At 64.8% G+C, this 57,671-nt stretch carries 34 protein-coding genes (1 of these 34 running past the window's edge); 21 read left to right on the plus strand and 13 right to left on the minus strand.

Annotated elements, in window-relative coordinates:
- Positions 1-247: 247 nt before the first annotated feature.
- The 4 genes from N7650_RS19890 to N7650_RS19905 all read left to right on the plus strand — a co-directional run bounded on the left by N7650_RS19890 (position 248) and on the right by N7650_RS19905 (position 5,282).
- Positions 248-2,665, plus strand: coding sequence for a glucose/quinate/shikimate family membrane-bound PQQ-dependent dehydrogenase (locus N7650_RS19890; RefSeq protein ID WP_009400319.1), 2,418 nt, complete (start codon positions 248-250; stop codon positions 2,663-2,665).
- A 56-nt stretch (positions 2,666-2,721) separates the two neighbouring features.
- Positions 2,722-3,978, plus strand: a complete 1,257-nt coding sequence (locus N7650_RS19895; protein ID WP_009400320.1) for a carbohydrate porin — start codon at positions 2,722-2,724, stop codon at positions 3,976-3,978.
- Between the two features lie 116 nt (positions 3,979-4,094).
- Entirely contained in the window at positions 4,095-4,742 is a 648-nt protein-coding gene (locus N7650_RS19900; protein WP_009400321.1) for a DUF1345 domain-containing protein, read from the plus strand.
- A 279-nt stretch (positions 4,743-5,021) separates the two neighbouring features.
- Positions 5,022-5,282, plus strand: a complete 261-nt coding sequence (locus tag N7650_RS19905) for a DUF1652 domain-containing protein (protein ID WP_009400322.1) — start codon at positions 5,022-5,024, stop codon at positions 5,280-5,282.
- Between the two features lie 16 nt (positions 5,283-5,298).
- On the opposite strand, the gene N7650_RS19910 is transcribed toward N7650_RS19905, so the two are convergent.
- The 9 genes from N7650_RS19910 to N7650_RS19950 form a co-directional block, all read right to left on the minus strand.
- A complete protein-coding gene (locus tag N7650_RS19910; protein ID WP_279899669.1) occupies positions 5,299-7,383 on the minus strand; it encodes an EAL domain-containing protein in 2,085 nt (694 codons plus the stop codon).
- Positions 7,384-7,598: 215 nt separating this feature from the next.
- Positions 7,599-9,083, minus strand: coding sequence for an efflux transporter outer membrane subunit (locus N7650_RS19915; RefSeq protein WP_009400324.1), 1,485 nt, complete (start codon positions 9,081-9,083; stop codon positions 7,599-7,601).
- Positions 9,080-12,193, minus strand: a complete 3,114-nt coding sequence (locus tag N7650_RS19920) for an efflux RND transporter permease subunit (protein ID WP_279899672.1) — start codon at positions 12,191-12,193, stop codon at positions 9,080-9,082. Before N7650_RS19920 ends, N7650_RS19915 begins: the two co-directional genes overlap by 4 nt.
- A gap of 31 nt (positions 12,194-12,224) precedes the next feature.
- The gene (locus N7650_RS19925; protein ID WP_279899674.1) at positions 12,225-15,323 is read right to left on the minus strand and encodes an MdtB/MuxB family multidrug efflux RND transporter permease subunit; all 3,099 of its coding nucleotides are present in this window, start codon (positions 15,321-15,323) and stop codon (positions 12,225-12,227) included.
- A complete protein-coding gene (locus N7650_RS19930; protein WP_279899676.1) occupies positions 15,320-16,648 on the minus strand; it encodes an MdtA/MuxA family multidrug efflux RND transporter periplasmic adaptor subunit in 1,329 nt (442 codons plus the stop codon). Before N7650_RS19930 ends, N7650_RS19925 begins: the two co-directional genes overlap by 4 nt.
- 178 nt (positions 16,649-16,826) lie before the next feature.
- The gene (gene tpx, locus N7650_RS19935; RefSeq protein WP_009400333.1) at positions 16,827-17,327 is read right to left on the minus strand and encodes a thiol peroxidase; all 501 of its coding nucleotides are present in this window, start codon (positions 17,325-17,327) and stop codon (positions 16,827-16,829) included.
- Between the two features lie 258 nt (positions 17,328-17,585).
- The gene (locus tag N7650_RS19940) at positions 17,586-18,866 is read right to left on the minus strand and encodes an HAAAP family serine/threonine permease (RefSeq protein WP_009400336.1); all 1,281 of its coding nucleotides are present in this window, start codon (positions 18,864-18,866) and stop codon (positions 17,586-17,588) included.
- A gap of 288 nt (positions 18,867-19,154) precedes the next feature.
- On the minus strand, positions 19,155-20,348 hold the full coding sequence (locus N7650_RS19945; protein ID WP_009400338.1) for an amino acid aminotransferase: 1,194 nt from the start codon (positions 20,346-20,348) through the stop codon (positions 19,155-19,157).
- 229 nt (positions 20,349-20,577) lie between these two features.
- Positions 20,578-21,588, minus strand: a complete 1,011-nt coding sequence (locus N7650_RS19950; protein WP_279899677.1) for an Ldh family oxidoreductase — start codon at positions 21,586-21,588, stop codon at positions 20,578-20,580.
- Between the two features lie 114 nt (positions 21,589-21,702).
- Between N7650_RS19950 and N7650_RS19955 the strand changes: the two genes are divergently transcribed.
- The gene (locus tag N7650_RS19955) at positions 21,703-22,944 is read left to right on the plus strand and encodes an FAD-dependent oxidoreductase (RefSeq protein WP_009400342.1); all 1,242 of its coding nucleotides are present in this window, start codon (positions 21,703-21,705) and stop codon (positions 22,942-22,944) included.
- 108 nt (positions 22,945-23,052) lie between these two features.
- Here the strand turns inward: N7650_RS19955 and N7650_RS19960 are convergent, their stop codons facing one another.
- Positions 23,053-23,610, minus strand: a complete 558-nt coding sequence (locus N7650_RS19960; RefSeq protein ID WP_279899678.1) for a DUF4174 domain-containing protein — start codon at positions 23,608-23,610, stop codon at positions 23,053-23,055.
- 228 nt (positions 23,611-23,838) lie between these two features.
- Entirely contained in the window at positions 23,839-26,199 is a 2,361-nt protein-coding gene (locus N7650_RS19965; protein WP_037060558.1) for a DNA polymerase II, read from the minus strand.
- A gap of 299 nt (positions 26,200-26,498) precedes the next feature.
- Between N7650_RS19965 and N7650_RS19970 the strand changes: the two genes are divergently transcribed.
- The 10 genes from N7650_RS19970 to N7650_RS20015 all read left to right on the plus strand — a co-directional run bounded on the left by N7650_RS19970 (position 26,499) and on the right by N7650_RS20015 (position 43,002).
- Complete coding sequence (locus N7650_RS19970) at positions 26,499-27,185, plus strand: hypothetical protein (protein WP_009400345.1); 687 nt, start codon at positions 26,499-26,501, stop codon at positions 27,183-27,185.
- Between the two features lie 77 nt (positions 27,186-27,262).
- Positions 27,263-27,955 carry an AzlC family ABC transporter permease gene (locus N7650_RS19975; protein ID WP_279899680.1) on the plus strand — a complete coding sequence of 231 codons (693 nt, stop codon included), beginning with the start codon at positions 27,263-27,265 and terminating at the stop codon, positions 27,953-27,955.
- Positions 27,952-28,278 (plus strand): AzlD domain-containing protein, encoded by a 327-nt coding sequence (locus tag N7650_RS19980; RefSeq protein WP_080604768.1) that lies wholly within the window; start codon positions 27,952-27,954, stop codon positions 28,276-28,278. The genes N7650_RS19975 and N7650_RS19980 overlap by 4 nt, the downstream gene beginning before the upstream one ends.
- Entirely contained in the window at positions 28,275-29,126 is an 852-nt protein-coding gene (locus N7650_RS19985; protein ID WP_279899681.1) for an AraC family transcriptional regulator, read from the plus strand. The genes N7650_RS19980 and N7650_RS19985 overlap by 4 nt, the downstream gene beginning before the upstream one ends.
- Positions 29,127-29,235: 109 nt before the next feature.
- On the plus strand, positions 29,236-30,861 hold the full coding sequence (locus N7650_RS19990; protein ID WP_279899682.1) for a methyl-accepting chemotaxis protein: 1,626 nt from the start codon (positions 29,236-29,238) through the stop codon (positions 30,859-30,861).
- 65 nt (positions 30,862-30,926) lie between these two features.
- The gene (locus N7650_RS19995) at positions 30,927-31,640 is read left to right on the plus strand and encodes a GNAT family N-acetyltransferase (protein WP_279899683.1); all 714 of its coding nucleotides are present in this window, start codon (positions 30,927-30,929) and stop codon (positions 31,638-31,640) included.
- 443 nt (positions 31,641-32,083) lie between these two features.
- Positions 32,084-32,935 (plus strand): CAP domain-containing protein, encoded by an 852-nt coding sequence (locus N7650_RS20000; protein WP_009400366.1) that lies wholly within the window; start codon positions 32,084-32,086, stop codon positions 32,933-32,935.
- A 97-nt stretch (positions 32,936-33,032) separates the two neighbouring features.
- Entirely contained in the window at positions 33,033-37,349 is a 4,317-nt protein-coding gene (locus tag N7650_RS20005; RefSeq protein WP_279899685.1) for a SpvB/TcaC N-terminal domain-containing protein, read from the plus strand.
- Positions 37,350-37,548: 199 nt separating this feature from the next.
- The gene (locus N7650_RS20010; RefSeq protein WP_279899687.1) at positions 37,549-40,338 is read left to right on the plus strand and encodes an RHS repeat-associated core domain-containing protein; all 2,790 of its coding nucleotides are present in this window, start codon (positions 37,549-37,551) and stop codon (positions 40,336-40,338) included.
- A gap of 3 nt (positions 40,339-40,341) precedes the next feature.
- Complete coding sequence (locus N7650_RS20015; RefSeq protein ID WP_279899689.1) at positions 40,342-43,002, plus strand: RHS repeat-associated core domain-containing protein; 2,661 nt, start codon at positions 40,342-40,344, stop codon at positions 43,000-43,002.
- A 123-nt stretch (positions 43,003-43,125) separates the two neighbouring features.
- Here N7650_RS20015 and N7650_RS20020 read toward each other — a convergent pair whose 3' ends face one another.
- Positions 43,126-47,202: a neuraminidase-like domain-containing protein gene (locus N7650_RS20020; RefSeq protein WP_279899691.1), complete on the minus strand. Its 4,077-nt coding sequence runs from the start codon at positions 47,200-47,202 to the stop codon at positions 43,126-43,128.
- The gene (locus N7650_RS20025; protein ID WP_279899693.1) at positions 47,199-52,778 is read right to left on the minus strand and encodes a Tc toxin subunit A; all 5,580 of its coding nucleotides are present in this window, start codon (positions 52,776-52,778) and stop codon (positions 47,199-47,201) included. Before N7650_RS20025 ends, N7650_RS20020 begins: the two co-directional genes overlap by 4 nt.
- A 482-nt stretch (positions 52,779-53,260) precedes the next feature.
- Here N7650_RS20025 and N7650_RS20030 point away from each other — a divergent pair, with 482 nt between their 5' ends.
- From N7650_RS20030 to N7650_RS20055, 6 genes are all read left to right on the plus strand, one after another.
- Positions 53,261-53,806 carry an AidA/PixA family protein gene (locus tag N7650_RS20030; protein WP_009401512.1) on the plus strand — a complete coding sequence of 182 codons (546 nt, stop codon included), beginning with the start codon at positions 53,261-53,263 and terminating at the stop codon, positions 53,804-53,806.
- A gap of 160 nt (positions 53,807-53,966) precedes the next feature.
- Complete coding sequence (gene lpxO / locus N7650_RS20035) at positions 53,967-54,866, plus strand: lipid A hydroxylase LpxO (RefSeq protein WP_009401510.1); 900 nt, start codon at positions 53,967-53,969, stop codon at positions 54,864-54,866.
- A gap of 118 nt (positions 54,867-54,984) precedes the next feature.
- Positions 54,985-55,329, plus strand: coding sequence for a carboxymuconolactone decarboxylase family protein (locus N7650_RS20040; protein ID WP_037060772.1), 345 nt, complete (start codon positions 54,985-54,987; stop codon positions 55,327-55,329).
- 293 nt (positions 55,330-55,622) lie between these two features.
- Positions 55,623-56,180 carry an N-acetyltransferase gene (locus tag N7650_RS20045; RefSeq protein WP_279899696.1) on the plus strand — a complete coding sequence of 186 codons (558 nt, stop codon included), beginning with the start codon at positions 55,623-55,625 and terminating at the stop codon, positions 56,178-56,180.
- 5 nt (positions 56,181-56,185) lie between these two features.
- A complete protein-coding gene (locus N7650_RS20050) occupies positions 56,186-57,094 on the plus strand; it encodes a LysR family transcriptional regulator (RefSeq protein WP_279899698.1) in 909 nt (302 codons plus the stop codon).
- Positions 57,094-57,671: the 5' portion of a LysR family transcriptional regulator gene (locus N7650_RS20055; protein ID WP_279899699.1), read on the plus strand. 313 nt of this gene lie beyond the right edge of the window; only the first 578 of its 891 coding nucleotides appear in the window; its start codon is at positions 57,094-57,096; the stop codon falls past the right edge of the window. Before N7650_RS20050 ends, N7650_RS20055 begins: the two co-directional genes overlap by 1 nt.

Below are 57,671 nucleotides of genomic sequence, written 5' to 3' on the forward strand. Positions count from 1 at the left end.
AGCCAGCTCCCACAGGGATCGCGTGCACCGCTGAACCTGTGGGAGCTGGCTTGCCAGCGATGATGCCCCCGCAAACAACAAAAATCCTTGCCTGACTACCCGATACACCTGCCCCACAAGGGCTACGCTCAACTCAGCCAATACCCGGCATTCAACCCGGTTTTTCACATTCGACCAATGAACTATCTGGTTAATTAGCTAGCTAAGCGTATAATCGCCACCGCATTCACACAGCGAGATACCCGGCATGACCCCTCAACCTCAGGCCTCCGGCCTAAGCAAATTCATCCTGATCGGGCTGGGCGTGATCATCGCCCTGCTCGGCCTGGCCCTGGCGGCGGGCGGTGTTCGCCTGACTACCCTGGGTGGCAGTTGGTACTTCCTGATCGGCGGTGCGGCCATGGCCGTGGCCGGCATCCTCATTGCCCTGCGCAAGCCGGCCGGTGCCTGGCTGTTCGGCGCGTTCCTGGTGGCCACGGCGATCTGGGCGCTGGTCGATACCGACCGCAGCTTCTGGCCGATGTTCTCCCGCCTGTTCATGTTCAGCGTCATCGGCCTGGTGGTCGCGCTGGTGTACCCGATGCTCAAGCGCGCCAGCGGTTCGAGCGGCGGTCGCGGTGCCTACGCTGTCGCCGGCGTACTGGCCATTGGCGTGGTATGGGCCGTGGCTAACATGTTCGTTGCCCACCCGACCGTAGCAGCCAAGGGCGATGGCCCGGCACTGACCCCGGTGGATCCGGCCAAGGCGCAGAAGGACTGGGCGCACTATGGCAACACCGAGGGTGGCAGCCGCTTCGCCGCGCTGGACCAGATCAACCGCGGCAACATTGACAAGCTCAAGGTGGCCTGGACCTACCGCACCGGCGATATCGCCATCAGCGACGGCAATGGTGCCGAGGACCAACTGACCCCGTTGCAGATCGGCAACAAGGTGTTCATCTGCACCCCGCACAACAACCTGATCGCTCTCGATGCCGATAGCGGCAAGGAGCTGTGGCGCAACGATATCAACGCCCAGTCCAAGGTCTGGCAGCGTTGCCGTGGCCTGGCCTACTTCGATGCAAGCCAGCCGATCGTGCAGCCGACCCAGCCGAACAGCATCCCGGTGATCGCGGCCAGCGTGCCGGCAGGTGCCGCCTGCGAACGTCGCCTGCTGACCAACACCATCGACGGCCGCCTGATCGCGGTGGACGCCGATACCGGCGCCTTCTGCGAAGGCTTCGGCAACAACGGCCAGGTCGATCTGAAGGCCGGCCTGGGCGATGTCCCGGACTCCTACTACCAGCTGTCCTCGGCACCGCTGATGGCCGGGACCACCGTGGTGGTCGGCGGACGTGTCGCGGATAACGTGCAGACCGACATGCCCGGCGGCGTGATCCGCGGCTTCGACGTGATCACCGGCGCCATGCGCTGGGCCTTCGACCCGGGCAACCCGGAGGACAAGCAGGCCCCGGCCGACGGCAAGACGTACGTGCGCAGCACGCCCAACAGCTGGGCACCGATGTCCTACGACGCGGCGATGAACACCGTGTTCCTGCCGATGGGCAGCTCGTCCACCGACCTCTATGGTGCCGAACGCACCCAGTTGAACCACAAGTACGGCGCCTCCGTGGTCGCCCTCGACGCCAGCACCGGTGCCGAGAAGTGGGTCTACCAGACCGTGCACAACGACCTCTGGGACTTCGACCTGCCGATGCAGCCGAGCCTGATCGACTTCACCAAGGACGACGGCAGCCAGGTTCCGGCCGTGGTCATCGGCACCAAGGCCGGGCAGATCTACGTGCTCGACCGCGCCACTGGCCAGCCGCTGACCAAGGTCGAGGAAGTCCCGGTGAAAACCGCCGACATTCCTGGCGAGCAGTACTCGAAAACCCAACCGCGCTCCGTGGGCATGCCGCAAATCGGCGCGCAGACCCTGACCGAGTCGGACATGTGGGGCGCCACCCCGTATGACCAACTGCTGTGCCGCATCGACTTCAAGAAGATGCGCTACGACGGCCTGTACACCGCGCCGGGTACCGACCTGTCGCTGAGCTTCCCGGGCTCGCTGGGCGGCATGAACTGGGGCAGCCTGTCGACCGACCCGGTCAATGGCTTGATCTTCGTCAACGACATGCGCCTGGGCCTGTGGATCCAGATGATCCCGTCGGCCAACAAGGGCCAGGCGGCGGGCGGCGGTGAAGCGTTGAACACCGGCATGGGCGCGGTACCGCTGAAAGGCACGCCCTATGCGGTGAACAAGAACCGCTTCCTGTCGGTTGCCGGCATTCCGTGCCAGGCCCCGCCCTACGGCACCCTGACCGCCATCGACATGAAGACTCGCCAGGTTGCCTGGCAAGTACCGGTCGGCACCGTCGAGGACACTGGCCCGCTGGGTATCCGCATGCACCTGCCACTGCCGATCGGCCTGCCGACCCTTGGCGGCACCCTGTCGACCCAGGGCGGCCTGGTGTTCATCGCCGGCACCCAGGACTTCTACCTGCGCGCCTTCGATAGCGGCAACGGCAAGGAAATCTGGAAAGCCCGCCTGCCCGTCGGCAGCCAGGGTGGCCCGATGACCTATGTGTCGCCGAAAACCGGCAAGCAGTACGTGGTCATCACCGCTGGCGGCGCACGCCAGTCCACCGACCGCGGCGACTACGTGATCGCCTACGCCCTGCCTTGACCCTCTCCAGCGCCCGCCCTCGCGGCGGGCGCTCGCGTTATCCCGGAACTACCGATATGTCTTCTTCCCCGCGTTACCTTCCCGTCGCTCTGCTGGGCGCTTGCCTGCTGCCCTCGTTCGCCTTCGCCGATTCGACCCTGACCGGCGACTGGGGCGGCCTGCGCAGCCAGATGGACGCCGACGGCATCCGCTTTACCGGCGACTACAGCGGCGAGAGCGTCTACAACACCCACGGCGGCCTCAAGCGTTCGGCGCGCTACTCGCAGAACCTCAAGCTCGGCGTGCGTTTCGACCTGGACAAGCTGCTCCAGGCCGACAATGCCGGCGTGGTGCAACTGACCATCAACGATCGCCGCGGCAACGACGGCTCCGGCGACCTGGTCGGCAACCGCCTGCCGCTGCAGGAAAACTACGGTGGCCTGTACACCCGCCTGACCGAACTGAGCTACGAACGCACCCTGTTCACCCCGGACCTGGACGTCAAGCTCGGCTACATGGCCATGGGCAATGACCTCGGCGGGCTCGACAGCGGCATCCTGTGCAACTTCATGAACGCCGGCTTCTGCGGGCATCCGCTTAACATGTCCGGCGGCAGCGGCTGGACCAACTACCCCAATGCGCGCCTTGGCGTGCGGGTGAAGTACAGCTTCGATCCGGCCTGGCAACTGCGCGTCGCGGCCTTTGCCGTAGACCCGGAAAGCAACGGCAACTCCAGCCGCGCCTGGAACATCACGCCCAAGCACAAGACCGGCACCGTGGTGCCGGTGGAGCTGGTGTACAAGAAGCTCGACGGCCTGCCGGGCGAGTACAAGGTCGGCTGGTACTACGACAGCTCCGATGCCAAGCGTATCGGCAGCAACGAGGAAGTCGCCGGGCGTGGCGGGCACTACGTGCTGCTGGACCAGGCGGTATGGCAGGCATCCGACCTCAAGGGCCAGACCCTGCATGTGTTCGGCCAGGCCGCCGCAGCCAGCTCGGCGGCGTCGCCGTTCAGCAAGTGGTACAGCACCGGCGTGGTGCTCAAGCAGCCGTTCGCCAGCCGGCCGAACGATACCCTGGCGCTTGGCTTCGGCCGGGCCGTGCCGAACCCGCGCAGCCGCGAGGTTCAGGAGCAGAATGCGCTGGCCAATGGTGAAGACTTCCCGAACCTGGGCAATGCCGAGCGCCTGATCGAGCTGAGCTATGGCTACCAGGCGACGCCCTGGCTGACCTTGCGCCCGGATGTGCAATACATCATGGAGCCGGGGGCGTTCTCCGGCGCTGATATCGATAACGCGCTGGTGGTGGGCTTGCAGGTGAAGGCAGCCCTATAACCCGTGATCTTGCCGATGGCCCGCGATGAGGCCATCGGCAGCATCCTCGCCGCACCGAGCCGCCTGCCCGGCCCGATCGTCTACAGTTGCCTGAAGCCCACGCCCCGCGAGCCCTCATGGCAATCCACAAACTGGCCCGAACCCATCCGCGCCTTTCCGCCGCTGCCGTCCTCGGTGTGCTCGGCGGCCTGCTCCTTCCTGCCGGCGACACGATCCAGCACATCCTCGCCGGATGGAACATCGCCGTATGGATCTACCTTGCCCTGATCCTGCAACTGACCTTCAAGGCCGGCGCCGACAAGGTCCGACGCATCGCCGAGGAAGAGGACGAGAACGCCGCGCTGGTGCTCTTCGTGGTCAGCATCGCCGCCGTTGCCAGCTTGGCCGCGGTAACCCTGCAACTGGCCGGCAGCAAGGACCTGCAAGGCCAGGCGCGGCTGCTGCACTACGCCTGGACCGGCTTGACCGTGGCCGGCTCCTGGCTGTTGATCGGTACAATCTTCAGCCTGCATTACGCGCGGCTGTTCTATACCGGCGCCGGCAAGGAGCCGCTGCTGCGCTTTCCCGACGGCGAGCTGCGGCCCGACTTCTGGGATTTCCACTACTTCTCGTTCACCATCAGCGTGGCCGTGCAGACCTCCGACGTGGGCATTGGCGGCAAGCGCATGCGCCGGGTGGTGCTCCTGCACTCGCTGATCGGCTTCCTGTTCAACACGGCGATCCTCGGTTTCACCGTGAACATCGCCGCCGGCCTGTTGAGCTGAAGCCCGGCGCTTGCCGCCGGTCGGAAAACATGGATCCACTGTGCGTCGACATTACGTCGCGCAACCCGGCAAACCGCGCCGCAAGCGGCGAAAAAAACGTTTGCGCAAATCCCCGGGCGTTCCGGGAATGTGACCACCGTCATGGAACGGTAAAAAGCATCGGGAATTATTGCTTTTCACCCAAAGCAATACTGCTATGGTTAGCCTCTGGCCGGAAAAGGCCTACAACTTTGGTCGAATTCATTCAGGGTTATCGTCGCGCGATACAAGGAGGCCTGCATGAACAAGTTAACCTTCCCCGGCGCGTGCCAGATGATGCGCTGGCATTTTCACCCGCTGGGCTTCGAAGCAAGCATGGACGCGCCGCGCAGCATGGTCGCGCGGTTGTTCGACCGGGCCACCGGTGAAACCCTGCTGGCCATCGCCGGCATCCCCTGCTCCACCGTCATGGCCGCTCACGATGTCGAGCGGATCATCGAAGCGGTGGAAGACGAACTGGAAGCCTTCCAGCCGTCCTGCGCCCTCAAGCGCTCGGCCTGATTCCCCGCATCAGGCCTCAGGCCCCTGCCCGGGCCACCCGCATCTTCTCTATGTTCTTGAGAAAAGCCTCGGCCGGCATCGGCTGGCCGAGCAGGTAACCCTGCAGCGAATCGCAGCCCAGGCGGGTGAGGAAATCCTGCTGGCGGTCGGTTTCCACCCCTTCGGCAACGATGCGCAGGCCCAGTGCCTGGCCCAGGGCGACGATCGCCGAAACGATCGCCGCGTCGTCGCTGTCCTGCTCCAGGTCGCGGACGAAGCCGCGGTCGATCTTCAGTTCGTTGGCCGGCAGGCGCTTGAGGTACATCAGGCTCGAATAGCCGGTGCCGAAGTCGTCGATGGACAGATCCACCCCCATGTCCGACAGGCGTTGCAGCACATGCAGGCTGGCATCGGCATCGTGCATGGCGGTGGTTTCGGTGATTTCCAGGGTCAGGCTGTTGGGCGCCAGTTCATTGCGCTGCAGCGCAGCGGCAACGCTGTCCACCAGCCCGGCGTGGCAGAACTGGATGGCCGACAGGTTGACCGCGATGCGCCAGTCGGTGAAGCCCTGGTCGATCCACTCGCGCATCTGCCGGCACGCTTCCTCCAGCACCCACTCGCCGATGGGAATGATCAGGCCGGTCTTTTCCGCCAGGGTGATGAAGCGGTCCGGCAACAGCAGGCCGTGCAGCGGATGCTCCCAGCGCACCAGGGCCTCGGCGCCGACCGGGTGGCGGCCGATGGCGTCGTACTTGGGCTGGTAGAACAGGCGGAACTGCTTTTCCTCCACCGCCGTGCGCAGGTCCTGAAGCAACTGCAGTTGCAGGCGCGCGTTGCTGTTCATCGACACGTCGAAGAAGCTGTAGCCATTCTTCCCGGCGCTCTTGGCGTGGTACATGGCCGCGTCGGCGTTGCGCAGCAATTCGTGCTGGTCGGCGCCGTTGCCGGGATACAGGACGATGCCGATGCTCGCCGAGATCTGCAGGTTCTGCTCGGCCACGCGGAACGCCCGGGACACCAGGTTGACCTGCTTGGCGGCCACGTTGACGGCGTCGTCCGGGTCGTCCAGTTCCACCAGCAGGACGAACTCGTCACCGCCGATCCGCGCCAGGGTGTCCTGGCTGTGCAGGTGGCCACGCAAGCGCACGGCCACTTCCTTGAGCAACTGGTCGCCGGTGTGATGGCCAAAGGCGTCGTTGACCGGCTTGAAGCCGTCCAGGTCGATGAACATCAGGGCGAACTGGCCCCCATGCTCGACGACCTTCTTCATGGCCTGGTCGATGCGGTCGGCCAGCAAGGTGCGGTTGGGCAATCCGGTGAGGGTATCGTGCAGGGCCAGTTGGGTCAGTTCCTGGTTGGCCAGGGTCAGGGAGCGCGCAAGCTCCGCGGTGCGGGCTTCCAGGCGCGCGTCGAGCACCGAGGTGAGCAGCGCCACCGACAGCACGGCAAGGGTGGTGATCAGCACCAGGTAGTCCAGCCCGTCGCCATTGAAGCCGGTTTCGAAGGCGCCGCAGAAACTGCCTTCGGGGAAATTGGCCGCGGCCATGCCGGTGTAGTGCATGCCGACGATGGCAATTCCCATCACTACCGCCGCGCCGCCACGTACCTGACGCACGTACGGGGTGTTGCGGCGCAGGCGGAAGGCGATCCACAGCGCCGCCATCGATGCGCCAACCGCAATCAGCAGGGACAGGCCGAACAGCAGCGGGTCGTACTGGATGCCCGGCTGCATGCGCATCGCCGCCATGCCGGTGTAGTGCATGCAGGCGATACCGGCGCCCATGATCAAGGCGCCCAGCAGAAGCATGTGCAGCGGCAGGCTGCGCTGGCTGACCAGCCACAGGGCGAAGCCCGAGGACAGGACGGCGATGACCAGCGACAGCAAGGTCAGGGTGACGTCGTAGCCCAGCTGGATCGGCAGGCTGAAGGCGAGCATGCCGATGAAGTGCATCGACCAGACGCCCATCCCCATGGCCATGGCACCACCAGCCATCCACAGGTACACCGCACGGCCCTTGGCGGTAGCCAGGCGCCCGGTCAGGTCCAGGGCGGTATAGGACGCCAGGATCGCCACGCACAGGGAAATGACAACCAGGGAGGGGGAATAACTGCCGTTCAGCATCGAGCAATCCAGGACGGAAAAAAAGCGCGGGCAATGTGCCAGCGCAAAAATCCGATGATTGTACTCAAGCTTTTGGGAAACGCACGGAGTTTTACCTGGCTACTGATGTATGGAGAGGCTGATGGCCTCATCGCTGGCAAGCCAGCTCCCACAGGGACCGCTGAACCTGTGGGAGCTGGCTTGCCAGCGATGAGGCCCAGAAGAACAACCGGGATTTATTCCTGCGCTGCGGTCATCTGCCCATCCCAACCCCCGCCCAGCGCTGCTATCAACTGGACACTGGCCACCAACCGGCCCTGCAACAGGTTGAGTACGCTGCGCTCGTTGCTCAGCGCTGTGGTCTGCACATTCACCACGTCCAGGTAACCGATCAGCCCGGCCTTGTACTGGTTCTCGGTCAACCGCAGGGATTCCCGCGCCGACTCCAGCGCTTCCTGGCGCACCACCGCCTCATCGCCATACACCTTGAGCTGCACCAGGTAGTTTTCCACCTCGCGGAAGCCATCCAGCACGGTCTGGCGATACTGCGCCACGGTCTGGTCGTACACCGCTTCGGTACGGTCTACCTCGGCCGAGCGCTTGCCCGCGTCGAACAGGGTCATGGCCAGGCTCGGCCCTACCGACCAGAAGCGGTTGGGCAGGCTGATCCAGTTGCTGAAAGTGCTACTGCTGTAGCCGCCGTTCATGCTCAGGCTCAAGTCCGGGAAATAAGCGGCCCGGGCCACGCCGATATTGGCGTTGGCGGCCATCACGTTGCGCTCGGCGGCGGCGATATCGGGACGGCGCTCCAGCAACTGCGACGGCAGCGACAGCGGAATCTGCGGCAGGGCCGGGATAGTATCGGTGGCGGCCAGGGAAAACTCCGCCGGCACCTTGCCCAGCAACACGGCGATGGCGTTCTCGTACTGCGCACGCTGCCAGACCAGATCCACCAGGTCCGCCTCGGTGGTCTTGAGCTGGGTTTGCGCCTGGGCGACCGCGTCCTTGCCGGACACCCCGGCCTGGTACTGGTTCTGGGTCATCTTCAGCGAACGCTGGTACGCCGCCAGGGTCGCTTCGAGCAGGCGCTTCTGCTGGTCGATCACCCGCAGTTGCAGGTAGTTCTGCACCAGTTCCGACTGCTGGCTCAGGCGGATCGAGGCCATCTCGGCAAAGCTTGCCTCCGCGCTGGCTTCGTTGGCGTTGAGCCCCTCGCGCAGCTTGCCCCACAGGTCGATTTCCCAGCTCACCCCCAGTTGCGCGCTGTAGGTGTCGCGGATCCCGCTGCTGTTGTTGCTCAGGCTGGAGCTCGAACTCCCGGTGCCCTGGCTGGAACGGGTCTTGCCGGCGCTGAGATCGAGGCTGGGGAACAGCGAGGCCCGCGAGCTGCGCACCAGGGCCTGGGCCTGGCGGTACTGGGCCTCGTACTGGCGCACGGTCTGGTTGTTGGCATTGAGTTCGGCGACCAGCGCGTTGAGTTGCGCATCGCCATACAGCTCCCACCAGGCTCCACGGGCCAGGGTGTCGGACGGCGTAGCCTGGGTCCAGCCCTCGGCATGCTTGAACGGCACGTCGGTGTGCATGGCCGGGCGATGGTAATCCGGGCTCAGGGTGCAGGCGCTGAGCATCGCCACGCACAGGCTGGCCGCCAGCAGGCGCGAGCCACGGGCCCCGAGCAGGCGCATCAGCGAAGAATCGGAAAGAAGCAGGCGTTGGCTCATAGCGGGGTTTCCAAAGCGGCATCGGTGCGCACGCCGCGCCAGCGGTTGAAGCGGTGGCGGGCGCGGTCCAGGTAGAGGTAGACCACCGGGGTGGTGTAGAGCGTGAGGACCTGGCTGAAAACCAGGCCGCCGATGATGGTCAAGCCCAATGGCTGGCGCATTTCCGAGCCCTCGGCATTGCCCAGCAACAACGGCAGGGCACCGAGGATCGCCGCCAGGGTGGTCATCAGGATCGGCCGCAGGCGCAGCAGGCAGGCGCGGCGAATCGATTGTTCGGGGTCCAGGCCCTCGTGGCGCTCGAGTTGCAAGGCCAGGTCGATCATCAGGATGGCGTTTTTCTTCACTACACCAATCAGCAGGAACAGCCCCAGCAACGAGATCAGGCTGAACTCGCCACCGGTGACGTACAGGGTCAGCAAGGCGCCGACGCCCGCCGACGGCAGGGTCGAGAGGATGGTCAACGGGTGAATGTAGCTTTCATAGAGAATGCCCAGCACCAGGTACACCAGCACCAGTGCGCCGAGGATCATCAGCGGCTGGCCCTGCTGGGTCTTGACGAAGGCGTTGGCATTGCCACCGAGCTTGGCGATGACGTCTTCGGGCAAACCGACCGCGGCCACCGCGCGCTCCACCGCCGCCAGGGCTACGTCCGGGGTGTAGCCCTCGGCGATATCGAAGGAGATGTCCTCTGCGGCGAACTGCCCTTCGTGGCTGACCCGGTCATCAGCCAGGGTGTTCTCGTAACGGGCGAAGGTGGACAAGGGCACCCGTGCGCCGTCGGCAGTGATCACCTGGACTTGCTCCAAGGTGCTCGGGTCCTGGGCGTACTTCGGATTGATCTCCATCACCACCTGGTACTGGTTCAGGCTGTCGTAGATGGTCGAGATCTGCCGCTGGCTGTAGGCGTTGTTGAGCACGGCGGTGACCATGTTCATATCGATGCCCAGGCGCTTGGCCTGGTCGCGGTCGACCACCAGGGTCACCTGCTGGGTGCCGCCGCCGTCGCGGGCGTCGATGGCGGTCAGTTCGGGCAGCGCACGCAGGGCCGCGACCACCTTCGGGTACCAGCTGCGCAATGCCCCCAGGTCACCACTTTGCAGGGTGTAGAGGTACTGCGAGGTGGTCTGGTCGCGACCGCCCCCGCCCAGTTGCAGGTCCTGGTCGGCCTGGAGGAACAGGCGTCCGCCGGGCACCAGGGGCATTTCCTTGCGCAGGCGCTCGATCACTTGCTGGGCCGACAGCTTGCGTTCCTTGATCGGCTTCAGGCGCACCAGGACCATGGCGTTGTTGGTGCCACTGTTGCCGCCAATGAAGCCGGCCACGCTCTGCACCGCCGGATCGGCGAGCAAGGCTCGCCGGTAGATATCCATCTTCGGCTGCATCACGCTGAACGACAGGCCGTCGTCACCGCGCACGAAGCCCATCAACTGGCCGGTGTCCTGCTGGGGCATCAAGGTCTTGGGCACCACCACGTACAGGGCGATATTCACCCCGATGGCGACGAACAGGCTGAGCAGGGTCAAGCGCCGATGACGCAGGGCCCAGCCGAGGCTGCGGTCGTAACCGGCGACCATGTGCTGGTTGACCCGCTCGCTCCAGCGTTGCAGGCGGGTCTGCCCCGCCGCCGGGTCATGAGGCTTGAGCCAGCGCGAGCAGAGCATCGGGGTCAGGGTCAGGGACACCACCAGGGAGACGATGATCGCCGCCGCCAGGGTGATGGAGAACTCGCGGAACAGGGCGTTGACGATGCCGCCCATGAACAGGATGGAGACGAACACCGCCACCAGCGAGACGTTCATCGACAGCAGGGTGAAGCCTACCTCGCTGGTTCCGAGATAGGCCGCGCGCAGGGGCGGCTGGCCGTCCTCGATATGCCGCGAAATGTTCTCCAGGACCACGATGGCATCGTCCACCACCAGGCCCGTGGCAAGGATCAGCGCCATCAGCGACAGGTTGTTCAAGGAAAAACCGCACAGGTACATGACCGCGAAGGTGCCCACCAGCGACACCGGCACCGCCAGGGTCGGGATCAGCGAGGCGCGGAAATTGCCGAGGAACAGGTACACCACCAGCACCACCAGGACCACGGCGATCAGCAGGGTGTGCTCGGCTTCCTTGAGGGTAGCCTTGATCACCGGCGAGCGGTCCATGGCGATGTTCAGGGTAACGCTGGACGGCAGCAGCGATTGCAGGGCCGGCAACTGCTCCTTGATCTGCGCCACGGTCTCGATGATGTTGGCATTGGTCTGCCGGTTGATCACCAGCAGCACCGCTTCCTGGTCGTTGAAGAAGCCGCTGTTGTAGCGGTTCTCCACGCCGTCGCTGACCTTGGCCACATCGCTCAGGCGCAGCACCGAGCCGTCCTGGTAACGGATCACCAGCGGTTCGTAGTCCTTGGCCTTTTCCAGCTGGTCGTTGGCCCGCACCTGCCAATTGCGCCCGGCGTCCTCGATAAAGCCCATGGGCCGGCGCTGGTTGGCCGCGGCCACGGTCTCGCGCACGTCTTCCAGGGCCAGGCCGTACTGGGCAAGCATCTTCGGCTGCAGCTCGATGCGCACTGCCGGCAGCGAGCTGCCGCCGATCTGCACCTCCCCTACCCCGGCCACCTGCGACAGGCTCTGCGACAGGATGGTGGACGCCAGGTCGTAGAGCTGGCCCTTCTGCAACACGTCGGACGTCAGCGACAGCACCATGATCGGTGCTTGCGACGGGTTGATCTTCTTGTAGGTGGGCATGCTTTTCATGCCGCTGGGCAGCAGGTTGCGCGCGGCATTGATGGCCGCCTGCACTTCCCGCGCGGCGCCGTCGATATCGCGGTCCAGGTCGAAGCCGAGGATGACCCGGGTCGCGCCCTGGCTGGAGCTGCTGGTCAGGGTGGTGACCCCGGCGATGGTGCCCAGCTTGCGCTCCAGCGGCGTGGCCACGGTCGCCGCCATCACCTCGGGGCTGGCTCCGGGCAGGCTGGCCGAGACCACGATCACCGGAAAGTCCATCTTCGGCAACGGCGCCACCGGCAGCAGGCCGAAGCTCACCGCACCGAGGAGCATGATCGCCAGGCTCAGGAGCATGGTCGCCACCGGGCGACGGATGAAAGGCGCGGAGAGGTTCACGACAGGCTCCCGCTCATCACGGCCATGGCGCTCATGCCTGCTCCCCGCTGGCCGCCGGCTGCGGCTTGAAGCGCCGCGACAGGCGATCGAAGTACAGGTAGATCACCGGCGTGGTGAACAGGGTCAGGACTTGGCTCAGGGCCAGGCCACCCACCATCACCAGGCCCAGCGGCTGGCGCAGCTCGGCACCGGAACCGCTGGCGAGCATCAATGGCACCGCACCGAACAGCGCCGCCAGGGTGGTCATCAGGATCGGCCGGAAGCGCAGCAGCGCCGCCTGGTAGATGGCCTTCTGCGGCTCCATGCCCTGGTTGCGCTCGGCCTCCAGGGCGAAGTCGATCATCATGATCGCGTTCTTCTTGACGATGCCGATCAGCAGGATGATGCCGATGATGGCGATCATGCCCAGGTCGTTGCCGCTGAGGATCAGCGCGAGCAAGGCCCCCACCGCCGCCGAAGGCAGGGTCGAGAGGATGGTGACCGGATGGATGTAGCTCTCGTAGAGCACGCCAAGCACGATGTACATGGTTACCACGGCAGCGAGGATCAGCAGCAATGTGCTTGACAGCGAGGCCTGGAAGGCTTGCGCCGCGCCCTCGAAGCGAGTCTGCACGCCCAGCGGCATGCCGATGTCCTTCTGCACCTGCTCGATCAGTTGCACGCCCTCGCCCAGGGACACGCCCTCGGCCAGGTTGAACGACAGGGTCACCGCCGGGAACTGGCCGATATGGGAAATCGCCAGTTGCGCCTGGCGTTCCTCGACATGGGCCAGGGCCGACAGGCGCACCTGGCTGCCGGCGGTGGTCTTGACATAGATGCCGTCCAGCGCCTTCGGCCCGAGGGTGGCCGCGGCTTCGGCCTGGAGCACCACGCGGTACTGGCTGGCCTGGGTGTAGATGGTGGAGATCTGGCGCTGGCCGAAGGCGTCGTACAGCGCGTTGGTGATTTCCGAAACGGTCACCCCAAGGCGGCTGGCGGCGTCGCGATCGATCACCAGGAACACCTGCAGGCCCTTGTCCTGCAGATCGCTGGCGACGTCGGTCAGTTGCGGGTATTGCTGCAGGCCATGCACCAGCTTGCCGCTCCACTGCGAGAGCAGTTCGGCATCCGGCGACGACAGGCTGAACTGGTACTGGGTACGGCTGACCCGGTCCTCGATGCTCAGGTCCTGCACCGGTTGCATGAACAGGCGGATGCCGCTGAGGCGGTCGACCTGCGGTTGCAGGCGGGCGATCACCTGGGCGGCGGTCAGGTCGCGCTCGCCGTGGGGCTTGAGGTTGATCAGGAAGCGCCCGCTGTTGAGCGTGGCGTTGTCACCATCGACGCCGATATAGGACGACAGGCTGTCCACGGCCGGGTCCTCGAGGATCAGTGCCGCCAGTTCCTGCTGGCGCTGGCTCATGGCGGCAAAGGACGTGGCCTGCGGGGCTTCGGAAATACCCTGGATCACCCCGGTGTCCTGCACCGGGAAGAAACCCTTGGGTACGGCGATATATAGCAGCACGGTCAGGCCCAGGGTCGCGACCGCCACCAGCAGGGTCAGCGGCTGGTGCCTGAGCACCCATTGCAGGCCGCGGCCGTAATGCTCGATCAGCCAGTCGATCCAGGCGCCGCTGGCCCGGTAGAAGCGGCTCTGCTCCTGCTCCTTGGGTTCACGCTTGAGCAGGCGCGCGCACATCATCGGCGTCAGGGTCAGGGATACCACCAGGGAAATCAGGATCGCCACCGCCAGGGTAATGGCGAACTCGCGGAACAACCGCCCCACCACGTCGGCCATGAACAGCAGCGGGATCAGCACTGCGATCAGCGAGAACGTCAGCGAGATCAGAGTGAAGCCGATCTGCCGCGCGCCCTTGAGCGCGGCCTGCAGGGGCGTCTCGCCTTCCTCGATGTGGCGGGCGATGTTCTCCAGCATGACGATGGCGTCATCCACCACGAAACCGGTGGCGATGGTCAGGGCCATCAGGGTCAGGTTGTTGATGGAGAAGCCGGCCAGGTACATGACGCCGAAGGTGCCGATCAGCGACAGCGGCACGGCGATGGACGGAATCAGGGTGGCGCTGACCCGGCGCAGGAACAGGAAGGTCACCATCACCACCAGGGCGATGGCGAACAGCAGTTCGTGCTGCACGTCGCGCACCGAGGCGCGGATGGTCTGGGTGCGGTCGGTGAGCACGCTGACGTCCAGGCCGGCCGGGAGGTTGTCGGTGATTTCGGGGAGCATGGTCTTGATCCGGTCCACCACCTCGATCACGTTGGCCCCCGGCTGGCGCTGGATATTCACCAGCACCGCCTGGTTCTGGTTGGCCCAGGCGGCCAGGCGCTCGTTTTCGGCACCATCGACGATCTCGGCGACATCCTTCAGGCGCAGCGGCGCGCCGTTGTTATAGGCGAGGATCAGGTTGGCGTATTCCTCGGGAGAGCGCAGCTGGTCGTTGGCGTCCAGCATCGACACCCGGGTCGGGCCATCGAAGTTGCCCTTGGGCTGGTTGACGTTGGACGCGCCGATCAGGGTACGCACGTCGGCCAGGTTCAGCCCTGCTGCCGCGAGGGCGTCGGGGTTGACCTTGATCCGCACCGCCTGGCGCTGGCCACCGGCGATACTGACCATGCCGACGCCGCTGATCTGGGCGATCTTCTGCGCCATGCGCGTATCGACCAGGTCGTTGAGCTTGGGCAGCGGCATGGTCTTCGATGAAATCGCCAGGGTCAGCACCGGGGTATCGGCCGGGTTGACCTTGTTGTACACCGGCGGCGCCGGTAGATCGCTGGGCAACAGGTTGCTGGCGGCGTTGATCGCCGCTTGCACCTGCTGCTCGGCGACGTCCATGTTCATTTCCAGGCTGAAGCGCAGGGTCAATACCGAGGCGCCGCCGGAGCTGGTCGAGGCCATCTGTTCCAGGCCCGGCATCTGCCCGAACTGGCGTTCCAGCGGGGCGGTGACCGCGCTGGTCATCACCTGCGGGCTGGCGCCGGGGTACAGGGTCATGACCCGGATGGTCGGGTAATCGACCTGGGGCAGCGCCGCCACCGGCAGCAGCTTGTAGGCGATCAGGCCGGCCAGGACGATGGCCAGCATGCTCAGGGTGGTGGCGACCGGGCGGAGAATGAACAGGCGCGAGAGGTTCATGCGCCGGCCTTGCCGCTGGATGCCGGGGCTTCGGAGACCTCGGGCTTGTCCTGGCCTTGCAGGTGCTGGCCGGGAGTGGTCGGGACCTTGGCCGGGTCGTCCACCACATCGACCTTGGTGCCATCGCGCAGGCGGTCGGTGCCTTCCAGCACCACCCGCTCGCCCTTGGCCAGGCCTTCCTTGACCACGGTGCGTTCACCATCGCTGGCGCCGACCTTGAGGTTGCGGATATGCACCTTGTTCTCGTCGTCGATGACATAGACGAAGGTGCCGTTGCTGCCGAACTGGATCGCCGCCGCCGGCGCCAGCACCACGTCCTTGAGGGTGTCGGCCAGCAGCCGGGCGTTGACGAACTGGTTGGGGAACAGGGCCTCGTCGCGGTTTTCGAAGCGCGCCTTGAACTTGAGGGTACCGGTGGTGATGTCGATCTGGTTATCGATGCTCGCCAGCACGCCGGTGGCCTGCTGGCGCGTGTCGCCACGGTCCCAGGCCTCCACCGGCAGCGGCGTACCGGTACGGAAGCGGGCCAGCACGGTGTCCAGCTCGTTTTCCGGCAGGGTGAAGGCGACGGTGATCGGCTGGGTCTGGGTGATCACCACCAGGGCGGTGGTGTCGTTGGCCGCCACCAGGTTGCCGAGGTCGAGCTGGCGCAGGCCGAGACGGCCGGAGATCGGGGCGCGGATCTTGGTGAAGTCGAGATTGAGCCTGGCGTCGCCCACCGCGGCCTGGTTGGTCTTGATCGTGCCTTCGTACTGCGCGACCAGCGCGGCCTGGGTGTCGAGGGTCTGCTTGGCGATGCTGTCCTCGGCATACAGGCCCTTGTAGCGGGCCAGGTCGATCTGCGCGTTCTTCAGTTGCGCCTGGTTCTGCGCCAGGGTGCCCTCGGCCTGCTGCAGGGCGATCTGGTAACTGCGCGGGTCGATCTCGGCGAGCAGGTCGCCGGCCTTCACTTGCTGGCCTTCCTTGAAGTAGACCTTGACCAGTTCCCCCGCTACCCGGCTGCGCACATTGACCGTGTTGGTCGCGGTCACGGTCCCCAGCGCCTTGTAATAGACCGGGAAGTCGCCAACCGTGGCCGCGGCCACCCGCACCGGGACGCTGGCGGTGGACGAGCCGAAGCCTGGACGGCCACCGCCGACCCCGGCCATGGCGCCGCGGCGACCACCGGCATTGCCCTTGGCTTCGCCTTGGGCGGCCGGCGTGGTGTGGGTCTGTGCGCTGGGCCAGAGACACCAGCACAGGCCGGCGATGACCAGCAGGATCAACAGGCTCAGGAGCCAGCGGCGGGAGGAACGGGAGGAAGATTGCATCGGGTTCTCGACCATGAGTACGCAGGAAACTTTGAAGGAGGCTGAACGATAAGCACTCCAAGCGTTTTAGCAAAGCGCCTTTACCGGCAATTTACCGATAACTGACGTTGCCAAGTTTCTGAACTTTAAATAAAAACGGCCTGGACTAAGCCAGGCCGTTTCAGGGTGTTGCAGGATCGTCGTGCCGCTTGCCTTACTTCAGGACCGCCAGGGCCGCGTCGTAGTTCGGCTCTTCGGCGATTTCGCCCACCAGCTCGGCGTGCAGGACCTTGTCGTTCTCGTCCAGGACCACCACCGCACGGGCAGCCAGGCCGGCCAGCGGGCCGTCGGCAATGGCCACGCCGTAGTTCTCGAGGAACTCGCGGCCGCGCAGGGTCGACAGGTTCTGCACGTTGCTCAGGCCTTCGGCGCCGCAGAAGCGAGCCTGGGCGAACGGCAGGTCGGCGGAGATGCACAGCACCACGGTGTTGGCGATGTCGTTGGCCTGGGCATTGAACTTGCGCACCGAGGTGGCGCAGGTTGGCGTATCGACGCTCGGGAAGATGTTCAGCACCTTGCGCTTGCCGGCGTAGTCCTTCAGCGACTTGTCGGCCAGGCCTTCGCCAACCAGGGAGAACGCAGGCGCCTGGGCGCCGGCCTTCGGCAGTTCGCCTTTGACCTGAACCGGATTGCCTTTGAGAGTCACTTGAGCCATGAGCGGAGTCCTTATGCGGGGTTGAAAAGACCCAGAGTTAAGCACGAAAGTGCGCCGGCACCTATGGGGCAATGCAAATTGTTGAATTGCCGGACGTTTTTTGTGGACAATCTGCCGATTTGAAGCCGAACAATTCAGTCGCCTTCACTGGCCCCTGTGGGAGCTGGCTTGCCAGCGATGAGGCCAGAACAGACAACATCCTTGCCCTTGAGGGCCCTATCGCTGGCAAGCCAGCTCCCACAGGGGGTTATGCTCAGCTTAGGGCAGCAGCGAATAGACGACGGAAGACAGCGCCACCAGGCCGACAGCCACGACGAACACATTCGACGCCTTGCCGCTGTACTTGCGCATCGCCGGGACCTTGCGGATGGCGTACATCGGCATCAGGAACAGGATCGCCGCGATCACCGGGCCGCCCAGGGCTTCGATCATGCCGAGGATGCTCGGATTGAGGGTGGCGACGATCCAGCACACCACCAGCATCAGCGCTGCGGTGACCCGGTCCAGGGTCCTGGCCGGCGGGCGTTTGCCGGTCTTGAGGATGATGCCCTTGAGGCCCTCGCTGGCGCCGATGTAGTGACCGAGGAACGACTTGGCAATGGCGACGAAGGCGATCAACGGCGCGGCGAAGGCGATGGTCGGGTTGCTGAAGTGGTTGGCCAGGTACGACAGGATCGACAGGTTCTGCGCCTTGGCCTCGGCCAGTTGCGCCGGGGACAGGGTCAGCACGCAGCTGAACACGAAGAACATCACCATCGCCACCATCAGCAGGTGGGCACGGGCCAGGATCTGCCCGCTGCGCTCGTCGGCATGGGCACCGTAGCGGCGCTTCTGGTCGACGGCAAAGGCCGAGATGATCGGCGAATGGTTGAAGGAAAAGACCATGACCGGGATCGCCAGCCACAGGGTGTGCAGGAAGGCGCCGCCACTCGGCACATCGCCGGCGGTGCTGAGGATGCCGCCGTTCCAGTGCGGAACCAGGAACACCGCGAGGAACGCCAGGGCGACGATGAACGGGTAGACCAGCAGGCTCATGGCCTTGACCGTGGCCTGCTCGCCGCAGCGCACGATGGCCAGCAGGCCGAGAATCAGCACGAACGACAGCAGCGCCCGCGGTGGCGGCTGGATATGCAGTTGGTGCTCCATGAAGCTGCCAACGGTGTTGGTCAGGGCCACCGAGTAGATCAGCAGGATCGGGAAGATGGCGAGGAAGTAAAGCACGGTGATCATCGCACCGGCACTCAGGCCGAAGTGCTCCTCCACCACCTCGGTGATATCGCCGCCGTTGCGTCCGGACAGGACGAAGCGGGTCAGGCCGCGGTGGGCGTAGTAGGTCATCGGGAAGGCCAGCAGCGCCAGGATCAGCAGCGGCCAGAAGCCGCCGAGGCCGGCGTTGATCGGCAGGAACAGGGTGCCGGCGCCGATCGCGGTGCCGAACAGGCCGAGCATCCAGGTGGTGTCATGACGGTCCCAGCGCGCAAGGCTCGCCGCCGGGGTGGATTCGAAGCGTTGTTCAACGCTCGGGGACTGCTCGTTCATTCCGGGTGAAGCTCCACTCGCAAGACTGCAACAGCGCCGCAAGTGGCTGAATAGACGCCTCAGCACACCCCGGCCATAAAAGAGGGGCGCGATTGTGCGCTGAAAGGTTGCACTTGCAAAGCCCTGTCCGAGGAATGGTTGCACCTTTGCGGTGCATAGACAGCAGGATTTTGAGGTGTTGCTGATGGCCTCATCGCTGGCAAGCCAGCTCCCACAGAGACCGCGCGCGCCGCGGATCCTGTGGGAGCTGGCTTGCCAGCGATAGGGCCCTGAAGGCCACTAAACGACTTACTGAACCGCAGCGATCGCCTCGGCCACCTGCTGCAGGTTGTCAGGGCGCAACCCCGACATGCAGACCCGGCCGCTGTCGATCAGGTACACGCCAAACTCGTCGCGCAGACGGCGCACCTGGGCCACGCTCAGGCCGGTGTAGCTGAACATGCCGCGCTGGCTGAGGAAGAACGAGAAGTCCTGGCCCGGCAGCAACACCGCCAGCGCATCCACCAGGCCCTGGCGCATTTCCAGGATACGCAGGCGCATCTGCTCGACTTCCGCTGCCCATTGGGCATTCAACCCGGCATCGTTCAATACCGTGGCCACCAGTTGCGCACCGAAGGTGGGCGGGCTGGAGTAGTTGCGGCGTACGGTGGCCTTGAGTTGGCCGAGTACGCTGGCCTGGGTCTGGGCATCGTCGCAGACCACCGACAACCCCCCTACCCGCTCGCCATACAGCGAGAAGATCTTCGAGAAGGAGTTGCTGACCAGGCACGGTACGCCGGCACGGGCGGCCTCGCGGATGGCGAAGGCGTCCTCGACCAGGCCTTCGCCGAAGCCCTGGTAGGCGATGTCGAGGAACGGGATCAACTCGCGCGCCTTGACCACTTCGATCACCTGCTGCCATTGGGCCTGGTTCAGGTCGACGCCGGTGGGGTTGTGGCAGCACGGATGGAGCAGGACGATGCTGTTGGCCGGCAGGGTCTGCAGGGTAGCCAGCATGCCGTCGAAGTTGACGCCACGGGAGGCCTGATCGAAGTACGGGTAGGTATTCACCTTGAACCCGGCGCCTTCGAAGATGGCACGGTGGTTGTCCCAGGTCGGATCGCTGACCCATACCTGCGACTCGGGGAAGTAGCGCTTGAGGAAGTCGGCACCGACCTTCAGCGCGCCGGAACCGCCGACCGTCTGCACGGTGGCGACGCGACCGCTGGTCACCGCCGGGTGATCGGCGCCGAACAGCAGGTTCTGGATGGCCTGGCGATAGCCGGCCAGGCCTTCCATCGGCAGGTACAGGGAGGCTTCGTGGGGCTTGTCGGCCAGGCGCTTCTCCGCCTCGCCCACGGCTGCCAGTTGTGGCACCACGCCGGCCGCGTCGTAGTACAGGCCGATGCTCAGGTTGACCTTGTTGGCACGCGGATCGGTCTTGAAGGTCTCCATCAGCGACAGAATCGGGTCACCGGCATAGGCATCGACATGTTTGAACACAGCGCACAGCTCCTTGGGGCAGGATGAATCGAACAAAGTGTGTCGAGCATACCCGGACTCGCGGTGCAGGAACATGCCCTTGGTGCAAGGGTTTTGTGCGGCGGTGCATGATCCGGAGAACGCCGCCGCCCCCTGTGGGAGCTGGCTTGCCAGCGATTGCAGCAGTGAATTCACTATAGCTATCGCTGCGGTTCGGCGGTCCGACAAGCCAGCTCCCACAGGGTCAGTGTCAGGCCAATGTCTGCAGTTGACTCCATTCCTCCGCCGTCACGCTCACCCCTTCCCGCGCCGACTGCTCCCGCTCCCTGAACCGCCGCTCACCTGGCATCCGCGTCACCCCTACCGCCTCCATCTGCCGCACCAGTTCCCGCGCCCGCGCGGCGAAGCGCTCGCCCTGGGCCAGGCGTGGATCGATGACGATGATCAATTGCCCGGTCCACGGCGTCTTCGCCCCTGGATGCCGCGACCAATCGAACTCGAAGGAGAAATTGCCGCCGGTCAGCGCCGCCGCCAGCAATTCGACCATCATCGACAATGCCGAGCCCTTGTGCCCGCCGAACGGCAGCAGCGCTCCGCCATCGAGAATCGCCGCCGGGTCCCGGGTAGGCCTGCCCTCGCGGTCAACGCCAATGCCCTCGGGCAGCAGCTCGCCCTTGCGCGCGGCGATCTGCACATCGCCATGGGCCATGGCGCTGGTCGCCATGTCGAAGACGATCGGCGCCCCGCCCGCGCAGGGCGCGGCAAAGGCGATCGGGTTGGTACCGAACAATGGCCGCTGCGCGCCCTCGGGCACCACGCAGGTCATACTGTTGACCACGCTCAGGGCCACCAGCCCCTCTTCGGCGAACGGCTCGACGTCCGGCCACAGCGCGGCGAAGTGATGGGAGTTGTAGATTGCCAGCACCGCGATCCCGGCGCTGCGCGCCTTGCCTGCCAGCAGCTCGCGGGCCGCAGCCAACGCCGGCTGGGCAAACCCGCCAGCGGCATCGACACTCACATAACCGCTGGCCACATCGCTGACCACGGGCTCGGCCCGGCCATCGACCCAGCCGCTGGCCAGCGTAGAAAGATAACCGGGGATACGAAACACGCCATGGCTATGGGCGCCATCACGCTGGGCACTGGCGCAGTTGGCCGCGAGGGTGGCGGCCACCGTTTCACTGCAACCATGACGAACGAAGATGCGCTGCAACAGGTTCACCAGGTCGGCGAACGGAATCCGTGTGGCAGGTGCGGACATCTGAAGCTCCCTTGCTTGGAATTGGATTGGGATCAGCTACCCGTGGACTTTCTCCGGATGACCGCTATCTGTCAAAGTCTGTAGCAACCCTGACCACGCTGGAGGTGTACCCGCATGCAATGCCAAACCCTCGTTCTCGGTGCCGGAATCGTCGGCGTCAGTACCGCCCTGCACTTGCAGGCGCGCGGACGGCAGGTCGTGCTGATCGACCGCAACGAGCCCGGCAGCGGCACCAGCCATGGCAATGCCGGGCTGATCCAGCGCTCCAGCGTGACGCCCTACGCCTTTCCCCGCGACCTGAAAACCCTGGCTCGCTACAGCCTCAACCGCCAATCCGCGGTGCGCTACGACTGGCGCTACCTGCCACGGGTCGCGCCATGGCTGCTGCGTTACTGGCAGCAGTCCGCCCCTGCCCCGCTGGCCGACGCGACCCGGGCCATCCAGCCGTTGATGCAACGCTGCGTCAGCGAGCACGACCCGCTGATCGAAGCCGCCGGGGCCCAGGCGCTGGTCAGGACCGAGGGCTGGATCGAGCTGTACCGTGATCCAAACGCCCTGGCCGCCGCCACCGCCGATGCCGCGAACCTTGGACCCTACGGCCTGGCCTTCGACCTGCTCGACCGCCAGCAACTGCATGCCCGGGAACCCAGCCTGAGCCAGGCGGCCATAGGCGCCATCCACTGGCTCGATCCCAAGACCGTAAGCAACCCCGGCGCACTGGTGCGCGCCTATGCACGCCTGTTCGTGCAGCGCGGCGGGCAGTTCATCCACGGCGATGCCCGCAGCCTGCGGCAGGTCGGGGGTGGCTGGCAGGTCAGCAGCCAGCGCGGCCCGATCGATGCCCGGGAGGTGGTCATTGCACTGGGCCCGCAGGCGGCCGAGGTGCTGAAGCCGCTGGGCTACGCCATTCCATTGGAGAGCAAGCGCGGCTACCACATGCACTACCAGGTTCGCCCGGGCATGTCGCTCAGGCATTCAATCTGCGATGTCGAGGCCGGCTTCGTCATCGCGCCGATGGACCAGGGCATCCGCCTGACCACGGGCGTGGAGTTTGCCGCCAGCGACGATCCGGGCAATGAAATCCAGTTGAAGCGCTGCGAGGTGATCGCTCGCAGCCTGTTCCCCCTGGGCGAGCGGCTCGACAGACAGCCGTGGCTGGGGCGCCGCCCGTGCCTGCCGGACATGCGCCCGGTGATCGGCCCGGCGCCACGGCATGAAGGGCTGTGGTTCAACTTCGGCCATGCCCACCATGGCCTGACCCTGGGGCCGGTCACGGCACGGCTGGTGGCGGAGATGATGTGTGGGGAAGTGCCGTTTACCGACCCTGCGCCCTATAGCGCCGGGCGTTTCGTTTGAAACACGGACCTGTGGGAGCTGGCTTGCCAGCGATGAGGACGGCACTGACAAAGATGTTGTCAGATCTGGCCAAATCGCTGGCAAGCCAGCTCCCACAGGGACCGTGTTTCAGTCTTCCAGCGGTTTCGGAGGCGGCAGCGGTTTTGCCGGCTTGGCCGGCTTGGCATCCGCCTTGCCCGCCTTGCCCGCCTTGGCATCTGCGGCCGCTGGCGCCGCCTGGGACTCCGGCTTGCTGATCGCCTTCTCTTCCGCCGGCAGCGCATCCACCGCCGCGAAGACCTTGCTCATATCCAGCGAACCGTCGTTGTCCAGCACATGCTTGCTGCCGTCCTTGCCCACCAGGGTCACCTGGGTGCCGTTCTGCGCGCCGCGGCTGACCTGGCGGATCAAGGCCATGGTGGTCTGCTGTTCGAGGTTCTTGTCGTCACGCTTGCCGATCATCCCGGCCACGCTGTAGAGCACCAGGCCGCGCTCCTTGAAGCCGGCCTGGGTCGCCGGGTCCTTGAGTGATTCGTTGAGGCTTCGCAACAGCGGGTCGGCGCTGGTCGGGGCAATCACCACCAGCGGACGGGCCCGGCCCGCATCCAGATCCAGAGGGTTGTCATCGGCCAGCAGCGGACCGGCGATGGCCAGCAGGACGGCAAGGGTCAGGGACCGGACGAGCATGTGTTTCTCCTTCTTCATTCCTCGTAACAATGACTACAGACCTCAAGGAAAGATCCGAAGGTCGGAGCCTAAACGACTGCGCAGGGCAACTGCCCGGGACAAAGGTAACTTTCGGTTTCAGAAAGGTAATTTCTCACGTGCCGAAACGAAAAGTCCGACACACCTAGACAGGAGGATAGTCGATGGCGGGAAGCTGCGCGGAAGATACCCTCGCAGCGAAAGATTCCTCTAGAACAACCCCATCTGCCGGTCGATCAAGCCGGCGAAGTCATCACCGACGAAGGGCAATATCGCGTCCGCCACCGGCTGCAACTGACGGCTGAGGTAGTGATCGTAATCGATCGGACTGCGCCGGTTTTCCAGCGGCTCCGGCCCGCTGGTGGTGATCACGTAGCTGATCCAGCCGCCCCGCTGGTACTGCCGCGGCCGCCCCTGGCTGTCGTTGTACTCGTCCGCGAGCCGGGCGGCGCGGACATGCGGCGGGACGTTGCGCTGGTAGTCGTCCAGCGGGCGGCGCAGACGCTTGCGGTAGATCAGCAGTTCGTCCAGCTCGCCGGCCAGGGTGCGCTGCACGTAGTCGCGGACGAACTCGCGGTACGGCTCGCGCTGGAAAATCCTGCGGTACAGCGCCTGCTGGAACTCCCGGGCCAGCGGCGACCAATCGGTGCGCACGCTTTCCAGGCCCTTGTAGACCATTTCCTCGCTGCCGTCGGCGCGCCTTACAAGGCCGGCGTAGCGCTTTTTGCTGCCCTCCTCGGCGCCGCGGATGGTCGGCATCAAAAAGCGCGTGTAATGGGTCTCGTATTGCAGCTCCAGGGCGCTTTCGAGCCCGTATTCATCGCGCAGGTGGTCGCGCCACCACTGGTTGACGCCTGCCACCAGCGCCTTGCCGATGCGGTCGGCGTCCTCCGGAGCATGGGCGCTCTTGAGCCAGACGAAGGTGGAGTCGGTATCGCCATAGATCACCGTATAGCCCTGGGCCTCGATCAACTGCCGGGTACGCTGCATGATCTGGTGCCCACGCAGGGTGATGGACGAGGCCAGCCGTGGGTCGAAGAAGCGACAGCCGCTGGAGCCGAGCACGCCGTAGAAGGCGTTCATGATGATCTTCAAGGCCTGGGACAGCGGCGCGTTTCCTTCGCGCTTGGCCGCCTCGCGGTTTTGCCAGACCCGTTCGACGATGGCTGGCAGGCAGTGCCGGGTACGCGAGAAACGCGCCTGGCGAAAGCCCGGCACCGAGTGCTCGTCGTCCGGCTCGCGCAGGCCTTCGATCAGGCCCACCGGGTCGATGAGGAAGGAACGGATGATCGATGGGTACAGGCTCTTGTAATCCAGTACCAGCACCGATTCGTACAGCCCGGGCCGCGAATCCATGACGAAGCCGCCAGGGCTGGCCTCGCCCTCGCGCCCGCCCAGGTTCGGCGCGACGAAGCCTAAGCGGTGCATCAGCGGGATATACAAATGGCAGAACGCGGCCACCGAGCCGCCGCTGCGGTCCGCGGGCAATCCGGTGACCGTGGCCCGTTCGAGCAGGAAGTCCATCAACCGGGTCTTATCGAAGATCCGTGTGACCAGCTCGCAGTCCTTGAGGTTGTAGCGCGCCAGCGCCGGACGGTCCTCGGCGAACATGCGGTTGATCTCGTCCATGCGCTGGTAAGGGGTGTCGATGGCCTTGCCTTCGCCAAGCAGGGTCTGGGCCACGTTTTCCAGGCTGAAGGACGGGAAGCTCCAGGTTGCCGAGCGCAGCGCCTCGATACCGTCGATGATCAGCCGGCCGGCGGCCGCGGCGAAGAAATGCGTGCGGCTGCCGTGCTCGCGCCACTCCATCGGCTGCTTATCACGGCCCAGCAATAGCGGTACGTCCAGTTGCTTGCTGTGCTCGTGGAGCACGCGCAGGTCGAACTGCACCAGGTTCCAGCCGATGATCGCGTCCGGATCATGCCGGGCCAGCCAGGCATTGAGGCTGTGCAGCAGTTCGGCACGGGTGTCGCACCAGGCCAGGTCGAAATCCACCGTGCTGCCATCGCCGTTGGCCGGTCCCAGCATGTACACCTGCCTCTGGCCGCAGCCTTCAAGGGCGATGGAGTACAGTTCGCCACGCTCGCTGGTCTCGATATCCAGGGACACCAGTTTCAGGTGCGGGCGGTAATTGCTGGAGGGTTTGAGCTGGGCGTCCAGGTAAACGCCGTCGGCATCGACCTTGCCACTGAACGCTACCGGCGCAGTGATGAAGCGCTCCATCAAATAGCGCTCCGGCGGTCGGATATCGGCCTCCAGTACCTCGATACCGGCGCCGCGCAGGCGTTTTTCCAGCTGGATCGCCTGGCGTTGCTGGCGACAGTACAGGCCCAGCACCGGCTGGTGTTCGAAGTCCTGCAGGGCCAGCGGGCGCAGTTCCACGTCGCGCTCGCCGCGCAGCAGTTCGCGGGCGCGGGCCTCGTACTGCGCCGGGATGAAGGCCACCGAGGTCTGCAACGGCAGGCGCAACAGGCGCGGGCCGGCATCGGTGGCCAGCCAGAATTCCACCTGGGTGCCCTGGGGCGTGTCCCGCCAATGGCGGGTCAGGACAAAGCCCTGTTGTGGCTGCACCACGGTTTCCTCTGCTGGCAAACATCGAATGGCCGCTGCAAAACCCTGTGGGAGCTGGCTTGCCAGCGATTGGGCCGGACCTGACAACATCTTTGCCATGGCCGGCCTCATCGCTGGCAAGCCAGCTCCCACAGGTTCTTGCGCAAGCCGCGAAGGGGGACGGATTCTACCTGCACGACGCCTTGTCGACGACGGGTTTCGGCGCGCCCCTCATCCCGTTAGAATGCCCGGCCAGGAGCTCCTTCCTCCACTATGGACAGTGCCCGACATGATGAATTGCGCCCCGCAGGACCAATCCCGTGCGATCTGACCGCTCCCTGCTCTCCCTGTTGTGGCTGCTGCCGCTGACGGCACTGGCCGGCGATCCGGTTATCGACCCGCATGCCGACCTGCTTTACCGCCAGGCCCTGCCGCTGCTGGAAAAGGCCGAGGCACAAAGCAACGCGCTGCCGCTGGACGCCCTGCCCACCGACCGCGAACTGATCCGCAAGGTCCAGGCCCTGGACCAGACCCTGCAACCGGCCGTGGCCCTGCTGCAGCGCGCCGCGCTGTTGCAGCACCCGGTGGCCGAATACCGCCTGGCCCTGCATTACATCACCCACCTTCCCGCCGGGCAGATCGCTGCCGAAGCCTGTCCGCTGCTGCGTTCCAGCATCGCCCAGGGCTTTGCCCCGGCCGCGCTGGAAGTGGTCAACTGGTGTCCCGAGGTGCTGGAAGACAGCACCTATCGCCAGGCCCTGGAGCAGGTGTCGACACGCAGTTCGATGTATGCCGGCTACTACCCGCAACCCGCCGTGCGCCTGCTGTGTCTGCGCGAACGGCCACAAGGCCTGGCCATGCAGTGGGGACGCCAGCGTGACTTCCAGGCCGAGGTCTATCGCCTGCTCGCCGGGCTGGACGCCAGCCAGCGCGTCACCTACGCGCACAAGGCCATGGAAATCAACGGCTGCCAGGCTGCGCAACACCAACTGGTCAGCCACCCGTAGCAGACAGCAAGATCGTTCAAGGCGCCCGGCCGGTGCTCTGGCATGCTGCAGGACCGTTCCTTGCCTTGTTGTCGCCCATGCCTGCATCCATCGCCCGTACTGCCTGTATCAAAGGCTCCATCGCCTGCCTGCCGCTGTCGCTGGCCGTCGCGCCCTGGGGGCTGCTGGCCGGTTCCATGGCCATCGAAGCCAAGCTTACCCCGCTGCAAAGCCAGGGCCTGTCGGCGATCGTCTTCGCCGGAGCGGCGCAACTGGTGGCCATCGGCATGCTCAAGGGCGGCGCCAACCTGTTTTCCATACTGCTGACCACCTTGCTGCTGACCTCCCAGCACCTGCTCTATGGCCTGTCGATGCGCCCAGTGCTGTCGGAGTTGCCGACCCGCTGGCGCCTGGCCCTGGGCTTCCTGCTCACCGACGAGTTCTTCGCCCTGGTCAGCCAGCATGACCGCCAGCAGTTCAACCGCTGGTACGCCTTTGGCGTCGGCTTCACCTTCTACCTGGCCTGGAACCTGTTCACCCTGGCCGGGATCATCCTTGGCCAGAGCATTCCGCACCTGGACCAACTGGGCCTGGACTTCTCCATCGCCGCTACCTTCGTCGCCCTGATCGCGCCCACGGTACGCAGCGTGCCGACGCTGGTGTGCGTGGCGGTCGCGCTGTTCTGCTCGGTGCTGTTCAGCTACTGGCACTGGGAAACCGCGCTGGTCGCCGCCGGGCTGCTGGGCATGGCCGCAGGTTTTATCTGCCAGAAATCATTCGGAGCACGCTGATGGTCTTCATCCTGATCCTGGCCATGGGCCTGCTGGTTTTCCTCAACCGCTACGCATTTCTCGAACCGCGCCTGCCCCTGCGCCTGAGCTCCAATGCCCGGCAATTCCTCGGCTTCGCCGTACCCGGGATGCTCACGGCGATCTGCGGACCGATCGTGTTCCTGCCCGGGCAGCAACTGAACCTCGACCCGGCCAACCCCTACCTGCTGGGTTCGCTGCTCGCCGTGGTGCTGGTACTCTGGACGCGCAATACCCTGCTCAGCATGCTGCTGAGCATGGGCTTGTTCTTTATCTATCGCGGCTGGCTGAGCGGTTCGCCATGACACAGGTTCCACGGGAACAGACCCATTTCTGGCAGGCAGCGGCGCTGGACAACCTCGAGTTGCTCCAGGCCCGCTATTTCCAGCAGCGTTTCGCTCCCCACGTGCACGAAGGCTATTCCATCGTCGCCATCGAGACCGGCGCGCAGTGCTTCTGGCACCGCGGCGCCGACCACGTGGCACCGGTGGGCAGCGTAGTGCTGATCAACCCTGAGGAACTGCATACCGGCGCCCGCGCCCACGAGAACGGCTGGAGCTACCGCGGCTGCTACCCGGACGTGACCCATATGACCAGCGTGCTCGACGAACTGGAACTGGATGCCGGCGGCACGCCGGGCTTCAGCGCCAGTGTCCTGCATGACCCGCCGGTATTCCGTGCCCTGCTCGGCCTGCACCGCTGCGCCCAGCAAGGCGCCAGCGCCCTGGAGCAGCAATCGGCCTGGCGCGAGGCAGCGTTGCTGCTGATGCAGCGCCACGCCCGGGTCCGCGACCCGCGCGCCCCGGGCAACGAACCGCTGGCCGTGGTCCGCGCCCGCGAGCTGCTGGATGCGCGCCTGGATTGTCCGCCGTCGCTGGAGGAACTGGCGGCTGCCGTGCACCTGTCGCCGTTCTACTTCGCCCGGGTGTTCCGCCAGGCCACCGGCCTGCCACCCCATGCCTGGCTCAAGCAACGCCGCCTGGCCCGGGCCCGGACCCTGCTGCGCCACGGCTACCTGCCCTTCAACGTCGCCGTGGACCTGGGTTACGCCGACCAGGCCCACCTCAATCGACAGTTCAAGCAGGCCTACGGCGTCACCCCCGGCGAGTACCGCCGCGCCTGCGTGCACTCGACCTCGATCTCCGTTCGATAATCGAACACAACCCGGTCCTGCCCCCTCAAGCGCCCGTCACCCCTCTCCGATAGCTATTGGCAAACCCGCCCGCAGTGGCGGGACCGACTATCGAGGAGTCCTTGCCCGCATGTTCGCCGACCTGAAAATCCGCACCGGAATGTTCTGGGTGCTGTCACTGTTCAGCCTGACCCTGCTGTTCTCCACCGTCAGCGCCTGGCGCAGCGCCGTGGGCAGCGATGTGCAGATCGCCGAGCTGGACCGTACCGCGCACCAGTCCGACCGCCTTAACAACGCCCTGCTCATGGCAATCCGCTCCAGCGCCAACGTGTCCTCCGGCTTCATCGAACAGCAAGGCGGCCACATGGACAGCGCCAAGGGTCGCCTGACCCGCTCGGAAGAACTGATCGCCTCCGGCCAGGCGCTGATCGCCGACTTTGTCGCCGCCGTGGACGACCCGACGCTCAAGACCACCGCCGACGAACTGCAACGCACCTACCTGAGCTATTCCGCAGCCATCGCCGGCCAGCGCCAGGCGACCCTGGAGAACTCCCTGGACCGCTACTTCACGGTCAACATCGAGGCTGGCAACGCCATGGGCCGCCTGCAGGCCCTGCGCCAGGACCTGGTCAAGGAACTGAGCACCCGCAGCCAGCAGATCATGGACGAATCGCAGAGCCGCCTGCGCAAAGCACAACTGCTGAGCCTGGCCTTGCTGGTCACCACCGTGCTGCTGGCAGCACTGTGCTGGGCCTTCATCCAGCAGCGCGTGCTGCGCCCGTTGGCCGAAGCCGGCCGGCATTTCCAGCGCATCGCCGCTGGCGACCTGAGCGAGCCGGTCACGGTGCCGGGCAGCAACGAGATCGGCCAGTTGTTCGCCGAACTGCAACGCATGCAGCACAGCCAGCGCGATACCCTGGGCCAGATCAACGCCTGCGCCGGGCAACTGGCCGATGCCGCGAAAGCGCTGAACACCGTCACCGAGCAGAGTGCCGAAAGCCTGCGCCGCCAGGACGAAGAACTGGAGCAGGCGGCCACCGCCGTCACCGAAATGACCACCGCCGTAGAGGAAGTGGCGCGCAACGCCGTCTCCACTTCCCAGGCCGCCAACGACTCCAACCGCCTTGCCGAACAGAGCCGTCGACAGGTCAGCGACACCCTCGACGGTACCCAGGCCATGGCCGGCGAGGTGCAGGCCGGCAGCGAGCGCCTGCAACTGCTGGCCGGGGAAATCCGCGATATCGGCAAGGTGCTGGAGGTGATCCGCGCGGTCTCCGAGCAGACCAACCTGCTGGCCCTCAATGCCGCCATCGAAGCGGCCCGGGCAGGCGAAGCCGGGCGTGGCTTCGCCGTGGTCGCCGATGAAGTGCGGACCCTGGCCTACCGCACCCAGCAATCGACCCAGGAAATCGAGCAGATGATCGGCAGCGTGCAGCACGGTACCGAGGTGGCGGTCAGCTCCATGCACGCCAGTGCCGAACGGGCCCGCGCAGCGCTGGACACCACCCAGGCCTCGGAACAGGTGCTGCAAGGCATCTATGCTGCGATCGGGCAGATCAACGAGCGCAACCTGGTGATCGCCAGCGCGGCCGAAGAACAGGCCCAGGTGGCCCGGGAAGTGGACCGTAACCTGCTCAATATCCGCGAATTGTCGGCGCGCTCGGCCGAAGGCGCACAGCAGACCAGCGCGGCAAGCCGGACATTGTCGGGCCTGGCGACGGAGCTGACGGCGCTGGTGGGGCGTTTCCGCGTCTAAAATCGAAGAGGCGGCGCGGCTCCTGTAGACTGGCACCCCGCCCAGTTTCCGGAGCTCCGCGCGTAATGCCCGTTGTCACCCTTCACCAGACCGCCCCCGCCGAACCGCTGCACAGCCAGTTGATGCAACTGGTGGTCGACAATTTCAGCGACCTCAGTGCCACCGCGCTGCCGCCGAGCAACCCGCTCTACAACCTCTACCAATACGCTCTGGGCTTCGAGGTGCACCTGTATCTCCAGGCCCTGGGCGGCACGCGCCTGCCGGTCGGCCTGGTGCTGGCCTGCGAGGAAGAACAATTGGCCGGGTTCGTCCTGTACCTGCCGATCGACGCCGAGGAAGGCGCCTGCGCCGTCGCCTACATGGCGGTGCGCCAGGACCTGCGCCGGTGCGGGATCGCCCGAGCCATGCTCGCGGAGGTACGCCAGCGCCATCCGCGCATGGAACTGGCCTGCGGCAAGGGCAAGGTGGCGTGCTTCGAGGCACTTGGCTTCGAGGTGGTCGGCGCGCGCGGGCCGCAGGTGCTCATGGCGACCGACGCGCCGGCCGGAGATGCCGAGCTGGCGGTGCTGGATGTGGCGCCGATCTTCCGCACCGTGGAAATCCAGCAGATTCACAGCTACCTGCTCAAGCAGCATGGGCGCAAGGCGATGGTCGAGGCGGAGAAGAAGCGCGACCGCCACCTGGACGAACTGACCCGGCACGCGGCGGCGTTTGCCTGGGAGCGGACCCAACGGTGGCAAATACGACCGACGCGGATTGTGCAGGAACGTCGGTCCTGACCCGAGACGGGCCCTTGTGGGGTTCACCCGCGATTACGATGGTGGCCGCACCGCCGGCATGCCAGCTCCCACAGTGACCATGTCGAACACAAAATCCCCGGTTGGCCGAGAAACCTGTGGGAGCTGGCTTGCCAGCGATAGCCATAGTGACCACACCAGCGCAATCGCGGGTAAACCCACACACACACAGGGTACGCGTCGTGCTTTGGAGCTGTTATTGGTGCGACAGCGCAGCCCTGAACGCATAAAACCGCAAAACAGGGCCGTACGCTGATCCGTCACAGGGAACCTGAACCCCCTGATGCCGGACAAAGACGACAGGCACGGACCATTCTGGCTACCATGCACCCCGCTTGTTGAGCATTTTTACCCCCAATCCATCGGGGCGGCGGTCGGGCCATCAGCGCGGACCCGTCGGTTTTTCATGTACCAGGGAGATCCAGATGCGCGTCCGTTCCTCCATGCTCCGCCTTGCCCTGCTCTGCCTCGGCCCCCTGCTCGCCAGCCAGGTCCAGGCTTCGGAAGAGACGCAACTGATCGACTCGATCAACGCCTACCGCAACCAGTCCCAGGCCTGCGCCAACCAGGCGTCCCTGGAGCTGCCGCCGCTGGCCAGCGACCCGCGCCTGGTACTGTCGGCCACCAGCATGGGCGACCTGCAGCAACAACTGGCCCGGGTCGCCTATCCCATGGTCAATGTCCAGGCCATCAGCCTGTCCGGCCCGCGCGATGCCGCCGCTGCCATGCAGGCGATCCGCGAAAGCTTCTGCCAGGTGGTGCTGGACCCGCAGTTCGTCGATATCGGCGTCAGCCGCGAGGGCCGCGAATGGCGCATCGTGGTCGCCCGCCCGCTGCTCAGCGCACGCCTGGGCGACTGGCAGAGCGAGGGGCGTAACCTGCTCGAAGCGGTCAATGCCGCCCGCGCCCAGCCGCGCCAGTGCGGCACCCAGGCAATGGCTGCGACCACCCCGCTGGGCTGGAACGATACCCTGGCTGGAGCGGCCCAGGGCCACAGCCGGGCCATGGCCAACCAGAACTTCTTCGACCATATCGATCGCGAAGGCCGCACGCCGGGGGACCGCGCCGAACTGGCCGGCTACAGCGGCCAGCGCATCGCCGAGAACATCGCCGCCGGCCTCGACAGCCCGCGCAAGGTGGTCGACGGCTGGCTGGCCAGCCCCGGGCACTGCGTCAACCTGATGAATCCGCAGTTGCGCGAACTAGGGGCAGCCTACGCCACCGATCCGAAAAGCGATGCAGGGATCTACTGGACGGCGCTCTTCGGGACGCCTTGAGGCTTGGCTCACGGCGCCACCTGGTATTTTTGTCAGTTAACGAAACGCTCGAACCAAGGCACGATTGCTCCATGCACAGGGACATGGAGCACAGGTCATGCAGGATCAGGCATCGGCAATCGCTACCCCGGCACTGCCCAAGGGCGGCGGTGCGATCCAGAGCATCGGCGGCGGCTGGGGCGGTGTCGGCACCAGCGGTGCGGCGTCGTTCGACATTCCCTTGCCCATTTCCCCTGGCCGCGGCTATGCCCCGCCGCTGACCCTCAGCTACCGCAGCACCGTGAGCAACGGCCTGTTCGGTATGGGCTGGAGCCTTTCCCTCGGTTGCGTGGCGCGACGTACCAACAAGGGCGTGCCGCGCTATACCGACGACGACGTAATCCTCGGTCCGGACGGGGTGGTCTGGCTGCCCGAACGCGACGGCAGCGGTGACCTCCTGTTCACCGAGGTCGATGAATACCGCGGCCTGGCGCTGGACCGCCGTTACCAGGTAATCCGTCACTTCCCCCGCATCGAAGGCGCCTTCGAGCGCATCGAGCACTGGCGTGCCGAAGTCGGCGACCCGGGTTTCTGGCTGATCCACGGCAGCGATGGCAGCCTGCACTTCTATGGGCGCAACCCCTCCTCGCGCAGCACCGACCCGGACAACCCGCAGCGGGTCGGCGAGTGGCTGCTGGAAGAGAGCATGAACGCCCATGGCGAGCACATCCTCTACCAGTACAAGGGCGAGGACCTGGACGGTCTCGACCCGGACCATCCCCGTGATTTCCGCGCCCAGTGCTACCTGAACCGGGTCTGCTACGGCAACGTCAACGCCCATCCCTGGCTGTACCTGTGGCAGCCGGACAGCATCGACGAGGTGCAATGGCACTTCGAGGTGCTGCTGGACTACGGCGAGCGCACCACTGCCCTGGAGGAAAAGCCCGGCTACGAAGAAGCACGGGCCTGGCCAGTGCGCAGCGACCCGCACAGTTCCTTCGCCTACGGTTTCGAGCTGGGCAACCTGCGCCTGTGCCGGCAGGTGCTGATGTTCCATCGCTTCGAGGCCGAGCTGGGGCCGGAGCCGGTGTTGGTCCGGCGTTTGCTGCTGGAATACCAGGCCAGCGAGCTGTCGTATAACCAGTTGATCGGCGCCCATAGCCAGGCCTGGTCGGCCAGCGGCCAGGCCAGCAGCCTGCCGCCCCTGAGCTTCGCCTATGCGCCGTTCCATCCCGAAGCGCCTTGCGTGTTCAGCGAGTTTCCCGCCCTGCCCGGCCTCAACGACGGCCGCGACTACCAGTTGGTGGATCTTTACGGCGAAGGCCTGCCCGGCGTTCTGCTGCGCAGCGACCAGGGCTGGTACTACCGCGAGCCGCTGCGCGATGACGGCGAGCGCGACGAAACATCGCCGAATGACAAGGTGCGCTACGGCGAGTGGACGCTGCTGCCGCGCATTCCCCTGGCCGACAGCCGCAGCCCGATGCGTCAGGCGCTGCAGGACCTGACCGGCGACGGCCGCCTGGAATGGAGCATCAGTGCCCCGGGCCTCAACGGTTTCTTCACCCTCGACCAGGATCGCAACTGGTCGTCCTTCGTGCCCTATGCCGCCGTGGCAACGGAGCTGCTCCACCCCATGGCTCAACTGGCCGACTTCAGCGGCGCCGGCCTGCTCGACCTGGCCCTGATCGGCCCGCGCAGCGTGCGCCTGTATGCCAACCGTCGCGAACTGGGGCACGCCAGGCCGGTGGAAGTACCCCACGACATCGCCGGCGATAACCTGCCGGTGCTCGGCGATGACCGCGCCGAACTGGTGGCCTTCAGCGACATCCTCGGCAGCGGCCAGCAGCACCTGGTGCGTATCCGCCACGACGAGATCCGCTGCTGGCCGAACCTCGGCCACGGCCGCTTCGGCAAGGGCTTCCGCTTCGCCAGCCTGCCTTTCGAACACGCGACCTTCGATGCCGGGCGGGTGCGCCTGGCCGACCTCGACGGTTCCGGCGCCAGCGATCTGCTTTATCTGGAGAGCGACGGCGTGCGCCTGTTCATGAACCGCAGCGGCTTCAGCCTGCACGCCCCGGTGCTGCAGCCCTGGCCGCAGGGCGTGCGCTACGACCGGTTGTGCCAGGTCAGCGCCGCCGACCTGCAAGGCCTGGGCTGTGCCAGCCTGGTACTGACTGTGCCGCATATGCAGCCACGCCACTGGCGCATGGATTTCACCGAGCACAAGCCCTACCTGCTCAACCGTACCGACAACAACATGGGCGCGGTGGGCAGTGTCGAGTACCGCAGTTCCGGCCAGGAGTGGCTGGACGAGAAGGAGGAACTGCGCCTCGCCGGCAAGCCTGCGGTCAGCCACCTGCCCATGACCCTGCACGTGGTCACCCGGCAGACCCAGCTCGACGAGATCACCGGCAACCTGCTGGTGCAGCGCATGCAGTACCGCCGCGGCCATTACGACCGCCACGAACGCGAGCTGCGTGGTTTCGGCCTGCTCCTGCAGACCGACAGCGAAAGCGCCCGGGGCGACGAGGACATCCACTTCACCGCGCCGATCCTCAGCAAGACCTGGTTCCATACCGGCCAATTCCCGGCGCCGCCCCGCGATGATTTCTACCGGGACGCCGAAGCCGCCGAACTCGGCCCCGACCTGCTCGCCCTGTTCCACAACGGTAGCGACCAGATCGTCGCCAGCCCGGACGAGGCCCGGCAGCGGGCCATGGCACATGCCCTCAGCGGTTCGCCGATCCGCAGCGAACGCTACGGCCTGGACGACAGCCCGCAAGCGGCTGTGCCCTATTCGGTGGAGCAGCACCGCTACCTGCTGCGCGAACTGGCGTCCGCCGGGCCCCACCAGACCTACGCGCGCATGCTGCCGCTGGCGCTGGAAAGCATCAGCCTCGACTATGAGCGCCAGGCCGACGACCCGCGCTGCCAGCACAGCATCAGCCTGGCCCACGACGCGTTCGCCCAGCCGACCCACGCCGTGGTCATCCATTGTGCGCGGCGCCGCCATGTCAGCGACCCGCCGCCTTTCGACACCGAGCATGAACAGACCTGGTGGCGCGACGCACACGACGAGGCGCAGTACAACCACTACCTCAACGAAACCCGCAGCCAGGCCATCCACCTCACCGATGCCCAGGGCTGGCGCCTCGGCCTGCCCTGGCGCCAGCGCAACAACGTGGTGATGCTGGCGCGCACGGCATTGCCATTCCGGCAGATCAGCTACGAACACCTGGCCGGCCCGGAAAGCCCGCTGGGCGAGCACGCCGAGCGTGTCCTCGCCGGGCAGACCGTGCAACGCTACCAGGCTGCGGACACGACGGCCCGCGAAGACCTGCCGGATGGCCAGGCCAGTTTCGAGGCCCTGCCCGGCTACCTGGAGAGCGCCGAACTGAATGAACAGGCGATGCAGGCCTACGACCGGGTGATGAGCCGCGACGAATTGCGCGACAAGCTGGTCGCGCTCAACTACGAACCCATGCCGGCGTTCCTGCCGGACCAGCCGGAGCTGGAGCTGTGGGCAATCCGCCAGGGTTTCACCACCTACGGCCCGGCCAGCACCTTCCACCGTACCCTGGCCTTCCGAGAAACCCGCAGCCACGGCGTCACCGAAGTTGCCTACGACCCCTATCACTGTCAGGTCAGTTGCATCACCTTGCCCGACGGCTGCCGGACCCTGGCGGTCTTCGACTATCACTGCCTGCAACCCCTGCACATCACCGACCCCAACGACAACATCCAGGAAGCCCTGTACGACGGTTTCGGCCGGGTCCTGGCGAGCAGTTTCCATGGCACCGAAAACGGCGAGCCGGCGGGCTTCGCGCCCTTGAGCGAGTACCGCCGCGACAGTGAGGACCTCGCCGGCGCAATCGACGACCCGCACGCGGCACTGCAGAACGCCGCCAGCGCCTGCTACTACGACGCCTTCAGCTGGATGCAGCCGGTCGAAACCCGCCAACCGGTGCAAAGCGCAGTGCTGCTGGCCGACCGTTACCCCGGTGATCCGGAGTTGCAGATCCGCATCAGCCTGAGCAGCAGCGACGGCTTCGGCCGGGCGTTGCAGAGCAAGCAGAAGGTCGAGCCGGGCCTGGCCTACGCGGTGGACGACAACGGTGAGCTGCGCCTGGAGGACGGTCAACCGGTGCAGGTGGACGCCGCCGAGCGTTGGCGCGTCAGCGAACGCGTCGAATACAACAACAAGGGCCTACCGGTACGGGTCTATCGCCCTTACTTCGCCGAGCGCTGGCGCTACATCAACGACGTCTCGTTCAGACAGTTCGGCTACAACGACCAGCAGTTCTACGACCCGCTGGGGCGGGAAATCCGCGTGCTGACCGCCAAGGGCTACCTGCGCCGGCAACGGTACCTGCCGTGGTACAGCATCAGCGAGGACGAGAACGACACCTGGGAAGAAATGCAGGGCAAAGGATGAAACGCGCCGCAATGATTGTGGGAGCTTGTCATGCATAAAACCCGTGGCTGGCCGAGAACCCTGTGGGAGCTGGCTTGCCAGCGATAGCGGTAGTGGTCTCGCCATCGCAATCGCGGCGCTGCGGCGATCCGGTAAACCCGCTCACAAGGCCCACGTCGCATCGCAGACCTGCGTAAACGCGCAGCCAGGAGCACAGAAAGTGCCCGAAACCCGCTCGCTCCACAGCCAAACCCCGAGCCTGGTCGCGTACGACCCGCGCAATCTCGTCGTGCGCCAGGTGGCCTACCATCGCGCCGCACCTGCGGACCCGGCGCAACGCCGGATCACCTTCACCCGCCTCGCCGCGAACGGGCAATGGCAGCGGCAATGGGACCCGCGCCTGTTCGAGAAGGACAGCGCCCAGCCCAGCCAGCGGACCCTGGCGTCGCTCTCGGGCAGGACGCTGTGGAGCGAAAGCCGCGACGCCGGCTGGACGCTGTCGCTGCCAGGCGAAGCAGGTGAAACCAGCGAAACCTGGGATGCCCGGGGCAATCACTGGCAAACCGACTACGACGAACTGCTGCGCCCGGTGCTGATTCACGAGACTGCCGTCGGCCAGCCCGGACGCATGGCCGAACGCTTCACCTGGTCCACCGTTGCCGGCAGCAACCGCCGTGGTCGTCTGGTGCGTCACGACGACGAGGCCGGTACCCGCCTGATCAAGGGCTACAGCCTCACCGGCTTGGAGCAGGAGGAAACCCGCTATCTGCTACCGACCCTGGACTTGCCGGACTGGCCTGCGGAGCTCGACCCCGACTCCGCGGCCAACAGCACATTGCGCCACAGCCCGCAGGGCGAGGTGCTGGAACGCACCGACGCCCTCGGCAACCGCGAACGCTCCCGCTTAAACCTCAGCGGCGAACTGGCCGCTTCGAGCTTGATACTGGCAGACGGCACAGAGTGCCTGCTGCTCACCGATACGCGCTATAACGCCTTCGGCCAGATCGAGTCCCAGACCGCCGGCAACGGCGTGATCAGCCACGCCGAGTACGATCCCGCCGACGGCCGCCTCACGCGCCTGAGCAGCCATCGCCCAGGACGCTCGAAACTTCAGGACCTGCATTACGCCTACGACCCGGTCGGCAACGTCATCCGCATCGAAGACCACAGCCAGCCGGTCAGGCACTTCGCCAACCAGCGCATCGACCCCGTCAGCACCTTCGCGTACGACTCGCTGTACCAGCTGACCGAAGCCACCGGTCGCGAAGCCGCCGGCGCCACCATAGGCCCGGCCCTGCCCGACCTTACCCCGGACCCGGGCGACACCAGTCGTCTGCTCAACTACCGCCAGCGCTATGAATACGACGCCAGCGGCAACCTGCTGTCGCTGCAGCATATCGGGCAGCAGTCCTATACCCGGATCATGAATGTCGCCGAGGACAGCAACCAGGCCGTACCCGAGCCCGGCGACCCGCTGACCAGCTTCGATGCCAATGGCAACCTGCACCGCTTGAGCCCGGGCCAACCGCTGGACTGGAACGCGCGCAACCAGTTGCACAGTACCCGCCAGGTGACTCGCGACGAGGGCGAATCCGATGAAGAGCATTACCGCTATGGCGGCGATGGCCTGCGCGTGCGCAAGGTCGTTACCCGCCTGGTCTCGGGGCGTATGCAATCCAGCGAAGTCCGCTATCTACCCGGCCTTGAGCTGCATACCCGGCAAGGCGAGTCCTTCGCCGTGATCACCACCCAGGCCGGCCGCTGCACCGTGCGCTGCCTGGTCTGGAGCGAAGGCCAGCCCGGGGGCATCGCCAATCCGCAACTGCGCTACAGCCTTGATGACCTGCACGACAGCAGCGGGCTGGAGCTGGATGATGCGGCGAATATCATCAGCCACGAAGGCTACTACCCCTTCGGCGGGACCGCCTGGTGGGCGGCGAACTCGGCGATCGAAGCCAGTTACAAGACTCGCCGTTATTCGGGCCAGGAACGCGACGGCACCGGACTTTACTACTACGGCCTGCGCTACTACGCCCCGTGGCTGATGCGCTGGGTCAATCCGGATCCGGCGGGGGATATCGACGGGCTCAATCGCTATCGGTTCGGGCGTAATAATCCGGCCACCCTCAAGGACTCACTGGGGCTCAATCCACAGGACCAGACCTACCAAATCAAGAAGTTCAGTAAAGAGCCCAAGGAGCGAGGCTCGGAACGCATGACAGCCGGCATGCTCGCCGCAGGCGTTTCGCTGCGGCGTAACCTCGATGCCGTCGCGGAGTTTGCTTACAACGCGGGTTGGTCACTGCGCGAATACCTTCACTTGGGCGCCTCCAACCAGGCTGGGGACGTCAAGGCCAGCGACTACGAAGCCATGATCGTTGGCAATCATATGCGGACGCTTCTTGGCAAGGCTCCAGTGCACCGGGACCGGGCAATGCACTCCCTCGCGGCAGGTACCGGACTTTGCGATGAATACAGCGTGGTTGGGGCGATGCTCATGTCTTCATCTCCCGACTGGCCGAATGTGCCCGTCTACCGGGTAAAGCAAGAATTGCATGTCTCCTCGATTCTGGGTGACCCGCGAATAACCGATCCCTTAGTGGTCGACGGCTGGGTCGCCGTGCCAGTGGTCCATACCTGGTCTCAAAGCTATAACTCCCTGGGGAGCTGCCAACTGACGGAATTCACACCCAGGATGCCCGGCGACCCGATGCACGCTATCAGTTACCAGCAAGTCGAGGCGCTGCGAGATGAGCACTATACGGATGTACACCGGGATGACGATGACGTACTGGATACTAGATTCATCAACTTGGTCTACAACCAGAGCATGTGGCTGCTGGCAACAGTGATGCTGCACCCGCAAAGCGTGTACTTCCAGGTCGATAGTCAGGACTTTAACGCGGCGGCCGTTCCGGCTTCCATGTACGAGGCGGCGTACGAGTCGTTGTCGCACGGCGCACGTCTGCGCAATCAGTCAAGATTTATGAATGCCTTTAGAAGGTTCTAGCAGATGCCCCAGAGCAACTCGTTGCACAGGCATACACCGAACCTGAGCGTCGTCGAGGGACGTTATCTACCGCTACGCCAGGTCGGATACCACCGGGTCGAAGCGCAGCAGCCGATCGAGAGCCGGATTCAACTAACCCATTTCGATGCCAGCGGACAATGGCATGGCCGATGGGATGCAAGATTGTTTCAACGCCTGGAGCAGGACAAGAATACACCTTGCAATCAGCAAGCGCTGGCTTCGCTTTCCGGAAGGACAGTACTGAACAAAAGCCAGGACGCCGGCTGGCAACTGGCGCTGCACGGTGAAGCCGGGCAAACCGTAGAGAGCTGGGATACCCGGGGCAATCATTGGCAGACCGAACATGACGAGCTGCTTCGCCCCCTGCTGATCCGGGAAAATGGAGCGCGTGTTGCCGAGCGTTTCACCTACTCCGGCACCTCCGACCTCAACCAGCGCGGCCGGCTGGTCCGCCATGACGACGATGCCGGCAGCCGCCTGATAGACCACTACAGCCTGACCGGCCAGGCACAAAGCGAAACCCGGCTTTTCCTTGCTTCGCCGGACCTTCCCGACTGGCCCGACGCCCCGCTCGAACCCGGCAATGGCGCGAGCACCCGCTTCAGTTACAGCCCGCTCGGCGAGCTGCTGGAACGCACCGACGCCCTCGGCAACCGCGAACGCTCCCGCTTAAACCTCAGCGGAGAACTGGCCGCTTCGAGCTTGATACTGGCAGACGGCACAGAGTGCCTGCTGCTCACCGATACGCGCTATAACGCCTTCGGCCAGATCGAGTCCCAGACCGCCGGCAACGACGTGATCAGCCACGCCGAGTACGATCCCGCCGACGGCCGCCTCACGCGCCTGAGCAGCCATCGCCCGGGACGCTCGAAACTTCAGGACCTGCATTACGCCTACGACCCGGTCGGCAACGTCATCCGCATCGAAGACCACAGCCAGCCGGTCAGGCACTTCGCCAACCAGCGCATCGACCCCGTCAGCACCTTCGCGTACGACTCGCTGTACCAGCTGACCGAAGCCACCGGTCGCGAAGCCGCCGGCGCCACGATAGGCCCGGCCCTGCCCGACCTTACCCCGGACCCGGGCGACACCAGTCGTCTGCTCAACTACCGCCAGCGCTATGAATACGACGCCAGCGGCAACCTGCTGTCGCTGCAGCATATCGGGCAGCAGTCCTACACCCGGATCATGAATGTCGCCGAGGACAGCAACCACGCCGTACCCGAGCCCGGCGACCCGCTGACCAGCTTCGATGCCAATGGCAACCTGCACCGCTTGAGCCCGGGCCAACCGCTGGACTGGAACGCCCGCAACCAGTTGCACAGTACCCGCCAGGTGACTCGCGACGAGGGCGAATCCGATGAAGAGCATTACCGCTATGGCGGCGATGGCCTGCGCGTGCGCAAGGTCGTTACCCGCCTGGTCTCGGGGCGTATGCAATCCAGCGAAGTCCGCTATCTACCCGGCCTTGAGCTGCATACCCGGCAAGGCGAGTCCTTCGCCGTGATCACCACCCAGGCCGGCCGCTGCACCGTGCGCTGCCTGGTCTGGAGCGAAGGCCAGCCTGGGGGCATCGCCAATCCGCAACTGCGCTACAGTCTTGACGATCTGCTGGGCAGCAGCGCATTGGAACTGGATGGCGAGGCAAGCATCACAAGCCACGAAGGGTACTACCCCTTCGGTGGTACGGCGTGGTGGGCAGCGCATTCCGCTGTCGAGGCCAGTTACAAAACCCGCCGGTATTCCGGCAAGGAACGCGACAGCAGCGGCCTTTACGACTACGGCCACCGTTACTACGCACCCTGGCTTGCGCGCTGGATCAATCCGGATCCGGCGGGAGATATCGATGGTGCCAATCGCTTTGCGTTCGTGCGCAACAATCCTTTGACCTTGAAAGACCCCAAGGGCCTGATGAACACCTCGGCACAGGAGACTCACCAGGACCGCGCAAGACAGGAAGCCGCGGAGCGTCGCCGCCGATATGTCGCTGACCCGCGAAACTTCTCCCATGAGTTTTCCGAGGATCCCCCGCATCCCAACATCATGGTGTCGATCCACGTGCCGGAGGGTGCCGACCTGAGCGATATCGACACCTTCAAGAACAAATACAAGCCACACAAATGGACGTTCATGGATAACAAGAAGCCCAGTCAGACCCGGGAGTTCTATGCCAGCGACGTCGCCTGGGTCCAGTACGAGAAAGTGTCCAAGGCAAGGGGTTTCGCCGGAATGCGACCGTCCCTGGTAAAGCGCAAAACCATAACCAACCCGACCACCTTGAACCTTATGACAGGGCTCGAAAACGGTTCGGCGACGATGATGAAGACCTTTTTCGAAGACACCCCGAACGGCAAGAGCACCTGGCAGATCCTGCAGGATGCTCAATTGCGCGCCACTGGTGTCAGGTTCAAGCCGGGAAAGACAATCGAGCACAGGGACGGCGGCGTCCTCTTGTCGATCGATGTCCTCGTGAGCGTGGAACCGCAAGGCGCCGGCATCGAAATGCCCTCACCGAGCAGCCGTTCCCCGAGAGGATCGGTAGCGACCGACGCTCGCTGGGAGACCCTGGAGGAAACGAACTGGGAAGACATGCCTGAAGGCACGGAGCTGATCATCGATGGTCAACCGGTCACCTACCTATGAAAAGCCCGGTGCGGGCCAGGCCGTCGAGACCTGGGACACCGGGCGGGATAATTGGCAGAGAGACCCTATATCGTGTCGTGTGTGGTCGCCGCGCCTACCCTGCTGGGCGCGCGGCTGCTGTATTCAACCGTCCAGCAACCCCTCCACATGCCCGGCAAAGTCCGGCCCGCCATCCAGCGCCGTATAGCGCACCTGCACGATGATGTCGGTCAGGCTTTCGAGCATGGCGATTTGCTCGCCATGCCGCGGGAAGCGCAGCTCCCAGTGCGACAAGGCACCGGTGCCCTCGAACGGCAGGTAGCGTTCGTCGTTGAAGTCGAGCTGGAACACGCCATGGTCGTCGATGCCCCGTGACAGGCAGATGCTCTGGCTGGCCCGCGGGTTGTAGAGAATATTGGCTGGAGAGCTGTCCGGCTTGCCGTAGAGTTCGTTCATCGCCCGGTAATCGGCCTTGAGCACGGTACGGCTGGAGACCTGGGTGAGCACTGCGCGTACCTCCTGGTATGGCCCGACCAGCGCCGGCAGCGATACCGAAACACTGACCAGCTGGCGCAAGTAATGCCCCGGGTAATCACCGTCGAACACCTTCGGCGCCAGCTCGAAGTTGACCACCCCTTCGTCGATCACGCCCTTCAGGGCCTCGTCCCAGGTCTGTTCGCTGCCCGATTGCTGGAACAGCTGCTTGAGCGACACCGTGCGCACCAGTTCCTGGCGTCGTTCGAAGCGCTTGAGCCAGGCCGCTTCCATTCGCAGCAGTTGCAGGCGCAGGGCCTCGCCGGCGGTCAGGCCGAAGTGGTTGTCGAACCAGACGTTCGGCTGGATGAAGCGGGTCTGGTAGTCGCCCATCTCGTAATGCCAGCTGGCCTCGCCGTTCAGGCACAGGGCGACGACCGCGTCGTAGGCCTGGTAGTAGAAGGTCGACATCTGGCTGAGCAGCCACTGGTAGAGCCCGGCATTGGTGCTGCGGGACTTGAGGAAGCGGTAGTAGTCCTGGGCCTGCTGCTCGGCCTTGCCAGCCTGGGCGATCTGCACCTTGACCATCTCGATGGCGCTGCGCTGGGCGGCGATCTGTTCGTCGATGGCCTCCAGTTCGGCGGCGGCCTGGTCACGTTGCAACTCCCATTCCTCGCGGCGTCGACGGTATTGCTCGTTGGTGCTCAGGCGATCGGCAATTATGCGATCGGCCGCCGCCTTCAAATTGAATACCCCGGCAGTTGCCAATAGTGCAGACCCCAAGCGGATGGGCCCTCCGCCGAACGCAGTGACAACAACGGAGCCCATCTGCAAAGCGCCCGCCGCGGTTTCGAAGCCCTGGCCGATGGCAGTGGTCACAGCAGCAGAGGTCTGAAGGGCCAGCGAGTCACGTTCGGCGAGTGACGTGTTCTCGGCGACCAGGCGACCATAATGCCCGCGCCGCTGCTCAATCACCCGCCGACTCGACTCCAGCGCCAGCAAGGTCGCATCGGCCTGCTCCAGCGCGACTTCCTGCAACTGGATGGCGAACTGCGACAGCTCCAGGACGTGGGTCTGCTGCAGCTCTTCCTGCTCGGCGCGGTCCTTCATTTCGCGGTACATGCGCACTTGCTCGCCGAAGCGGCTCAGCGTCTCCACTGCCATCTGCAGGCGCGGCAACAGTGCCCTGAAACGGAACGCCAGCACCGGCGCCATGCTGCCGACGCTACGCTGCACCAGGCCACTGCCGCTGCTCTGCGCACGCAACAGGTCCAACGGGTCGAGCAGCTTCGCGTACAACGGCAACATCAGTTGCTTGCCGTCGATGGTCAGGTTGTTGCGCAGGTTGCGGATGCGGCTTTCCAGCTGGTCCCACAGGTCGAGCAACTGGGTGTTGACCGGCAGGCGGAAGCGCGGCGAGTCGAGCAGCTCCAGCCAGGGCGTGCTGTCAGGTGCGAGTTGCAGCGGCAGCCCTGCCGGCAGTTGCGCCTCGATCGTAGCGAAGAGGCTTTCGTCGGGTGTCGCCGCCTCCTCCAGGGTCGCCGGTTCCCAGCGCCCGATCATGCGATTGTCCGGACGCGGGCCGAGCAGGCTCAGGGCACAGGTGTAGATAAGCTTGGCCTCGTTCAGCGAATCGCGGGTCAGGCGGCGGTAAAGCAGGTCGCCATAGCCAAGCAGGTTCTGTACGTAGAACGCGAAAATGCCCTTGCGGTAATGCACCGGTTTCGAATAGCAGATGGCATCCGGGTCGGCGATGCCGTCGATCTCGTACTCGCCACGGCCCGGCTCGTCCAGCGGGCGCACGCCCCAGTAGAACGGGCTGGGGGGATTGGTCGGCTTGATCCGCGCTTGCGGGTTGAAGATGTAGTGCAGCCATTGTTCGGCGCCCTGGAAATCCATTTCATTATGCAGGCGCCAGGCGATGGCATGGGGGATATGGAAGAACAGCTCCCAGAAGTAGCGGCCGTTGGCGCCGTGGAAGTCCATATCCTCCCTCTCTGTGCTGCCCGGTAGTTTCGGCTCTTCGATGTGCTGGGTGTCCCAACTGATCAGGGCATCCACCGACACCATCACACGGGCTACCAGTTCCTTGGCGAACAGGGTATTCAAGCGGACGTAGCGCAGGCCCTTGAGGCCGAGATTTCCCAGGTCGAGGAATTGTCCCCCCATATTCGAGGCCAGAACGGGCGCCTTGGGAATTGTCTCGGTAAGCGAGATTTCATACTGGTTGGTCGATCTGATATCCGCATCCGGGAATCCAAGTGCAATGGCCATGGGCAGTTTGTCCATATCCAGTGCGTAGGTCACCGCACCGGTCTGCACGGCACCGTTGAGCCTGACCACCCCAGACCAGGTGAGCACCTCTACGCCCGCCTGGTATCCCAACATCGAAAAGCTGGTCAATACCGGTTGCAGATAGCCCAGGCTTAAACTGGAATGGCCCTTGAGGTACAGCTTCGGCTCGGCAGTGCTCCCGCCAATGTGACACTCCAGACGCAAGGTCTTGTTGAACGGGCCGGGGAATGCATGCTCGCCATCGGGATCTTCGCGCAGTTGGAGTTGTATGGGCTTGTCAGAGACCATGGGATGCTGCAGCACCGTGGGCGGCTCGACGAAGTGGCGAATGCCGTGGGCTATCCGCTGATAATCGGTTGGTTGCTCGTTTTCAACGGGTTTCGGTGTGAATGTCCCTTGGAACAACACCCTGAAACGCATATTCAAAATGAGCCCTTCGAGCATCACGTCCTTGTTAAGAGCAAAACCGATGACGATCTTCTTGTCCTGCGGATCAGCCATGTTGACGAAGGCCATGAGGCGGCTGTCGGTCACGTTCCCCTCGAGTTGCAGGTCATAACTCATCGGTACCGACCAGGTTCCCTCCAGCGTGCGATACGCCAGCTTTATACGGTAGCGGAGCACCTCCTCCATCAGCCCTGGCACCTCGGCCCTCGCGGCAGGTATCGGCTTCTGCTCGACGCGCCGCTCGGCCCAGACGGCGTACAACCGGCCCTCGAGCACCAACGGGCGCATGAGCACCACCTCGTCGCCCTTGGGCACCTCCACCGGCATCCATTCGCTCCAGGCCGTGGGGCTCAGGTAGTCGTCACCCTCGGCCTGCGTCTCTCCGGGGTCGCCAAAACGAATCGCGGCCTTGCGCCAGAACCAGGCACGCGGCTCGACGTTCTGCCGACCGATGAAATAATAGTCGGCGTTGCGGAAGTCCAGGCCATCGATATAGCCGCTGCTCACCTCCAGATTGCTGATCGTCTCGAACTTGCCCAGGTAATGCTGCAGCGCCCGCTGCACCGAATCCTTGGAAATCCGGCTCTGGTCGGTATCCCCGATGAATTCGCGGAAGGCCGCGGTTTGCTTGAGACGCAGTGGCGGTACCAGGTAGTTCTCCGGATAATCCCGAAGCATCTGGTTGGCGCCCCAGATCGAATACTCGCTCTTGGCCACCCGCCACTGCTCCTGCTCGCGCCCTTCGAGCATGCCCAGGTAGCCAGGCTCCATGCCGTTGAAGATGGCGTGGATATATTGCTGGATACTGGCCATGCCCATGGCGATACGACTGGTATCGACCTTGGCGCTGACCTGGTTGTCGATCAGCAGGAACTCGTACAGGTCCTGCTCGGTGACCAGACCGCGCCCGGCCTCCACCGGGTGTTGCGGGACGATCTGGCCGAGGTAGTAGGCGACCAGGGCGTCGCGCAGGTCTTCGGCGAGCGTGGCGAAGATGGGGTTCATGAGTCTTCTCCTGGGGACATTTCCTCGGTGACTTCCACCTGAGTTACGCCGGTCAACCACACATACCCACTAGTCCTCGGCTCCAGGTGGACCGTCATGATGCCCGGTAGTGCAGGTGGCCTCGTGAATGTGGGTGATATCGTGAACCCTTCAGGCGCAGGGGCCTGCGAGCGTAGAAGACCGTATCCCTTGCAAAGGTGATAGATCCTCCAAGGATCCAGGTGGGTAAACAACCGCCCTTCGCGGCGAGTAAAGCTGGTTGTTGCCCGGATGTCCTTGCCGTCTTCGGTCAACCTACCGGTCATCGCGGTTATCGCGATTTCCATGACCTTCATAGGCAATGCCCTGTAGTTTTCAGCCAGGCCGGCAGGGAATGAGGCCGTTGCCTGGAGACTCGAGTTGCGCGTATCGACCTCGATATGGGTCCGTCCCTGCGCATTGGTAAGTCCGCCACTATGAAAGTCGATGCCACTGATCGAGGTCCTGCCCGGCAACAGCAGCAACACACCTTCGATAGGACCTTCCGCATCACTCAGCTCAAGAGTGCACCGAGAAACACCGTCAGAATCGATGACATAATAATTGTCCACCGGGACCATCCCTGAGTCGTCCGACAGAATGCTCAGCGTGGCACCACTGATGATCCGTGTCGCCTCGTAGACATTCGTACCCGCGAAGTACACGCGCTTGTGCAAGTCACCGACCGCCTGAAATTCGAACGTCGAACCAATCACCCCAACCTCGCCCTGGAAAGAAGGTGCGTACAACCACATCCCCCCGTCCTCGTCAAAAACCAGGTCTGTTTCCTGTGGTTCTGCCGCTCCATTCAGGATGAGGCTCAACCGCCTCGCGCCTTGACGCAGATGCACTACATCCTGACCATTGCGCCGGTGAATGCGCCCGGACAGTCCAGCGTGATCAAGACCGTCGCGCACACCCCGGAAGAAATGCAACGCACTTTTCTCCAGATCCAACAGATAGCGCAGGCCAACCCAGATACTCAGGCTGGTCCCGAGGTTCGACGTAATGTGCAGGCGGATATGGTTGTTGGAAGGATCGCTGTTGGCCAGGAATGCCGCATTGGTGCAATCGATCTTCAACGTGACCTTGCCATCGGGGTCGCACTGGATCATCTCGCCGATGGGCGGGTCGAATACGATGCCCAGTTCGGCAGGATCGGCATAACTATCCAGGGTAAAGGTCAATCGCGCATCGTCATCACCGACGCCATCGACGCGCTCGGCAAACACCAGCAGGTCCGAGGACAATCCCGGGTCCACCGCAAATACCCACCTCGCTTCCTCGGCCAGGACGATACCCGGGCTGTCCGGCGCAGCTTGCGCGACCAACCGGGTATGCGGCACGACCACCCGTACCTTGAAGTCGAAGCTGTCATCGGCCCGCACCGATTTCACGGTGATGCTGTGCTCACCCAACTGTTCCTCGGTGAAGCGCATCTGGTAGGCCGCCACTCCAGCGGCCGTGGTCATTGTAGTCGCCAACAGTTCCTCACCAGCCCACCAGGTCACCGGTGAGCCGGCAACTGCCGGCTCCACCCGAACCCTGAAGCTGGCCGGCAGCGCCTGGTTGACCGAGAAGTACTGCTCGGCCGGCTCCATCTCGACCAGTGTGGGCAGTTCGTGGATCCGGGTCCGCTCGGAGGACAGAGGCTCCAGCCACTTTTCGTTGTATCTGGCAGTGACAGTCACTGTCACATGCCCCGGTTCGTCAGCCGTATATTCGATGCGGGCGATACCCTGGGCATCGGTAATGCTGCGGTCGGCGCTGAAGGTACCGACGTCGGCTTCCCACAGCACGGTTACGTTGCGTTGCGGGCTGCCATCGAGGTTGACCACCCGGGAGGTAACGGTGACCGACTGGGTTGCCGCCACCGGCCCGCTGAAACGCACGTATTGAAAGTACTGCTGTTCGAGGAAGGTAGCTGCGGCGTATGGGTGCTCTTCGCCATTGACCGGCAGCCTGGCGATCACCAGAGCCTCCCCGGAAGAGAGGCTGCGCAGGCGTGCCGTGGCAAAGCCGTCGGCATCGCCACGGGTCTGCGGTTGCTCGAAGGTACCCAGGTCGGTACTCCATTCCACCACCCGATCGCGCCCGGGATTGCCGTAATCGTCAAGGATCTGCAGGCGATACTCGATCACTTCCAGGTTGCCGGCCAGCGCCCTGTCCGGTGCCCGCACCGGATCCTTGATCATCAGGCTGGTGTCATCGCAGTCGATCACCACCAGTGGCGCCAGGATCTTCCGGTCGAGGCCATAGCGGGCGATGACCTGGGCGGTGCCCATTTCTTCTCCGGCCAGCAGATGGTTTTCCACCTGGCCGTTCGCGTCGGTGGTCAACGACGAGGGCGCATCCATGTACGAGAGATCGGTGTGCCAGGTGACCGTGATGCCTTCCAGAGGTTGCCCCAGGAAGTTCTTCACGGTCAGCAGGCAGCGGGCCTTGCCGCCTGCCCTGGCCACCAGTACCTCGGTATCCACCACGATCCACGAAGCCTCGCTCTGGCCCAGTTCGCCCCGCGCCGGTGGCTGCGAGGCGCTGCCGTGCTCTACCAGGCTGCTCAAGGCATTCTCGGCGGCCGTGCGGTATTGCGGCAACGGGCTGTTGCTGCGCAGATGGCTCAACTCTAGCGCCGCCCCGCAGCCCAGTTGCAGGGTTTCGCAGGCCTGGCGGACCCGCACCAGGTGATCAAGCTGGCGCAGGGTCGCGATAAAGCCATGTTCGGTGATCTCCAGGGCGATCTCGAGGATTTCGCGCACGCCGAAGCCGGTGAACAGCGCCACCTTGCCTGCGGCGTCCTCACGGATCAGTTGCAGATCCTGTTCGGTGAGGTCCGCGGGTAGGTCGTGCACCAGCTTCAGGTAGTCGAGAATCGCCTGCTCGCCCTGCCGAGTGAACTCGAGCAAATGGCGGTATTGGCCAAGCAGATGCAAATGGGCAAAGGTTATCTCGTCTCCGCCCGCCGGCTCGTCGAACCAGTGCGAATGCAGGCGCCAGTTGCGCAGCACCAGCGGACTGAGGCTGAGCTGTTCGACGATGCCCATGCGATGCCCCAGGCGCGCGAGCAATGCCAGTACCTCGTCGCCGACGGGGATCGGCAGCGGCTCGCTGGTACCACCGAACAGACGCAGCACTTCCTCGAGCAACTGGTAACTGCTGCCGCCGGCCCAGGCCAGGACTTCCTGGTTCAGTTCGGCACTGCCGCCGAAGGCGCTGGCCAGCGACTCCCAGACCAGGCTGTGCTGTGCCGACCGGGCGTCCATCACCAGTTGGAAGGCGCGCAGGATGACCACGGGGCCGGCGTCCAGGCCCAGCTCGTCGACAACCTCCTCGAGGCGGGTGGTCAGGGCTGCTTCGTAGTCTTCGATGTCGGGCAGGTTGTCGCGCTGCAGAATCAGGCCATCCTCGGATACGAACAGCTCCAGTTGCCTCAACCAGTCGACAGGCTTGGGAATATCCTTGCCGGCGATCATCGGCAAGCCGGCATCGCGGAACGCGCCATCATCGAGGATGGTCGGCAGCATGCGCCCGTTGATCTGGCGCAGCAGGTCGAGTTCGCGGTCGCTGGCGACCGCCACCGGTGCCAGCGGCATCAGGTGCTGATACAGCCAGGCCACCGTCAGGTCATGCTCGCGGCACCACTGCGCAGCATCGGCCAGGGACTGGATCACGCTGAGGGTATCGCTCAGTTCGCTGTGCTGGTGAATTGACAGACGGGTGCGGACCAGCCGCGACACGTAGTGATGCCCGCCCTCGCCCACCAGTTGCAGCAGGGCCAGGGCCTCGATGCTGGTCAGCCCCAGCCAGGCCGGCAGCCGCGCCAGGCGATAAAAGGCCGAGACCACGGCATGTGACCAATACAGGGTTTCGGTAGTGCTCTCGTTGCTCAGGGCTTCGTCCCCCCAGGCCTGGGCGATGTAGCGGGCGAGGTATAGATAGGTTTCGAAGTCCAGGCCCAACGCCGCGCACAGATGTTGCACGCGTTTATAGTCGGCATCGTTGTCAGGGACGATGCTGAACGCACGGCCGTCCAGTACCAGCGGTTCGCTAAACAGGGTCGGATCGTTGAATACCCGGTCGAACTGCGGCACTTCGCTGCCCCTGGCATACAGGGCCAGGCCTTGCAGTAAAGCGGCGAAGTCCTCGGCGCCGATCTTGAAGTCGCGGCGCAGGCGGCGGAACAGGCCCAGGGCGCGCAGGGTGTTCTCGGTGATCTCGCGGCCGCGGCCTTCATCGCCATACTCGGCCTGCAGGGCGGCATCGAGCAACTGATCCGCCTCGCCGTACGACACCTCCAGCCAGCGCGCCAGGCGCACCATGCGCTGCATGCGGTCGAAGTGGTCGTTGGTCCAGTCACTCAGGCTGTGCTCCTTGTCGACAGTGCTGACGCCGATTGCCGGCTCGGTAGCAGCGTTGATGTACACCGAGCCAAAACGTGCCGGGGTCGGCGCAGCGAGGCCGGGAACGTTGGGCGAAGCCACCGGCGCGCAACGCTGGATTGACAACAGCGACTCGACGCCATCCTGGTTCAGCGCGGTGCGCAGGCAGAAAGCGCTCAGGGGAAGCAGGTCCTCGGCCTTGGCCACGCCAAAGTGGCGCATGAAAAAGCCGGCCTGCAGGGAATGCAGCGACTCGCGCAACAGGCTCCGCGGGTTGGTTCGGGTCTGTATCGAGCGGGTGCTGGCACGTCGTGCGCCACGCGGAAAGTACGCCGCTTCGAGGAGCAGGCTGCGCTGTTCCGGGCCCAGGGCGGTGTCCAACTGCAAGGCATCGTCGGAACGCACCGAGTGCAGGCCGCCCCGGCAGAAGTAAGGAAATTCTGGATCAAGCTGGCGAACCAGGTCGCCGAGGCCGAAACCCTTGCTGTGCAGAATGCCGTTGATCTGCGACATGTAGCGCTCGAACGGCAGCTTGAACGGGTAGCGGGTTTGCAGCAGGGCATCGTCCACGCTGAAGGTTTTCAGGTTGTGATCGTCAAGGTGCTTGCGCGCCGCGCTGTCGAGAATTTCGTTGACGATGCCGATGGTCGGCTCGACGCGCTCCAGGGCCTGGTTGTCGAGTACCAGGCCGGCGAGGTCAGGGCGGCGCTGGGCCAGCGGGATCGGCGTGTCCTCCTCGGTATTGGCCTGCGGCTCGATGACCTGGGTCACCCACTGGTACAGCGCGGTCAGGTAGGCGGCCGGCGAGGTGGTGGCCTCGATCGACCCGGGCGGGCAGTTCTCGTCCCAGCTCGGGCTGAACTGGTTTTCGAAGTTCGGCCCGTCTACCAGCAAACGCAAGCCGGTGCGCCAGGGTTGGTTGGTTTTCTCCGCTGCCGTCAGTCGCTGCTCGCGGTAATGCCGTGCCGCCAGCACCGCCAGCGTGCTGGCGCGCTGGTGCAAACGCCGGGCCTCGTCGCGGGACAGCCCGGGAAGCCGCCGCATCAGGCTGTCGAGGTTGTCGCGGGCGATGGCGAAGGCCGAGTCCAGGCCGGCCTGCAGCAGTTGCTCGGCCTGCTCCGGGCCACTGGCGATACGCGATAGGGGGTTGCTTGCGGGTTCCACCTTGCGCCGGGCCATGGGGTCAATCTCCGTCGTAGCGCGGCACGCCTGGCCGCGGTTCGGCCAAGCTAATCAGGCAGTGGACTTCCCCGCTACTGACAGAAATATCAGGTACCTCGAAAAGGCTTGAAATAGAGCGACTGCCGACGCTGTCTGCGGCGCAAGGGAGCGAGCCCGCCGTTCGCCGCTGCGCCCCGACCGGGCCACGACAATGTAGATCGCAGAGGGGGAAATCGACCTTGATCTGCGTAAGCGTCCTGCCATGGGCGCTGCACGACAACACCCCGTATCAACCACAGCTATCGGCGTATTGTCAGACAATTCAACAGCATGGCTGGCATCGCCAAGCGCTCGTCGGTATCCCGGCGCTTCTCGATAAATTGACATCACATAGCCATCAACCATGCTTTGCCCCGCGACCGCACCCAAGGACCGGGAGTCGGGATGCGCCCAAGGGGCGTGGTCGCCTTGCCAACCCAATTTTTCATGGAGAGTCATGCATGTCTGGAAACATCGTGGATATCCTGCTGGTCGTCGATGCCGACCTCATTGCTTCGGTGCCCCGCAATCAGCAAGCAGGCCAGGTGGCGAACGCCGTCTACCTGGTGGCCCAGCGCCAACTGGTCGATCCCAATGCCCAGGGCAACGAACAGGACGGCGGCTACGAGTTGTGGATCGACGTCAAGCGCGGTGACGTCATCCGCTGGCGCACCACCACCCTGTCGCGCAACTTCGACAAGTCCAGCGTGATCACCAACGTGTACGAAAGCGGTACGCAATCGGCCCATGCCGGCGTGCTCGACCAGTTCACGCTGCAACAGTACGACGACGTGCTCGTGCCCTACGTGAAAGCGGACAGCGATCCGCGAAAGGCACCGGATATCGGTACCACCAGCACCACCGTCAGCCTCTGGCAAGCCGAAGCCAGGGCAGCAGGCACGGACCGCATTGCCTACCGGATCGACTTCTACCTGCTGGATGCCGCAGGCAATCTCATCAGCGATCGCCTGAGCTGGGATCCGTTCATCACCGTTTCCCTCACCTGACCCACTGCTGAAACGGCTCACCTCCCGGCCATGGCCGGGGGGAGCCATTGCACCATGGTCGACATGCCTTACTGCAACATTTTGTACAAACCGACGGGCCAATTGATTATGCTGGCGGGCTTATGCCATGGCGCATCGCCACATCGACAAGTACCCGTCCATGAAAATCTTCATCGTCCTGTTGTTCGCCGCCTCCATTGCCTATGTGCATTTCCGCGGCCGCGTACGACACAAGATCACCCGCCAGCTGGGCGACCACTCCAGCTTCCTGGCGCCGGTCAACGCCTTCCTCTACCTGTTCTCGAAATTGCCGGCCAGGCCATACCTGCCGACCGAGTCGTTCCCCGAACTCAAGCCGCTGCAGGACAACTGGCAGGTCATCCGCGAAGAAGCCCTGCAACTGCTGCATGTAGGCGAAATCAAGAGTTCGCAGAACTATGATGACGTCGGCTTCAACTCGTTCTTCAAGAGCGGCTGGAAGCGCTTCTACCTGAAGTGGTACGGCGAGAGCCATCCGTCGGCGATGAAACTGTGCCCGCGCACCACCGAACTGCTGCAGAGCATCGGCACGGTCAAGGCGGCGATGTTCGCCACCCTGCCGCCGGGCTCGAAGCTGGTGCGCCACCGTGACCCCTACGCCGGCTCCTACCGTTATCACCTGGGCCTGGACACGCCGAACGACGAGGCCTGCTACATCTGCGTAGACGGCGAGAACTACCACTGGCGCGATGGCGAAGCGGTGGTGTTCGACGAAACCTACATCCACTACGCCGCCAACCAGACCGGACACAACCGGGTGATCCTGTTCTGCGACGTCGAGCGACCGCTCAAGTACCGCTGGGCGACCGCTTTCAACCGCTGGTTCAGCGCCAATGTCATGGCCGCGGCCGCAGCGCCCAACGACGCCGGGGACAAGACCGGCGGCATCAACCGCCTGTTCACCCGCATCTACAGGATCCGCGAGCGTGGCAAGGCCCTGAAGAAGCGCAACCGGGCGCGCTACTACGCCGAGAAATGGGCGGTGGTGGCGGTGCTGGCCCTGGTGTTCATTTACATCTGAAGTCCACCGGCGTTTGCTGCCAAAGCATCGACCATCCAGTCCTATTGTTCATTGGCAAGACGGCGGGGAAGCGACTAGCTTCACTGTTCGATCGATCCAAACCAACGAGGTGAACGCAATGAGCATGATGGACTGGGATGGCTACCGTAAGCAGTTGATGGCAGGTATCGGCGATCTCAAGCAGCTTTCTCCCGATACCGTGGCCGGCTACGCGACCGCCAGCGCGGCCGGGGCCAAGACCAACCATCTCGACGCCAAGACCCGCGAGCTGATTTCCCTGGCGGTGGCGGTCACCACCCGTTGTGACGGTTGCATCGCCGTGCATTCGCAGCAGGCGGTCAAGCATGGCGCAACCCGCGAGGAAATCGCCGAAGCGCTGGGGGTGGCGGTAGCGATGAATGCCGGCGCGGCCTTGGTGTATTCGGCGCGGGCGCTGGATGCGGTGGGCAAGGCTGGCGAGTAGTACATCGCCGCCGGGCCAACCTGATTTGGCGATGTTTTTGTAGGAGCGTGGCTTGCCCGCGAAGGGCCGCACAGCGGCCCCAAAACCATCCAGCACGAGCTAGTTAGGAAGCCTTTTCTGGTTTCAGCGCCTGCTTGGCCTCAGCGCACCAGATGCTCGGCGTGGCAGGTTTTGGGGCCGCTGTGCGGCCCTTCGCGGGCAAGCCACGCTCCTACCTGATTGCGCTACGGTGCGACGCGCAGCGTCGTATCCCCTAGAATGCCGACTTCCCCTTCCCCAGCCAAGGCCCCCGCATGCTGCAGATCCGCCCGATGACCGCCGCCGATTTCGACCGTTTCTGGCCCACCTTCCAGGCCATCGTCGCGGCCCGGGAAACCTACGCCTACGATCCGGCCATGACCCCGGAGCAGGCGCGCCATCTCTGGCTGGACCTGCCCCTGCACACCCTGGTTGCCGAAGAACACGGCGAACTGCTCGGTACCTATTACCTCAAGGCCAACGCTGCCGGCCCCGGCAGCCATGTCGGCAACTGCGGCTACATGGTCAGCGAGGCCGCCCGCGGCCGCGGTGTGGCCCGGCAGATGTGCGAACACTCCCAGCAGTTGGCCCGGGCCTCGGGCTTTCTTGCCCTGCAATTCAATTCGGTGGTGGCGAGCAACGAAGCCGCCGTCGCGCTCTGGACCAAACTCGGCTTCGATACAGTGGGGCGCCTGCCCAAGGCCTACCACCATGCGCGCCTGGGCCTGGTCGATTGCCTGGTGATGTACAAATGGCTGGGCGAACCGGAGCAGCCGAAGCTGATCGGCCGCAAGAATATCGAGGCCGTGGTGTCGCGGCGTCGCGGGCGCTGAGCAGGATGGAGCACCGCCATCTGCGCGATGCCTTCGCCGGCCTGCCGTTGTTCTTCGCCGTGGCCGAAGAGCGCAGTTTCACCAAGGCCGCCGCACGCCTGGGCCTGTCGCAGACCGCCGTCAGCCATGGCATACGCAACCTCGAAGCACGCCTGGGCGTGCGCCTGCTGTCGCGCAATTCGCGCAGCGTGGTGCCAACCGAAGCCGGCGAGCGCCTGCTGCAGCAGGTCGCGCCGCAGATGGCGCAGATCGACGCCGAGCTGCGCGCCCTTGATGAGCTGCGCGGCACGCCGACCGGTTCAATCCGCATCACTGCCTCGGATCACGCCGTGCAAACGGTGCTAATGGGCAAGCTCAAGCGCTTCCTGCCCCAGTATCCGGGGATCAAGGTGGAGATCTCGGTGGACAACGCCCTGGTGGACATCGCCGCCGGACGCTTCGACGCCGGCGTGCGCCTGGGCGAGTCCCTGGCCCAGGACATGATCGCCGTGCGCATCGCCCCCGACCTGCGCTTCGCCCTGGTCGCAACCAAGGCCTACCTTGCCCGTCACCCCGCCCTCGAGCATCCGCGGGACCTGAGCCGGCACAACTGCATCAATATCCGCCTGTCCACCCATGGCAACCTGTGGGCCTGGGAATTCGAGCGCGACGGCAAGCCGCTGTCGGTACGGGTCGATGGCCAGCTCACCTTCAACCGCGCCACCGACTGTGTCGAGGCGGCCGTCGCCGGCCTTGGCCTGGCCTACGTACCGGAGGAAATGGCCGATCCCTGGCTGCGTTCCGGTCATCTGCTGCGACTGCTGGAGGACTGGTGCCCGACCTGGCCCGGCCTGCACCTGTACTACCCGAGCCGGCGCCAGCCCTCCGGTGCCATGAGCCTGTTGATCGCCGCCCTGCGCCTGGAGGCGGACTGATGCCCCGTGAACGCTATAGCGAATTGCTGGCCCTGCTGGCCGTGGCCCGCGAGCGCAATTTCACCCGCGCGGCGGCGCAACTGGGCATGTCGCAGTCGATGCTCAGCTACACCATCCGCGAGATGGAAAAACGCCTGGACATCCGCCTGCTCACCCGCACCACCCGCAGCGTGTCCCTGACCGAAGCCGGCGAGCGCCTGCTGGAGGCCGTCGGTCCGCGCCTGGCGAGCATCGCCGAGGAGCTGCGTGCGGTCAGCGAGCTGGGCGACAGCCCCGGTGGCGTGCTGCGCTTCACCGCCAGCGATCACGCGATCGACAGCCTGCTCTGGCCGAAACTGGCACCGCTGCTGCGCCGCTACCCGCGCCTGCAGGTGGAAATGCACTCCGACTATGCCTTTACCGATATCGTCCAGGGCCGCTATGACTTCGGCGTGCGCCTGGGCGACAGCCTGGCCAGGGATATCCAGGCCGTGAGGATCGGCCCGGACATTCGCCTGGCCATCGTCGCCTCGCCGCACTACCTGGCCGAGCGCGGGCTGGCCCTGACCCCGGACGAACTGATGAACCACGACTGCAT

Origin of the sequence: Pseudomonas sp. GD04058, from assembly GCF_029836855.1 — a bacterium.
Taxonomy (GTDB): Bacteria; Pseudomonadota; Gammaproteobacteria; order Pseudomonadales; family Pseudomonadaceae; genus Aquipseudomonas; species Aquipseudomonas bharatica.

Bases quoted from the DNA above. Each gene is read 5' to 3' on its own strand.
- N7650_RS19985 (WP_279899681.1), top strand. From the start codon at position 28,275: ATGACACAGGTTCCACGGGAACAGACCCATTTCTGGCAGGCAGCGGCG.
- N7650_RS19950 (WP_279899677.1), bottom strand. From the start codon at position 21,588: ATGTCCGCACCTGCCACACGGATTCCGTTCGCCGACCTGGTGAACCTG.
- lpxO (WP_009401510.1), top strand. From the start codon at position 53,967: ATGAAAATCTTCATCGTCCTGTTGTTCGCCGCCTCCATTGCCTATGTG.
- N7650_RS19890 (WP_009400319.1), top strand. From the start codon at position 248: ATGACCCCTCAACCTCAGGCCTCCGGCCTAAGCAAATTCATCCTGATC.
- N7650_RS20050 (WP_279899698.1), top strand. From the start codon at position 56,186: ATGGAGCACCGCCATCTGCGCGATGCCTTCGCCGGCCTGCCGTTGTTC.
- N7650_RS19895 (WP_009400320.1), top strand. From the start codon at position 2,722: ATGTCTTCTTCCCCGCGTTACCTTCCCGTCGCTCTGCTGGGCGCTTGC.
- N7650_RS20030 (WP_009401512.1), top strand. From the start codon at position 53,261: ATGTCTGGAAACATCGTGGATATCCTGCTGGTCGTCGATGCCGACCTC.
- N7650_RS19910 (WP_279899669.1), bottom strand. From the start codon at position 7,383: ATGCTGAACGGCAGTTATTCCCCCTCCCTGGTTGTCATTTCCCTGTGC.
- N7650_RS20025 (WP_279899693.1), bottom strand. From the start codon at position 52,778: ATGGCCCGGCGCAAGGTGGAACCCGCAAGCAACCCCCTATCGCGTATC.
- N7650_RS19955 (WP_009400342.1), top strand. From the start codon at position 21,703: ATGCAATGCCAAACCCTCGTTCTCGGTGCCGGAATCGTCGGCGTCAGT.
- N7650_RS19915 (WP_009400324.1), bottom strand. From the start codon at position 9,083: ATGAGCCAACGCCTGCTTCTTTCCGATTCTTCGCTGATGCGCCTGCTC.
- N7650_RS20045 (WP_279899696.1), top strand. From the start codon at position 55,623: ATGCTGCAGATCCGCCCGATGACCGCCGCCGATTTCGACCGTTTCTGG.
- N7650_RS19960 (WP_279899678.1), bottom strand. From the start codon at position 23,610: ATGCTCGTCCGGTCCCTGACCCTTGCCGTCCTGCTGGCCATCGCCGGT.
- N7650_RS19925 (WP_279899674.1), bottom strand. From the start codon at position 15,323: ATGAACCTCTCGCGCCTGTTCATTCTCCGCCCGGTCGCCACCACCCTG.
- N7650_RS19905 (WP_009400322.1), top strand. From the start codon at position 5,022: ATGAACAAGTTAACCTTCCCCGGCGCGTGCCAGATGATGCGCTGGCAT.
- N7650_RS19990 (WP_279899682.1), top strand. From the start codon at position 29,236: ATGTTCGCCGACCTGAAAATCCGCACCGGAATGTTCTGGGTGCTGTCA.
- N7650_RS19995 (WP_279899683.1), top strand. From the start codon at position 30,927: ATGCCCGTTGTCACCCTTCACCAGACCGCCCCCGCCGAACCGCTGCAC.
- N7650_RS20015 (WP_279899689.1), top strand. From the start codon at position 40,342: ATGCCCCAGAGCAACTCGTTGCACAGGCATACACCGAACCTGAGCGTC.
- N7650_RS20020 (WP_279899691.1), bottom strand. From the start codon at position 47,202: ATGAACCCCATCTTCGCCACGCTCGCCGAAGACCTGCGCGACGCCCTG.
- N7650_RS19975 (WP_279899680.1), top strand. From the start codon at position 27,263: ATGCCTGCATCCATCGCCCGTACTGCCTGTATCAAAGGCTCCATCGCC.
- tpx (WP_009400333.1), bottom strand. From the start codon at position 17,327: ATGGCTCAAGTGACTCTCAAAGGCAATCCGGTTCAGGTCAAAGGCGAA.
- N7650_RS19900 (WP_009400321.1), top strand. From the start codon at position 4,095: ATGGCAATCCACAAACTGGCCCGAACCCATCCGCGCCTTTCCGCCGCT.
- N7650_RS19940 (WP_009400336.1), bottom strand. From the start codon at position 18,866: ATGAACGAGCAGTCCCCGAGCGTTGAACAACGCTTCGAATCCACCCCG.
- N7650_RS19930 (WP_279899676.1), bottom strand. From the start codon at position 16,648: ATGGTCGAGAACCCGATGCAATCTTCCTCCCGTTCCTCCCGCCGCTGG.
- N7650_RS20000 (WP_009400366.1), top strand. From the start codon at position 32,084: ATGCGCGTCCGTTCCTCCATGCTCCGCCTTGCCCTGCTCTGCCTCGGC.
- N7650_RS20040 (WP_037060772.1), top strand. From the start codon at position 54,985: ATGAGCATGATGGACTGGGATGGCTACCGTAAGCAGTTGATGGCAGGT.
- N7650_RS20005 (WP_279899685.1), top strand. From the start codon at position 33,033: ATGCAGGATCAGGCATCGGCAATCGCTACCCCGGCACTGCCCAAGGGC.